At 62.7% G+C, this 56,453-nt stretch carries 50 protein-coding genes (1 of these 50 cut by a window edge); 33 read left to right on the top strand and 17 right to left on the bottom strand.

Annotated elements, in window-relative coordinates:
- Positions 1-92: 92 nt before the first annotated feature.
- Entirely contained in the window at positions 93-716 is a 624-nt protein-coding gene (locus ACQ4WR_RS16675) for a PRC-barrel domain-containing protein (RefSeq protein WP_436488545.1), read from the bottom strand.
- A gap of 239 nt (positions 717-955) precedes the next feature.
- On the opposite strand from ACQ4WR_RS16675, the gene ACQ4WR_RS16680 reads away from it, so the two are divergent.
- Positions 956-2,212, top strand: coding sequence for an extracellular catalytic domain type 1 short-chain-length polyhydroxyalkanoate depolymerase (locus ACQ4WR_RS16680; protein ID WP_436488547.1), 1,257 nt, complete (start codon positions 956-958; stop codon positions 2,210-2,212).
- A 7-nt stretch (positions 2,213-2,219) separates the two neighbouring features.
- Here the strand turns inward: ACQ4WR_RS16680 and ACQ4WR_RS16685 are convergent, their stop codons facing one another.
- On the bottom strand, positions 2,220-2,450 hold the full coding sequence (locus ACQ4WR_RS16685) for a hypothetical protein (RefSeq protein WP_436488549.1): 231 nt from the start codon (positions 2,448-2,450) through the stop codon (positions 2,220-2,222).
- A 106-nt stretch (positions 2,451-2,556) separates the two neighbouring features.
- On the opposite strand from ACQ4WR_RS16685, the gene ACQ4WR_RS16690 reads away from it, so the two are divergent.
- Entirely contained in the window at positions 2,557-3,771 is a 1,215-nt protein-coding gene (locus ACQ4WR_RS16690) for an MFS transporter (RefSeq protein WP_436488551.1), read from the top strand.
- A gap of 83 nt (positions 3,772-3,854) precedes the next feature.
- The gene (locus ACQ4WR_RS16695; protein WP_436488553.1) at positions 3,855-5,900 is read left to right on the top strand and encodes a GNAT family N-acetyltransferase; all 2,046 of its coding nucleotides are present in this window, start codon (positions 3,855-3,857) and stop codon (positions 5,898-5,900) included.
- 63 nt (positions 5,901-5,963) lie between these two features.
- On the opposite strand, the gene ACQ4WR_RS16700 is transcribed toward ACQ4WR_RS16695, so the two are convergent.
- Positions 5,964-7,229: a putative Na+/H+ antiporter gene (locus ACQ4WR_RS16700; RefSeq protein ID WP_436488555.1), complete on the bottom strand. Its 1,266-nt coding sequence runs from the start codon at positions 7,227-7,229 to the stop codon at positions 5,964-5,966.
- 206 nt (positions 7,230-7,435) lie between these two features.
- Between ACQ4WR_RS16700 and imuA the strand changes: the two genes are divergently transcribed.
- From imuA to ACQ4WR_RS16720, 4 genes are all read left to right on the top strand, one after another.
- Positions 7,436-8,146 (top strand): translesion DNA synthesis-associated protein ImuA, encoded by a 711-nt coding sequence (gene imuA / locus ACQ4WR_RS16705; protein ID WP_102296524.1) that lies wholly within the window; start codon positions 7,436-7,438, stop codon positions 8,144-8,146.
- On the top strand, positions 8,076-9,563 hold the full coding sequence (locus tag ACQ4WR_RS16710) for a Y-family DNA polymerase (protein WP_436488557.1): 1,488 nt from the start codon (positions 8,076-8,078) through the stop codon (positions 9,561-9,563). Before imuA ends, ACQ4WR_RS16710 begins: the two co-directional genes overlap by 71 nt.
- A gap of 203 nt (positions 9,564-9,766) precedes the next feature.
- Positions 9,767-10,471: a glutathione binding-like protein gene (locus ACQ4WR_RS16715; protein WP_436488559.1), complete on the top strand. Its 705-nt coding sequence runs from the start codon at positions 9,767-9,769 to the stop codon at positions 10,469-10,471.
- Between the two features lie 84 nt (positions 10,472-10,555).
- Positions 10,556-11,314, top strand: coding sequence for an alpha/beta hydrolase family protein (locus tag ACQ4WR_RS16720; RefSeq protein WP_436488561.1), 759 nt, complete (start codon positions 10,556-10,558; stop codon positions 11,312-11,314).
- A gap of 172 nt (positions 11,315-11,486) precedes the next feature.
- On the opposite strand, the gene ACQ4WR_RS16725 is transcribed toward ACQ4WR_RS16720, so the two are convergent.
- Both ACQ4WR_RS16725 and ACQ4WR_RS16730 read right to left on the bottom strand, forming a co-directional pair.
- Positions 11,487-11,837, bottom strand: a complete 351-nt coding sequence (locus tag ACQ4WR_RS16725; protein ID WP_436488562.1) for a hypothetical protein — start codon at positions 11,835-11,837, stop codon at positions 11,487-11,489.
- Between the two features lie 71 nt (positions 11,838-11,908).
- Positions 11,909-13,792: a M61 family metallopeptidase gene (locus ACQ4WR_RS16730; RefSeq protein WP_436488564.1), complete on the bottom strand. Its 1,884-nt coding sequence runs from the start codon at positions 13,790-13,792 to the stop codon at positions 11,909-11,911.
- A gap of 194 nt (positions 13,793-13,986) precedes the next feature.
- Between ACQ4WR_RS16730 and ACQ4WR_RS16735 the strand changes: the two genes are divergently transcribed.
- From ACQ4WR_RS16735 to ACQ4WR_RS16765, 7 genes are all read left to right on the top strand, one after another.
- A complete protein-coding gene (locus ACQ4WR_RS16735; RefSeq protein WP_436488566.1) occupies positions 13,987-14,448 on the top strand; it encodes an Hsp20 family protein in 462 nt (153 codons plus the stop codon).
- Between the two features lie 305 nt (positions 14,449-14,753).
- Positions 14,754-16,265 carry a Do family serine endopeptidase gene (locus ACQ4WR_RS16740; protein ID WP_436488568.1) on the top strand — a complete coding sequence of 504 codons (1,512 nt, stop codon included), beginning with the start codon at positions 14,754-14,756 and terminating at the stop codon, positions 16,263-16,265.
- A 97-nt stretch (positions 16,266-16,362) separates the two neighbouring features.
- Positions 16,363-17,022, top strand: a complete 660-nt coding sequence (locus ACQ4WR_RS16745) for a response regulator (protein ID WP_071322464.1) — start codon at positions 16,363-16,365, stop codon at positions 17,020-17,022.
- 2 nt (positions 17,023-17,024) lie between these two features.
- Positions 17,025-18,359, top strand: a complete 1,335-nt coding sequence (locus ACQ4WR_RS16750) for an ATP-binding protein (RefSeq protein ID WP_102296183.1) — start codon at positions 17,025-17,027, stop codon at positions 18,357-18,359.
- 94 nt (positions 18,360-18,453) lie between these two features.
- The gene (gene coaD / locus ACQ4WR_RS16755; RefSeq protein ID WP_436488570.1) at positions 18,454-19,602 is read left to right on the top strand and encodes a pantetheine-phosphate adenylyltransferase; all 1,149 of its coding nucleotides are present in this window, start codon (positions 18,454-18,456) and stop codon (positions 19,600-19,602) included.
- A 187-nt stretch (positions 19,603-19,789) separates the two neighbouring features.
- Complete coding sequence (locus tag ACQ4WR_RS16760; protein WP_436488572.1) at positions 19,790-20,173, top strand: DUF5071 domain-containing protein; 384 nt, start codon at positions 19,790-19,792, stop codon at positions 20,171-20,173.
- A 63-nt stretch (positions 20,174-20,236) separates the two neighbouring features.
- The gene (locus ACQ4WR_RS16765) at positions 20,237-20,737 is read left to right on the top strand and encodes a hypothetical protein (RefSeq protein ID WP_436488573.1); all 501 of its coding nucleotides are present in this window, start codon (positions 20,237-20,239) and stop codon (positions 20,735-20,737) included.
- 63 nt (positions 20,738-20,800) lie between these two features.
- On the opposite strand, the gene ACQ4WR_RS16770 is transcribed toward ACQ4WR_RS16765, so the two are convergent.
- Positions 20,801-23,203, bottom strand: a complete 2,403-nt coding sequence (locus ACQ4WR_RS16770; RefSeq protein WP_436488575.1) for a TonB-dependent receptor plug domain-containing protein — start codon at positions 23,201-23,203, stop codon at positions 20,801-20,803.
- Between the two features lie 177 nt (positions 23,204-23,380).
- Entirely contained in the window at positions 23,381-24,166 is a 786-nt protein-coding gene (locus ACQ4WR_RS16775; RefSeq protein WP_436488577.1) for a PhzF family phenazine biosynthesis protein, read from the bottom strand.
- Positions 24,167-24,263: 97 nt separating this feature from the next.
- Here ACQ4WR_RS16775 and ACQ4WR_RS16780 point away from each other — a divergent pair, with 97 nt between their 5' ends.
- Together ACQ4WR_RS16780 and ACQ4WR_RS16785 are read left to right on the top strand one after the other, a co-directional pair.
- Positions 24,264-27,410, top strand: coding sequence for an error-prone DNA polymerase (locus ACQ4WR_RS16780; RefSeq protein WP_436488579.1), 3,147 nt, complete (start codon positions 24,264-24,266; stop codon positions 27,408-27,410).
- Positions 27,411-27,449: 39 nt separating this feature from the next.
- Positions 27,450-27,923 (top strand): GNAT family N-acetyltransferase, encoded by a 474-nt coding sequence (locus ACQ4WR_RS16785; protein ID WP_436488581.1) that lies wholly within the window; start codon positions 27,450-27,452, stop codon positions 27,921-27,923.
- Positions 27,924-28,008: 85 nt separating this feature from the next.
- Here the strand turns inward: ACQ4WR_RS16785 and ACQ4WR_RS16790 are convergent, their stop codons facing one another.
- Entirely contained in the window at positions 28,009-29,418 is a 1,410-nt protein-coding gene (locus ACQ4WR_RS16790; RefSeq protein WP_436488583.1) for an FAD-binding oxidoreductase, read from the bottom strand.
- A 207-nt stretch (positions 29,419-29,625) separates the two neighbouring features.
- On the opposite strand from ACQ4WR_RS16790, the gene ACQ4WR_RS16795 reads away from it, so the two are divergent.
- The 5 genes from ACQ4WR_RS16795 (at position 29,626) to ACQ4WR_RS16815 (ending at position 34,978) form a co-directional block, all read left to right on the top strand.
- Complete coding sequence (locus ACQ4WR_RS16795; protein ID WP_436488585.1) at positions 29,626-30,576, top strand: ChaN family lipoprotein; 951 nt, start codon at positions 29,626-29,628, stop codon at positions 30,574-30,576.
- A 140-nt stretch (positions 30,577-30,716) separates the two neighbouring features.
- Positions 30,717-31,472, top strand: a complete 756-nt coding sequence (gene exbB / locus ACQ4WR_RS16800) for a tonB-system energizer ExbB (RefSeq protein WP_436488587.1) — start codon at positions 30,717-30,719, stop codon at positions 31,470-31,472.
- Between the two features lie 3 nt (positions 31,473-31,475).
- Positions 31,476-31,901, top strand: a complete 426-nt coding sequence (exbD, locus tag ACQ4WR_RS16805; RefSeq protein WP_436488589.1) for a TonB system transport protein ExbD — start codon at positions 31,476-31,478, stop codon at positions 31,899-31,901.
- Positions 31,898-32,668, top strand: coding sequence for an energy transducer TonB (locus tag ACQ4WR_RS16810; RefSeq protein WP_436488591.1), 771 nt, complete (start codon positions 31,898-31,900; stop codon positions 32,666-32,668). The genes exbD and ACQ4WR_RS16810 overlap by 4 nt, the downstream gene beginning before the upstream one ends.
- Before the next feature lie 51 nt (positions 32,669-32,719).
- Positions 32,720-34,978 (top strand): TonB-dependent receptor domain-containing protein, encoded by a 2,259-nt coding sequence (locus ACQ4WR_RS16815; protein WP_436488593.1) that lies wholly within the window; start codon positions 32,720-32,722, stop codon positions 34,976-34,978.
- A gap of 109 nt (positions 34,979-35,087) precedes the next feature.
- Here ACQ4WR_RS16815 and ACQ4WR_RS16820 read toward each other — a convergent pair whose 3' ends face one another.
- The gene (locus tag ACQ4WR_RS16820; RefSeq protein WP_436488595.1) at positions 35,088-35,495 is read right to left on the bottom strand and encodes a PRC-barrel domain-containing protein; all 408 of its coding nucleotides are present in this window, start codon (positions 35,493-35,495) and stop codon (positions 35,088-35,090) included.
- Between the two features lie 247 nt (positions 35,496-35,742).
- On the opposite strand from ACQ4WR_RS16820, the gene pyrG reads away from it, so the two are divergent.
- The 3 genes from pyrG to ftsB all read left to right on the top strand — a co-directional run bounded on the left by pyrG (position 35,743) and on the right by ftsB (position 39,205).
- A complete protein-coding gene (gene pyrG, locus ACQ4WR_RS16825; protein WP_102296209.1) occupies positions 35,743-37,395 on the top strand; it encodes a CTP synthase in 1,653 nt (550 codons plus the stop codon).
- A gap of 140 nt (positions 37,396-37,535) precedes the next feature.
- The gene (gene eno / locus ACQ4WR_RS16830) at positions 37,536-38,819 is read left to right on the top strand and encodes a phosphopyruvate hydratase (RefSeq protein WP_034750709.1); all 1,284 of its coding nucleotides are present in this window, start codon (positions 37,536-37,538) and stop codon (positions 38,817-38,819) included.
- Between the two features lie 62 nt (positions 38,820-38,881).
- On the top strand, positions 38,882-39,205 hold the full coding sequence (gene ftsB / locus ACQ4WR_RS16835) for a cell division protein FtsB (RefSeq protein WP_035821182.1): 324 nt from the start codon (positions 38,882-38,884) through the stop codon (positions 39,203-39,205).
- A 497-nt stretch (positions 39,206-39,702) separates the two neighbouring features.
- Here ftsB and ACQ4WR_RS16840 read toward each other — a convergent pair whose 3' ends face one another.
- The 5 genes from ACQ4WR_RS16840 to ACQ4WR_RS16860 all read right to left on the bottom strand — a co-directional run bounded on the left by ACQ4WR_RS16840 (position 39,703) and on the right by ACQ4WR_RS16860 (position 45,369).
- The gene (locus ACQ4WR_RS16840; protein ID WP_102296212.1) at positions 39,703-39,987 is read right to left on the bottom strand and encodes a hypothetical protein; all 285 of its coding nucleotides are present in this window, start codon (positions 39,985-39,987) and stop codon (positions 39,703-39,705) included.
- 164 nt (positions 39,988-40,151) lie between these two features.
- Entirely contained in the window at positions 40,152-41,270 is a 1,119-nt protein-coding gene (locus ACQ4WR_RS16845) for a glycerophosphodiester phosphodiesterase (RefSeq protein WP_436488768.1), read from the bottom strand.
- A gap of 11 nt (positions 41,271-41,281) precedes the next feature.
- Positions 41,282-43,696 carry a TonB-dependent receptor gene (locus ACQ4WR_RS16850; protein WP_436488598.1) on the bottom strand — a complete coding sequence of 805 codons (2,415 nt, stop codon included), beginning with the start codon at positions 43,694-43,696 and terminating at the stop codon, positions 41,282-41,284.
- Between the two features lie 163 nt (positions 43,697-43,859).
- Positions 43,860-44,840 carry an Hsp33 family molecular chaperone HslO gene (hslO, locus tag ACQ4WR_RS16855; RefSeq protein ID WP_436488600.1) on the bottom strand — a complete coding sequence of 327 codons (981 nt, stop codon included), beginning with the start codon at positions 44,838-44,840 and terminating at the stop codon, positions 43,860-43,862.
- A 4-nt stretch (positions 44,841-44,844) separates the two neighbouring features.
- Positions 44,845-45,369: a gamma carbonic anhydrase family protein gene (locus tag ACQ4WR_RS16860; RefSeq protein ID WP_102295291.1), complete on the bottom strand. Its 525-nt coding sequence runs from the start codon at positions 45,367-45,369 to the stop codon at positions 44,845-44,847.
- Between the two features lie 206 nt (positions 45,370-45,575).
- Between ACQ4WR_RS16860 and ACQ4WR_RS16865 the strand changes: the two genes are divergently transcribed.
- The 8 genes from ACQ4WR_RS16865 (at position 45,576) to bamC (ending at position 52,835) form a co-directional block, all read left to right on the top strand.
- Positions 45,576-46,454, top strand: a complete 879-nt coding sequence (locus ACQ4WR_RS16865; RefSeq protein WP_102295356.1) for an alpha/beta fold hydrolase — start codon at positions 45,576-45,578, stop codon at positions 46,452-46,454.
- A 103-nt stretch (positions 46,455-46,557) separates the two neighbouring features.
- The gene (locus ACQ4WR_RS16870) at positions 46,558-47,391 is read left to right on the top strand and encodes a 3',5'-nucleoside bisphosphate phosphatase (RefSeq protein WP_102295292.1); all 834 of its coding nucleotides are present in this window, start codon (positions 46,558-46,560) and stop codon (positions 47,389-47,391) included.
- A 212-nt stretch (positions 47,392-47,603) separates the two neighbouring features.
- Positions 47,604-48,488, top strand: a complete 885-nt coding sequence (htpX, locus tag ACQ4WR_RS16875) for a protease HtpX (RefSeq protein ID WP_436488603.1) — start codon at positions 47,604-47,606, stop codon at positions 48,486-48,488.
- A 34-nt stretch (positions 48,489-48,522) separates the two neighbouring features.
- Positions 48,523-49,146, top strand: a complete 624-nt coding sequence (locus ACQ4WR_RS16880) for an L-threonylcarbamoyladenylate synthase (protein ID WP_102295296.1) — start codon at positions 48,523-48,525, stop codon at positions 49,144-49,146.
- A gap of 161 nt (positions 49,147-49,307) precedes the next feature.
- Positions 49,308-49,988 carry a site-2 protease family protein gene (locus ACQ4WR_RS16885; RefSeq protein WP_102295297.1) on the top strand — a complete coding sequence of 227 codons (681 nt, stop codon included), beginning with the start codon at positions 49,308-49,310 and terminating at the stop codon, positions 49,986-49,988.
- A gap of 36 nt (positions 49,989-50,024) precedes the next feature.
- On the top strand, positions 50,025-50,597 hold the full coding sequence (locus tag ACQ4WR_RS16890) for a class I SAM-dependent methyltransferase (protein WP_436488606.1): 573 nt from the start codon (positions 50,025-50,027) through the stop codon (positions 50,595-50,597).
- A gap of 83 nt (positions 50,598-50,680) precedes the next feature.
- On the top strand, positions 50,681-51,559 hold the full coding sequence (gene dapA / locus ACQ4WR_RS16895; protein ID WP_102295300.1) for a 4-hydroxy-tetrahydrodipicolinate synthase: 879 nt from the start codon (positions 50,681-50,683) through the stop codon (positions 51,557-51,559).
- Between the two features lie 82 nt (positions 51,560-51,641).
- Positions 51,642-52,835: an NlpB/DapX family lipoprotein gene (gene bamC / locus ACQ4WR_RS16900; protein WP_436488608.1), complete on the top strand. Its 1,194-nt coding sequence runs from the start codon at positions 51,642-51,644 to the stop codon at positions 52,833-52,835.
- 170 nt (positions 52,836-53,005) lie between these two features.
- Here bamC and ACQ4WR_RS16905 read toward each other — a convergent pair whose 3' ends face one another.
- Together ACQ4WR_RS16905 and ACQ4WR_RS16910 are read right to left on the bottom strand one after the other, a co-directional pair.
- Positions 53,006-53,260 carry a hypothetical protein gene (locus ACQ4WR_RS16905; protein WP_034783358.1) on the bottom strand — a complete coding sequence of 85 codons (255 nt, stop codon included), beginning with the start codon at positions 53,258-53,260 and terminating at the stop codon, positions 53,006-53,008.
- Between the two features lie 353 nt (positions 53,261-53,613).
- On the bottom strand, positions 53,614-54,735 hold the full coding sequence (locus tag ACQ4WR_RS16910) for a cupin domain-containing protein (protein WP_102295304.1): 1,122 nt from the start codon (positions 54,733-54,735) through the stop codon (positions 53,614-53,616).
- Between the two features lie 93 nt (positions 54,736-54,828).
- Here ACQ4WR_RS16910 and ACQ4WR_RS16915 point away from each other — a divergent pair, with 93 nt between their 5' ends.
- Positions 54,829-55,377, top strand: coding sequence for an FKBP-type peptidyl-prolyl cis-trans isomerase (locus tag ACQ4WR_RS16915; protein WP_102295305.1), 549 nt, complete (start codon positions 54,829-54,831; stop codon positions 55,375-55,377).
- Positions 55,378-55,567: 190 nt separating this feature from the next.
- On the opposite strand, the gene ACQ4WR_RS16920 is transcribed toward ACQ4WR_RS16915, so the two are convergent.
- A protein-coding gene (locus ACQ4WR_RS16920; RefSeq protein WP_436488610.1) for a hypothetical protein crosses the window boundary here: on the bottom strand, positions 55,568-56,453 show its 3' portion. It continues 152 nt past the right edge of the window; only the last 886 of its 1,038 coding nucleotides appear in the window; its start codon lies beyond the right edge, outside the window — the gene reads right to left on this strand; its stop codon occupies positions 55,568-55,570.

Genomic DNA, 56,453 nt, shown 5'->3' on the forward strand with positions numbered 1-56,453 from the left:
CGGCTGCGCCGCTAATCCGACCTACGCCGACCTACGCCGACTTACGCCGACTTACGCTGTCTTGCCTCGTGCGGCCTTCGTCTGCCGCTCCCTCATGTGCGCTTGTTCAGGTCGTCGTCATCGCTGAGCGAGGAGCGTGAGCCGAGGTCGCCGAGGTCGCCGCCCTGGCTGCTGCCCATGCCGGCGCGGCTGCCGCTCATGGATGTGCCCGACATGCTGCCTTCGCTGCCCGATTGCAGGCTGGCGCCGCCGCGCAGGTCGCTGCCGGACTGGGAGCGGCTGCCTCCCATGCCCGCGCCACCGCCCATGCCGTAGCGCGAGGTGGTGCCGTAGAACTGGTTCATTTGCTCATTCCAGGCCTCGCTGGCCATGTCGGGCCAGTTATCCTTGTCAAAGCCGGGGGCGTTCTTCAGCTGTTCCTTGTCGACGTCGAGCAGGAAGCGCTTGTTGATGGTATCGAGGGTCAGGCGTTCCCAGGGTACGGCAAACAGTTTTTCTCCCATGCCCAACACGCCGCCAAACGACAGCACGGCATAGGCGATCTGGCCCGAGCGCATGTCGAGCATGATTTCCTTGATGTCGCCCAGTTCCTCGTCGCTGTGATTGTAGACATCGTCGCCGATCAGGGTGTCGGCTCCCATCAATTCCGGCCCCGGGCCATCGTTGTCCCTGTTGTTGCGGTACATGCCCAAGATGTCGCGGTCCAGATAGCTCATGGTGGTTTCTCCTGTAAAAGTGGTGCGGATCGAGTTCACAGATTAAGCATGTGCCCGAGGCCGTGTTTGATCTGCCTCAATGGTGCCAGCGGCACTTTTATAAGCGTGCAAACGTACGGTGCCGCAAGCCAATTGCGGTACTCTATGCGTTCACCGGAGGAGCCGCACATGCTGATCACGCGACGATGCACAGGAATGAACTGGCGGTATGCTCCACAACCCAGCGTGGACGCTGGCCCATGGTAAAGCCCGCGACCACGTGGCTGCGCGGGCTGTTACGTGCTGGAAAGGCGCAGCAGCGCACGGCCACCAAGCTGGCCAAGGTGCTGTTCGGTCCCATGCCCGCCAAGGCCAAGCCGGCAGCCAAGGCCAAGCCGGCAGCCAAGGCCAAGCCTGCATCCAAGTCCAAGCCCCGCAGCAAGGCCGTCAGCGCTGTCAAGGCCAGCGCCAAGCCGCGTGCCAGGCCAGCCAGCGAGGTGGTGACGCGCTCCGCGGTGCCGGCCCTGGCACCCTTTGCCACGCCTCTGTCGCCGTCCCGCGTGCGCAAGAAAGCGGCGCCGGCGCCCGGGAAATGGCTGGCGGCCCACTATGCGCCCCTGCCGGAGCTGGGGCAGTTGCCGGGTCGGCGCCTGCCGTATTTCCTGTATCTGCCCGACAAGCCGCCCAACGTGGCCATGCGCAGCCGTGGCCGCCCGCTGCTGGTGATGCTGCATGGCTGCGAGCAGAGTGCCACGCAGTTTGCCGAGGGCACGCGCATGAACCGTCTGGCCGAGCGCAAGGGTTATGCGGTGCTGTATCCGCAGCAGTCGCTGCGCTCGCACGCGCGCCGCTGCTGGAAGTGGTACGACAAGCCGACCCAGGAGGGCGGCGGCGATGCGCGCCTGATCGTCGGCGCCATCGAGCAGGTGGTGTCCCGCCACGCGATCGACCGCGCGCGCATCTATATCTGCGGCATTTCCGCCGGCGCCGGCATGGCGCATATCGTGGCGCTGAACCATCCCCACCTGTTCGCCGCGCTGGGTCTGCATTCCGGCCCCGTGTTCGGCGCCGGGCATAATTTGATCGGCGCGCTGCACGTGATGCAGCACGGCGCCAGCGGCCGCATGGACGCGGCCATCGATGAAGTCCTGGCGCGCCAGCCCGCGTTTCCCCGCCTGCCGACGATGCTGCTGCAAGGGCAGGATGACAAGGTGGTACGGCCCGTCAATCAAACGCAGCTGGTACGCCAGAGCGTGCGCGTGAACCGTCTGCCGTTTGATACCGTGGTGACGGTGCGGCGGCTGCCGGCCAGTGCGGCAGGCGGGCGTAATCCCGCGCATGCGTATGCCCTGCATGACTACCAGGTCGGCAAACAGCTGCTGCTGCGCGTGGCGCAGATCGAGCGCCTGGAACACGCCTGGAGCGGCGGCGACGCCAGCCTGCCCTTCAACGACAAGGCCAAGCCCGACGCCAGCAAGCTGCTGCTTGATTTCTTCGCCGGCCAGCGCCGCCGCTAAGCCACCGCTAAACCTCCGGTAAGCCGGCGCTGCGTGCCGGCGTGGCCGGCATTGGTACGCACGTTTCCTTTCCTGCTGGCAGCACCAGCCCTGCCGCCGCGCTTTCGCGCACGCGCGGTATTTGGCCGCCTTCCCCTTTTTTCGCTTGTTTTTGGTATGCGTCCACATCGTGCATTTTTGCGGAATTGGTATTGCTGCGGTATTTGAAAACAATTAAAAAAGGCGTAAAAAATGGCAAGTGGTATACAATTGGTATATGTTTTCAGTGCCAGAGAGTGCTTGTCCTGCCATGCGCCGGCAGGCGGCCGGCACTGGCGGCAGCCACCCACGTCACGGAACGCGCCATGTCCATCAAGTCGAAGCAACTGCTGTGGTTTTTTGCCTTTTTTCTCGTCTTCGAGCTGAATATCTATTTATCGAATGACATGATCATGCCGGCGATGCTGAGTATCGTCGACGAGTTCCAGGCGGACAAAAAATTCATTCCCCTGTCCCTCAGCCTGTACTTGCTGGGCGGCAGCTCCCTGCAGATTTTCCTCGGGCCGCTGGCCGAGCATGTCGGCAAGCGCAAGCTCGTCCTGGCGGGCAATACCTTGTTCCTGCTGGCCACCCTGGCCGTGCCATTGACCGCGTCGATCGAACAATTCCTGCTGGCGCGCTTCGTGCAGGGCATGGGCTGCTGCTTCGTGTTTGTCGGCTATGCCATGATCCATGAGCTGTTCGACGACATGACGGCCGTCAAGCTGAGCAGCATCCTCTCCAGCACCACCATCCTGGCGCCCCTGGCCGGCCCCATCCTTGGCAGCGCCATCATCAGCCAGCTGGACTGGCGCTATGTATTTGTCCTCTCGGGCTTGCTGGCGCTGCTGTCATTGCTGGGCCTGTTCAACAGCATGCCGCGCACCCCGCCGGCCGTGGCGCGGCTGGACCTGGCCGCCATCGTGCGCAGCTATGCGGCCATTTTCAGCAATGGGCGCTTCATGTTCGGCATGTTTACGGCCGGGCTGGCCACCGTGCCCCTGACGGCCTGGATCGGCTTTTCCCCCATCTTCGTGCTGCAGGAAATGCGCGCGTCGTATGCCACCTATATCGCCCTGCAATGCGTGATCCTGTCGGGCTTTGTGCTCAGCAGTATCGCCATCCAGCGCCTGCGCCAGGATTTCCCTTTGGTCTGTTTGCTGCGCCTGGGCGGGCTGATCGCGGCGGCCGGCATGCTGGGTGCGGGCGTGTTCCGCCATCACGTCGACGTGTTTGCCGCCTGCATGTTCATTTATTCCCTCGGTTTCGGCCTGTTCAATGGCGCCCTGATCCGCAGCGCCATTACCGCCAGCAAGGAGGCGATGACCTTGACGACGGCCGCCATGAGCTTGCTGTACTGCATTTATCTGTCGGCCTGGCTGCAGCTGTACAACCTGCTGTGCCAGCGTTTCGGCTATGCGCTGGAAACGTATGCGCTGCTGAACATGCCGGTGATTCTGATCATCGTTGCCTGCCTGCTGCTGTTTACGCGCGGCATGGCGGGACGTGGGGAAAGCGAGGTGCGGCTGGCCCGGCATTGATGGCGCAACGATGCGCGTGTTGTTGACGTGGAATTCCCTCATACGAAGTTTACCTACACTCTCCTGTGGAAGATGGTGCGTTCATGAAAATAGATGACCTGGCCTCAAAACATGATCAAGTAACGATTTTTAACCTGGAATATGAGTTTCGCATCAACAAGCTCAAACTCGATTTCATCAAGCTGGCAGATGCCCGCCACGGCGATCCCGGCTCCGGCCGTACGGCGCTGGCCGAAGAGCACGAGGCTGGCATCGCCTCCCTGCGCGCCTTCATCGCCGCCAACTTTACGCATTTCAATGCGGCCAGCTGTTCTTCGCTGAGCGCCATCCCCACGCGCGCGCTGGGCGACGACGAGCGCTATTTGCACCGCATCTGGATGGGCGGCCCGCTGCCGGCCATCGCTGCCGAAGCGATTCAGCAGTGGGGCGCGGCGCTTGACGAGGTGCGCGATCACGGCGGCGCGCCGTATGTTTCCATCCTGTGGGTGTGGGATGCGGCCCAGCTGCGCAGCGATCCGCGCTTCAGCCCGACGGGCGGCGCGGGGCGCTACACGATAGGCCGCTATGCGATCGGCGGCACGACCCTGCACATCAACTCGCTGCGCGCGCTGGCGCTGGATTTCGCGCCGCAGCGCTTCGGCATCCTCGACACCCTGCATGCACAGCGCTATTTCGCCACCCTGTCCGATTATTTCCGCATCCTCATCGTGTGCGAGTACGGCGGCATCTATATGGATGTCGATACGATTCCGCATAACCCGGCGACGATTTTCCTCATGAAGCCGGAAGTGCCCGATTATTTCCAGCAGAAGCAGAAGCAGGAGGGCGATGGCGCAGGCCGGCAGCATGTCAGCTGGATGAATCTGTTTCTCGATGAAACGGGCGTGCTGATCGCCCGCAAAAATGATGGCGCGCTGCGCTTGATCCAGCGTAATGTGAACCGCGCCTATGCGGGCATCGCCGGCGAGGTGCCCCGTTCCTGCCCGCAATTCGAGGCGCGCCTGTTCGGCCAGTTCTATGCCGAGTGGAAACAGCACCTGGGACGCACCATGCTCAGCCATGCCGAGTTCTACCAGCGCTATTGCGTGCTGTACGACGGTACCCGGGAAGCGGTGGTGGGCGGCATCCGCGGCATGCGCCTGCTCGACGATATCATCACCGAGGTGCACCTGCCCCTCAGCGTGGAAGAGCGGCGCGCGTATGTACGCTGCATTGCCACCTTGGACGATATCGACTGGCAACTGGACGACCCTTTGAACCTGGTCAATATCGTCGACGTGTTCGATATCGAGGAAGTGCCGCGCATGGCTTACGCGGCCCAGCTGCGCTCGGACATCGAACATTTCCATTATTACTCGGTGCTGTCGGACGACCCGCAGCTGGACAGGGTCAACAGCATCTTTTGCCGCTACCTGCTGGCGCACCGCTCGCGGCATATTGCTGATGGCGCCTTCTGGCGCCCCACCGTGGGCCGCCATGCCCGCCGCCTGCCGGCCGCCAGCGCTGCCGTGCCCGAGGAAGAGGGCCAGGCGGACCTGCTGTCGCATGCGCCGCTCAGGCTGGTGCCCGGCAGCCTGCTGGACGAGGAGGCAAAGAACCGCATGGCCAAGCTGCTGTTCGCCACCAGCTATCTTGAATACTGCTCCTTCGGCAATAAACTCAATCTGCAATTCGTGGAATTGCAGCGGCGGCAGAATATCGACCCGTATCTGGCGCATATCCATGGCTTGCACGACGAGGACGGGCGCTTCATCGGCTTCTTCACGGCCGCCACCATGGACGAGTTCCAGGCTTGCGGCGCCGTCTCCTATTACCGCGATGACATGAAGGCGCTCGACGAGGCGTATGACCAGTTCGTGCTGCAGCACGCGCGTGCCGGCGACTGCTTCGTCAGCAGCCTGGCCATCGATGACAAGTACCGGGGGCAGGGCTTGTTCAAGCAGATGTTCAATGAAATCCGCGACCTGGCCAGCCGCAAGGGCTGTGGGCGCATCAGTCTGACGGTGTGGGAAAAGAGCGAAGCCTTGCAGGTGTATCTGCACAAGGGCTTTCGCAGCGTCGGCACCTTCGACTATGCCTACAGCCTGTTCTATGACCGCCTGCATTTCCTCGTCCATGACGGGAACTGAGGAGGGTAACTGAGGAAGGAAAATGAGGGGGCAGGGGCGGCCGCAGCCGCCCCGCGATGCGGTTTACAGGGCCAGGAAGGCCAGGCCCGCCACGGCGGTGGGCAGCAGGGCGCCCGCCAGCAGGCCGATGGCGCCGATCGATTCATCCTTGAAGCCGCGGCGCAGCAGGGACACGCCGGCAGGGTTCGGCGCATTGGCGATGACGGTCAGGCCGCCACCGGCCACGGCGCCAGCCATCAGCATGTATTTTGCTTCGTCCGTCATGCCGACGATCAGCGAGCCCAGGTAAGTCAGCGCCGCATTGTCGGTGATGGCCGTCAGGCCCAGGGCGCCGAAGAACAGGGCCAGCGGCTTCAGGCTGGAGACGATGGGCTGCAACCACCATTGCTGCATGCCGCCCAGCACCACCAGGCCGCCCAGGAAGAAGCCGACGAGCAAGCCTTCCTTCAGGATCAGCGGGCTTTGATAGCGCTCGTACGCCTGCACGAAACCGAGGAAGAACAGGAACAGGCCGATGAACAGCACGGGGTGGTGCGCCAGTGTCACCACGCCGGCCAGCACGATCATGTGCACGAGGCTGACGGCCAGCGGCACTTTCGGCGCTTCGACTTCACCGGCCTTTGGCTTGATGTCGGAGGTATTGCTGTGCAGATATTTGCGCAGCAATATGCTCACGCCCGTGGCGTTGACCAGCACGGCGATGGCGGCCTTCCAGCCGAAGTGGCTGGCCATGTAGGCGCTGTCCCAGTTCCAGGTGGTGGCCACCATCAGCACGGGCGGCGCCGCATACGAGGTCAGGGTGCCGCCGATGGAAACGTTGACGAACAGCACGCCCAGGGCGCCGTATTTCAGCCATTCAGGAATGCCCGGGCGGAAGATTTGCGGCGCCAGCATCAGCGCGGCCAGGGTCATGGCGGCCGGTTCCGTGATCAATGAGCCCGTCAGGGGCACGAGTGCCAGGCCCAGCCAGACGAGCGCCAGTTCCGTGCGCAGCGGCATCACGCGCGCCACGCCTTTGAGCAGGCGCTGCACGGCGTCGAGCACGGGGCGCGAGGCGGCCACCACCATGACGACAAAGACGAACAGCGGTTCCGTGTACTGGCGCGACTCGGCATACTCGATGGCCGCATCGCCGCCCGAGACGAAGGCCATGATGATGATCAAAATGAAAGCCCAGAAGCCGAACACGACTTCCACTTCGCCCAGCAAATGCAGCAGGCCCGCATGGCGGGGGTGGCGCCGCGACAATGTTTCAAAAGACTTGGCGGCGAAGGTGTGGATGAGCGCAAGGCCGAAGACGATGGCGCTGATGATTTGGATGGTGGTCAAATGCGTTTCCTTATGGACGGAGAAAGCCGCCCGGTACATTGCCGAGCGGTAAGGAGAGTGCTTATGGTACAGCAATCGATGCCGGAAACGGGGTTTTTCGGACATGCCGGAACGGCCCCCGGGCAGATGATATACAGATAAGCCTTGCCAAAAGCGGGTCTGGATAGTACTGTATATGCATACAGTATTCATCTCTCTATTCAATCATGCAACATTCCCAATTGATGGCGTCGCCGGAAGCCTTGCACCCGTCTTTATGGCGCGCATCGCAGCTGGGGCAGGGCGCCACGCGCTGCCTGGACACGGGCTTTGCCACGCTGTCGGCACAGTTGCCTGGCGGCGGCTGGCCCAGTGGCAGCCTGATCGATTTACTGGTGCAGCAGCCGGGCAGCGGCGAATTGCGCCTGCTGGCGCCCGCGCTGGCGCAATTGACGGGACAGTCCATCGTGCTGTTGCAGCCGCCCCATCCGCCGCAGGCGCTGGCCCTGGCCGCGCAAGGGCTGGCGCCGTCGCAACTGCTGTGGCTTAAAAGCGCCAGCAGCAAGGATGCCTTGTGGGCGGCGGAAAATATCTTGCGCAGCGGCAGTTGCGGCGCCTTGCTGTTCTGGCAATCGCAAGTGCGCGCCGACAGCCTGCGCCGCCTGCACCTGGCGGCACAAGGCGGCAATACCCTGTTCTGCATGCTGCGTCCCTTGCACGGCGCGCAGGATGCCTCGCCGGCGCCTTTGCGCCTGTCCGTGCGCCCGGCCGCCGGCGGCATCGAGATCGGCTTCATCAAGCGCCGGGGACCGCAGCGCGATGCGCCGTTGTTCCTGCCCCTGCAACCTCCTTCTTTACTGCGACGCCATGCGACTCTGGATCGGCCTGTGCCTGCCCCGGCTCCCGCTCGAAGTGTTTTGCCCGCGCTGGTCGGCTGACCAGCTGGGCGTGGTACTGGAGCAGGAGCAAGTGATGGCCCTGTCGCCGCTGGCGCGGGAGGCCGGCATCAAGCCGGGCATGCGGCGTGCCGGCGCCCTGATGCTGGCGCCGCAGGCGCGCCTGCACGAACGCTCGCCCGAGCTGGAAGCGCAAGCGCTGCAGGCGGTGGCGCTGGCGCTGCTGCAATATTCGCCACTGGTGGCGCAGGGCGAGGAAGCGACCCTGCTGGTGGACGCAGGTGCCAGCCTGCGCCTGTTCGGTGGCGTGCGCGCCCTGTGCCGCAGCATCGCGGCCAGCTTGCGTGCGCTCGGCTACACGGGCGCGTTGTCGTGCGCCCCCACGGCGCGCGGCGCCTGGCTGCTGGCGCGCGCTCCTACGCGCCGGGGCCGGGTACTCGGCATGGACAGCCTGGCGCGCCGCCTCGACGCTTTGCCGTGCGCCCTGCTGCCGCCCGCGCGCCCCTACCTGGACTGGTTCGAGGGTATCGGCTGCCGCACCCTGGGGCAGCTGCGCCACTTGCCCCGGCCCGGCTTGCAGCGCCGCTGCGGCGCGGCCCTGCTGGACATGCTCGACGATGCGCATGGCCACAGCACGGAACTGTTCGTCTGGCTCGAAGCGCCGCCCACGTTCCGCGCCAGCCTGGAATTGTTCGACCGCGTGGAACACGCCGACGCGCTGCTGTTTGGCGCGCGCCGCCTGCTGCAGCAAATGACGGGCTGGCTGTGCGCGCGGCAATTCGCCGTCGAGCGCATCCAGCTGCTGCTGGCCCACGGGCGGGGCCGGGTGGCGCGTCCGCCCACCGTCATCGACCTGGCGCTGGGCGAGGCCGTCTGGCGCGACGAGCACCTGGTGCGCCTGCTCAAGGAGCGCCTGGCGCAGCTGGTGCTGGACGCGCCCGTGATCGGCCTGAGCCTGGAAGCGCTGCAAGTGCAGCCGATGGCGCCGCCCAGCGACAGCCTGTTTCCCGAACCGGGCGGCACGCCGCAGGAGCGCCAGCGTTTGATGGAATTGCTGGTGGCGCGCCTGGGCAGCGAGAATGTCTTGCAGGCGGCGCCGCGCGCCGATTACCGTCCCGAGGCGGCCAACCAGTGGCTGCCGCTGCCCACCAGGCCGGCAGGAAAAAGCGCGGCGCCGGACTTGCCGCCCGGCTTGCCCGGCATGCCCCGTCCCGGCTGGCTGCTGGCGCAGCCGGTGGCCCTGCTGATGCGCGAGCACCGGCCCTTCTATGGCTCCCCCTTGAAAATGGTGTCTGTTGCCGAGCGCATCGAGGCGGGCTGGTGGGGCCAGTCGCAGGCGCGTGATTATTTTATTGCCGAAGGGCTCGACCACGCCCATTACTGGGTCTACCGCGAACGCATCGCCGGCAGCGGCGAAGACGCGGCGCCGCGCTGGTTCCTGCATGGCTTGTTTGGCTGAGGGCCGGCCGTGGCAAGCCGGCACAAGCGGGCCGGCACAAGCTGCCTGGCGCAGGCAAGTTGGGACAGGCACGTTGGGACAGGCACGCCGGGGCCGGCCAGTTTCAGAGCTGCCCAGCAGAAGCGCCGAGGCTTGGCTATACTTGCCGGCATCGTTCCGCGCGCGGTATCCCGGCGCAGCGCCGTTCACCTGAAAGGATTTCCATGTCACAGCTTTCCGATTTCCCCATCACCCAGAAATGGCCTGCCCGGCATCCTGAACGCCTGCAGCTGTATTCGCTGCCCACGCCGAATGGCATCAAGGTTTCCATCCTGCTGGAAGAAACGGGCCTGGCGTACGAGCCGCACCTGGTCAGCTTCGAGCGCAACGACCAGACATCGCCCGAGTTCCTGTCCCTGAATCCGAACAACAAGATCCCCGCCATCCTCGACCCGGACGGTCCCGGCGGCCAGCCGCTGGCCCTGTTCGAGTCGGGCGCCATCCTGCTGTACCTGGCCGAGAAGACGGGCAAATTTATCCCGCAGGATGCGGCCCTGCGCTATGAAACCATCCAGTGGCTGATGTTCCAGATGGGCGGTATCGGCCCCATGTTTGGCCAGGTGGGCTTCTTCCATAAATTCGCCGGCAAGGACTACGAGGACAAGCGGCCGCTGGAACGCTATCTGGGCGAAGCGAAGCGCTTGCTGGGCGTGCTGGAGCAGCGCCTGCAGGGCCGTGACTGGATCATGGGCGAGCAGTACACGATTGCCGACATCGCCATCTTCCCGTGGGTGCGCTGCCTGGTGGGCTTCTATGGCGCGGGCGAACTGGTCGGCTTTGCCAACTTCCCCAACGTGCAGCGCGTGCTCGATGCCTTCCTGGCCCGGCCAGCCGTCATCAAGGGTGTCGACATCCCCCGGCGTGACTGATATCGGCCTGCCTGCGGCGGTGGCCGGACGGCGCTAGAATACGCCTTTGGCCGCCCTGTGCGGCAGCTTGAGACCTGATCCTGTATGAAATCCACCCGGCAAGACTTTCCCGGCGCGCATGGCCATGTGCTGGCGGCGCGCCTCGATGCACCCGACGGCGCCATCCGCGCCTACGCGCTGTTCGCCCACTGCTTTACCTGCGGCAAGGACGTGCTGGCCGCGCGGCGCATCGCTCAAGGCTTGACGCAACACGGCATCGCCGTGCTGCGCTTTGACTTCACGGGACTGGGCGCCAGCGAAGGCGAATTTGCCGCCACCAATTTCACGTCGAACGTGGCCGACCTGGTCGCCGCCGCCGACTACTTGCGCGCCAGACATTCTGCGCCACAATTGCTGATCGGCCATAGCCTGGGCGGCGCCGCCGTGCTGGCGGCCGCGTCGCACGTGCCGGAGGCCACCGCCATCGCCACCCTGGCCGCGCCCAGCACGCCGGCCTATGTGACGCGCATGTTCAGCGGGCACCTGGAGCAAATCGCCGCCGAAGGCGAAGCGCTGGTGCAGCTGGAAGGGCGGCCCTTCCGCATCCGCCAGCAATTCGTCGACGACGCGGCCAGCCACAGCTTAAAAGAGCACATCGCCGGCCTGCGCCGCGCCCTGCTGGTGATGCACGCGCCCAACGACACGACGGTGAGCCTGTCGAACGCGATGGATATCTTTACGGCCGCCAAGCACCCGAAAAGTTTCGTTTCGCTCGACGACGCCGACCATCTGCTGACGGGCCGCGATGACGCGGCCTATGTGGCCAACGTCATCGCCGCCTGGAGCGCGCGTTATATCAGCTAAGCGCTTACCCATCAAAAACGCCGCGGCAGCAGAAGCTGGCGCGGCGCGGATGGTGTCGATCTGGTCGAATAAACTGAGTGCTTGAAAAATGCCCATGGCTAGGCGCCTTGCCGAAGGCAGTACGAATGTACGACGAGGCACGGCAACAACGCCATGGGATTTTTTCTGGCGCTCAGTCTTCGTCGAACTCGGCCGAAAGATCCTTCCAGCCCTTGCTCGCCGCAAAGGCCGAAAACTCTTCCGGCGCTTCCAGGACGATCAGTTTCTTGTCTTGCAGGCCCAGGTCGCCATGGCCGAAGTCGGGACCGACGTAGCCGAGGCCGCGCAGGCGGGCCAGGATGTGGCCGACCAAGGTCTTGTCCTTGTAGGCGCCCGCTTCGAGCGGGGCGGCGAAATCAACGTACACGTCGATGATGCCGTAGCCTTCGTCGAAGATGCGGATGGCCTTGATGTCGTGGGCACGGCCGGAGCCGTCGGTGGCCTTGAAGGGGCCGCTGAGCTGGATGTCGGTATCATTGTTCATGCTGGCAGCATACACCAAAAGCCGGCCCCGCATAGGGCGCGCGGCGCAAAATTGCCCTTGATATGCCTGTCTCAGCGCGGCTGCAGGATGGCCGACAATCGGTCGCGCGTGCCGGCGATGCGCTCCAGCTGCGGATACTTCAGGCCGCCGTGGTAGTCGAGCGCCACCGTCTGGAATTGCTTGCCCTTGCGCACCAGCAAGTTGATCGGCTGCGGGCTGGCCCTGGCCGCCTGGATCGCCGTTTTCAGCAGCTTGGGCGTGTAGGCCGTGCCATTCACTGCCAGCAAGGTGGTGTTGCCGGACAAGCCAGCCTTGAAGGCGGGGCCGTCCCACAGCACCTTGCCCAGCTTGCCATCCTTGTCGATGCTCAAGCCCAGCGAGTACGTCAGGTCCGTGCTCTTGCTGCGTTCCTCATTGGCTTTCAGGAAGGGCGTGGGGGTGTCGCGGTAGACCAGTTTCCAGCCGGCGCGCGCCAGGCCGTCGAGCGGCGCACCGGGGCCGTGGCCGTCGAGGCGCGTGCGCAGGAATGTTGCCCAGTCGTGCGGCTGCACGGCGTTCAGGGCGGCCACCACATCCTCGAAGGTGTAGGGCAGCGGCGTGGTGCTGCCGTCCTGCACGCCGAAGAAGGCGCGCGCGAAGTCATCGAGCGAGCGGCGCTCGCCGGACAGTGCGCGGATGGTGGTATCGACGTCGAGCCAGATCAGCGCGCCTTCCATGTAGTAATCCTCGTCGCGCTGCCAGCTGCTCCAGCCGATGGGGCGCCGGCCGTTGATGATGGGATCGTTGGTCGTATCCTGCATGGCGCGCCAGCTGCGTCCCGGCATCACGTCGTAATGGGCCGCCGTCGAGGCGAACAGGTCGCGCATATTGGCCGTGGCCACCAGGCCGGAGCGGGCCGCCAGCACATTGCCCCAGTACTGCGTCTGGCCTTCGTAGACCCACAGCAGGCTGTTTTGCAGCGGCGTGTTGAAGTCCGGCGTGTCCTGGCCGGCGGGGCGGCGGAACTTGCCATTCCACGAATGCGTCAGCTCGTGCGGCAGCAGCACGCGGCCTGCCTCGTTCCTGTCCCACTCGCTGAAATAGCCGGGCTTGACGCCGTTTTCGCTCGACTGCATGTGCTCGCGCCCGATGCCGCCGAACTCGTCGCTCAAGGCCAGCAGGAAATCATAGTGTCGGAAGTGGCGCGCGCCGAACAATTTGTAGGCTTGCTGCATCATCGCGCGGTGTTTCTCGATCTGCTGCGGCGAAGCATCCAGGCTGTCGGCGCTGTCGGCCATCACGTTCAGGTGCACGCGGACCCTGGCGCCCGGGTCGAGGTCGATGCGCTCGAAATGGCGCCCGGCAAAGACGGGCGAGTCGACCAGGGTGTCGAGGTCCAGCGCTTCGAAATCGACTTGCTGGCTGGCCGGCGTGGCCGTCCGCGCACGCACTTCCAGGGCGCTGGCAAATTCCCAGCCGGCAGGCAGGGTCAGCGATGGCTGCACCATGATGTCGCGCGCGGGTCGTCCGGCCGGATACATGGTCATCGCATGCCATTGCACGCCCAGCATGGCGTTCGTCATGGTGATGCGGCCCTGGCTGGTGTCCACGGGCGAAAGGAACTGGTATTGCGCCTCCACGGCAGTGGCGCCGGCCGGCACGTCCACGTGGAAGGCGAACATGTTGACGCTGTCGCGCTGCCACTCCAGCGGCTGGCCATTGGCGGACAGGCGCAAGCCGGCCAGCTGGTTCAGCGGGCCGCTGGGGCCGTGGTTGCCGGGTACCCATTGCGGGTACAGCAGGGTCAGCTTTCCGGGCGCGGCGGGAATGCTTTCACGGATGCTGAACAGTTGCTGCGCCACATTGCTGGCATCGACATGCAGCACGATGGGCGCTGTGCCGGGCGAGGCAGCCTGGGCGCCAATGGAAACGAACAGCGAGAAAGAAAAGCTCAGCAGGGAACGGACGTAGGGCATGGGGCGAGGCGGCGGGAAGAGTAAAGGCCGAGTCTAGCATTCTGTAAAAATTTCTTACAAATTTGGCGCCGACTGGGGCGTTTTTCGCCGATTTCAAGGCCTTGAAGGCGGGTGCATCGTCCTTAGATTGGTAGCAAGCGGATGCTCATGGTGAGGTCCGCGATACTTATCGCTTAACTGAAAGGATAATCATCATGCGTAATTTTGACCTTGCTCCTCTGTATCGTTCCGCCATTGGCTTTGACCGCCTGGCACAGCTGCTCAACGAACAGCGCGCCGATGCACAGCCCAGCTATCCACCATACAACATCGAACTGGTGTCGGACGATAAATACCGCATTGTGATGGCATTGGCCGGCTTCTCGCGTGAAGAGATCGATATCATCACCGAACGCGACTCGCTGCACATCACCGGCCGCAAGCAGAAAGATGGCGTTGAACGCACCTTCCTGCACCGTGGCATCGCAGCCCGCGATTTCGAACAGCGCTTCCAGCTGGCCAACCATGTGAAGGTCACGGGCGCCACGTTTGAAAACGGCATGCTGACCATCGACCTGGTGCGTGAAGTGCCCGAAGCGCTGAAACCGCGCAAGATCGAGATCGAAAGCGGTGCCGGCAATACGGTCAGCGCACTGGAACAGCGCCAGGCAGCCTGATCTGATCTGATCTGATCTGAGCTTATCCTCAGCCAGCGCCACGCGCTGGCACCAGCGGGAGGGTTCCCGCCCTCCCCATGCAGTAAAATACTGGCCGGTTTATCCGGCCAGTGTTGCGTCTGCACCTACGCCAGCACGCCGCCTTGCGTCACTTTCCTGGCGACGCCACAGAGGCGGCGCGCGCAAGATTAAGCCATGCTTAAAGGCGCAAATGCCTGTTTCCAAATGGAAAAATGTTAAGCACAGCCTAAGACTCGTGGCCCACTATTGCATACATCAAAATCTCATTCAATGAGGAGCAATTCATGGAACAGCAAGCCAATACCACATCGTTGAAAATCAAACGCACCGTAGCCGCGCTGGCCGCGATCGGTGTGCTGGGCGCCGGTGGCGCCATGGTGGTGCATCAAAACAATGCCGGTGCGAATGCGGCAGCGGCCGCCGCCGCGCCCGTGCCTGCCGCCGTGGCGCCTGTCGCCGCCGCGCCACTGGTGGCCTTGCCCGACTTCAGTCAGATCGCCGCGCGCAACAGCCCGGCCGTCGTCAACATCAGCGTCACGGGCAGCACCAAGGTGGCCTACGACCCATCGGCCCAGGCTGGCAACGATGACTTCGGCAACGATCCCTTCTTCGAATTCTTCCGCCGCTTCCAGGGTCCGCAAGGCGGGCAGCGCGGCGGCCGCGACGTGCCTACGCACGGCCTCGGCTCCGGCTTCATCGTCAGCCCCGACGGCATCATCATGACCAACGCCCACGTGGTGCGCGATGCGCGTGAAGTGACCGTCAAGCTGAACGACCGCCGCGAATTCCGCGCCAAAGTGCTGGGCACCGATCCGAAGACCGATATCGCCGTCTTGAAGATCGACGCCAACAACCTGCCCATCGTGCCGCTCGGCCATTCGAGCGACCTGAAAGTGGGCGAGTGGGTGCTGGCCATCGGTTCGCCGTATGGCTTCGACAGCACCGTGACGGCCGGCGTCGTCAGCGCCAAGGGCCGTTCCCTGCCGGACGACAGCAATGTGCCGTTCATCCAGACGGATGTGGCGGTGAACCCAGGCAACTCGGGCGGCCCGCTGTTCAACACGCGCGGCGAAGTGGTGGGCATCAATTCGCAGATCTACAGCCAGACGGGCGGCTTCCAGGGCCTGTCGTTTGCCATCCCGATCGATCTGGCCGGCCGTATCAAGGACCAGATCGTGGCCACGGGCAAGGCCAGCCACGCCAAGCTGGGCGTGACGGTGCAGGAAGTCAACCAGGGCTTTGCCGACTCGTTCAAGCTGGCCACGCCGGAAGGTGCGCTGGTGGCCAACGTCGAACGGGGCAGCCCGGCCGACAAGGCGGGCCTGAAGTCCGGCGACGTGGTGCGCAAGGTGAATGGCCAGCGCATCATCGCCTCGGCCGACTTGCCGGCGCTGGTGGGCACTTCCTTGCCTGGCGATAAAATCAGCATGGATGTCTGGCGTGATGGCAAGATCGTCAGCCTGTCGGCAACCTTGGGCAATGCCGCCGACAAGGTGGCCGAAGTGGCGAAAAGCGATGGCGCCGCCGGCAAGGTAAAACTGGGACTGGCCCTGCGTCCGTTACAATCGGATGAAAAACGCGAGGCGGGCATCAGTGCCGGCCTGCTGGTGGAAGACGCGGGCGGCGCGGCGGCGAATGCCGGAGTGCAGCCGGGCGACGTGTTATTGTCGGTGAACGGCCGTCCCGTCAACACCGTCGAGCAAGTGCGCGACGTGGTGGAAAAATCCGCCAAGTCGGTGGCCTTGCTGATCCAGCGGGGACCGGACAAGATTTTCATTCCCGTGCGTTTGGGTTAATGAAGAAGCAAACCCAAGGCCAGATGCTGGGGTCGAACCCTCAGGGGGCGACCCCGGTTTTTCGCCTTTGGGGTGAAAAATAGAACAAGGAGCAGCCATGCGGCTATTGCTGGTAGAAGACGATACGATGATCGGCGAGGTGGTGCTCGATCTGCTGCGCGCCGAGCATTACGCGGTGGACTGGGTCAAGGACGGCGACATGGCCGATACGGCCCTGCAGACGCAGACCTACGACCTGGTGCTGCTGGATCTGGGTTTGCCGCGCAAGGATGGCCTTGACGTGCTGCGCTCGATGCGCTTGCGCAAACTCGACACGCCGGTGCTGGTGGCCACGGCGCGCGACGCCGTCGAGCAGCGCATCGCCGGCCTGGACGCGGGCGCCGACGATTATGTGCTGAAACCGTATGACCTCGACGAACTGCTGGCGCGCATCCGTGCCCTGCTGCGGCGCGCCTCGGGGCGGCCGGAACCGATTTTCGAACACCAGGGCGTGTCCATCAATCCGCTGACGCGCGAAGTGATCGCCGACGGCCATCCGGTCAACCTGTCGGCGCGCGAATGGGCCGTGCTGGAAGCCTTGATCGCGCGTCCCGGCATCGTGCTGTCGCGCGCGCAGCTGGAAGAAAAGCTGTACAGCTGGAAGGATGAAGTCAACAGCAATGCGGTGGAAGTGTATATCCATGGCTTGCGCAAGAAGCTGGGCAGCGACCTGATCCAGAACGTGCGCGGCCTCGGCTACATGGTGCCCAAGGCATGAGGATGAAGGTCACGGTGACGCACTCGCTGCGCGGCCGCCTGCTGTGGTTTTTGCTGGCGGCCATCATCATGGCGGCCCTGGCGCAAGCCTCGATCGCCTACCGCAGCGCCCTGTACGACGCCGACCAGATTTTTGACTATCACATGCAGCAGATGGCCCTGTCGCTGCGCTCCGGCGCGCCGCTGGCCAACCATGCGCAAGCCTTGCCTGCCGATCCCGTCAACAACGACATGGTGGTGCAGGTGTGGACGCCGGACGGCGTGCAGGTCTTCCGTTCGATCACGCGCGCGGAACTGCCGCAGCGCGCCGTGCTGGGCTTTTCAAATGTAAAAGCCAACGGCACCACCTACCGCATCTTTTCCGTGCAAACCAGTTCCCAGACCGTGCAGATCGCCCAGGACATGGCCGTGCGCAAGCGCATGGCCGGCAGCCTGGCGCTGCGCACGGTGGGACCGATCGCGCTGATGGCGCCTATCCTGATGCTGGTGGTCTGGTGGGTGGTCAGCGGGTCGCTGGCGCCCGTCTCGCGCGTGCGCAAGCAGGTGGCGGCACGCCAGGCGGACGATTTGTCGCCCGTCTCGGAAGCGGGCCTGCCCGACGAAGTGCGGCCGCTGGTGCATGAATTGAACCTGCTGTTCGGGCGCGTCAAGACGGCGTTCGACGCGCAGCAGCATTTCGTCGCCGACGCCGCGCATGAACTGCGCACGCCGCTGGCGGCGCTGAAACTGCAGGTGCTGAGCCTGGAGCGGGCCGAATCGGAAGAAAAGCGCAGCCTGGCAATCAGTCGCGTCAGCGCCGGCATCGAGCGGGCCACGCGCCTGGTCGAGCAGCTGCTGGTGCTGGCGCGCCAGGAAGCCAGCGCCGCCAGCGGCGACCAGCTGCAGGCGGTGGACTTGAACGATGTCGTCAAGCGCGCGCTGGGCGACATGGCCGGCATCGCGCAGGCACGCAAGATCGACCTGGGCCTGCATCACATGGACCCGGCCAAGGTGGCCGGCCAGGCCGACGCGCTCAACATCATGCTGCGCAACCTGGTCGACAACGCCATCAAGTACACGCCGCAGGGCGGCACGGTGGATATCGACCTGCGTGCCACGCCTGTCGGCGTGACCTTGTCGGTGGAAGACAGCGGCCCCGGCATCCCGCCCGAGGAGCGCGAGCGCGTCTTCAGCCGCTTCTACCGCGTGCCCGGCACGGACGCCAACGGCAGCGGCCTGGGCCTGGCCATCATCAAGGCCATCGCCGAGCGCCATGGCGCGCGCCTGGTGCTGGACAAATCCGAGCGCCTGGGCGGCCTGTGCGTGCGCGTGGAATTCCCGCAAGCCGTGAAAAAATAATGTTTTGATCACAATCTTTGGCATGTTGCATTGACGCGCGCGCCGCTGGCCTATATTGTCTGCGCAATAAGCATTCAAGCAAACGGAGCGCAGCATGCAGAAGATCGGCTTTTCAGGCACCCTCGACCCCATCACCAACGGCCATATGTGGGTGATCGGCGAAGCGCGTTCGCTCGCCGACGAGGTGATTGTTTTCCTGTCGCAAAACCCCGCCAAGAAGCCGCAGTTTCCCGCCGAGGACCGCAAGCGCATCATCGAGCAGAGCGCGCGCGAGTGCGGCTGGGACAATGTGCAGGTGGTCATCGTCAAGGGCGACTACACGGCGCGCGCGGCGAAAAAGCATGGCTGCGACTACCTGATCCGCGGCATCCGCACGACGGCTGATTTCGACTATGAAAACCTGATCCAGCAAACCAATGTGGACGTGCTGCAGGGCGCCAAGACCATCTTCGTCATGCCGCCGCGCGACCTCGGCTCCGTCAGCTCCAGCTTCGTCAAGGCGCTGGAAGGACCGGTCGGCTGGAACTGGACCATGAAGAAATTCGTTCCCGGCCCCGCCTACCAGGCGTGGATACTCGACTGCCTGCGCAAGGAGTGGGAAGCGCTGTGGAATTACGCCACCGCGTCCGAAGCCGACATCACGCTGTTTGACCACTGGTTCGCGCACCTGACGGGGCCGCAGGCGTATGGCGGCGCGGACCGCCACTATCACAACCTCGACCACCTGGTGCATGGCCTGTCCGAGATCCGCGTGTGGGCCGACAATACCTATGCGCCCAAGCGCGACAGCGCGCTGGTGAAAAAGGCGTTCTGGTTCCACGACGCCGTCTACAGCCACGACGAGGACGCGCTGTATTCCAGCGAAGAGGCGAGTGCGCAGCTGTGGCTGGCCAGCGGCCTCGACGCGGGCGACAACCTTGATGTGGCGCAGCTGATACGCGCCACCGACCATTTCCAGGGACCCGGCATCAGCCACGCGCTGAAGGATGCCATGCTCAGTGCCGACCTGGCCATCCTGGGCCAGGATGACGAAGTCTACCAGGCCTACACGCAAGCGATCGGCCGTGAATACGCGCATGTGGACGCCGTGCGCTTCAATCAGCAGCGCGGCCTGGCCCTGCGTCACCTGTGCGGCAAGGCGCAGGCAGGGCAGCTGTTTGGCGATGCGTACTTTGCCAACCAGTACAACGAGCGGGCGATCGAGAACATGCAGAAGGAAATCGCGGCGCTGGCGGCGGGCTAATGCTAAATAAAGGCAAACGCTGTGGAGGATGCCTGCTGGCAGAAGGGTTCAAGCCAGCGGAAAGGAGCCGGGGTCAGACCCGCCGGGTCTGACCCCGGATCTTGACCAGTTCTTGCTGTTGGGCTGACATCAAATTGCGTTGTTGGCAGGTGCGTGGCGCTTGCCAGCCAGGAACCGACACATCACTATGAAGACTGCCCTGCAGCCCCTGCTGCCGCGTGACAAACACGATACCGATACGGCCGCGGCGCTCGTCGCGCTGGGCTGGGAACAGGTGGAATGTGTCGCGCCACAAATGCTGGAATGGATGCAAGACAGCAACTGGCCCGTTGCCGCTGTCTTGCGTCCCTTTCTGGCGGCGCAGGGCGCCCGTCTTGCGCCCCACGTCAAGCCGATTTTCGCCACCGCTGACGATGTGTGGAAGTATTTCATCCTGGCCGGCATCGTGCGCCAGTCGCCGGAACTGGCCTCCGCGCTCGGCGCTGAACTTGCACGCATGGCCGGTAGCCCGACAGCCGGCGAACGGCTGGAAGGCGTGGCGGCGCAAGCGCAGGAAATTTTGGCGGGCTGACAGCGATTACCTGCCACGGCCAGGCGCCGGTATTGCAATGAATAAATGACAGGTATTTTTAGTATGGACAAAGAACTGCGCCAGCTCCTGGACGATCACATGCATGACGTGCCCAGGCTTTACCAACTGGCAGGCGTCACACCGGCCACCATCCAGCGCCATATTCTTGACGGGATGGCGGCCACGATTGCCGAATCTGATTGGGAGGCCCAGTACACCTTGCTCGCGATGGCCAGGACGGTCGCGCATCCGGAGGCCAAGGCTGACCTGCTCGGCAATCTGCTGCTCATGCCTGGCCACGCAGTGCACCAGGAAGTCACGCGCGAGATGCAAGACCTGGCCAGCCCGTCGAGCGTGGCCTGCATTCGAGCCGTGCTGGAAGGCGGTTTTGATTTCCTCGAATACACGTGTTCTGAAGATGAGGTCATTGCGAAATGGTTCAGCCATGCGCTGGCCAGCATCGGCACGCCGGAAGCCATCGACCTTATCAGGGAGTTCGCGGCCTCGGACAATGCCGGTATCGCCGGTGAAATGCGCTACCGTCTTGCGCGGCTCGGTCGCTGAGCCTTGACAATAACAGCGGCTGCCCGCACTGGCGCAGCCGCTGTTGTCATGCCGTAGGCAGGATCAGAATTTCACCCACAGCCGGCCAAAGTACGAGGCGCCATTCAGGCCGAACTGCACGCTGTCGTATTTGAAACCGTTATCCGTTTCATCCGCGTTTTGCGTGGTGGGCTTGACGTTGAAGATGTTGTTGCCGCCAAAGGTCAGCTTGGTGTTCTTGCTGATGCTGTAGGTGAAGCTCAGGTCGGCGGACGTCTTGGCCTTGTAGCGGGCGTTCGGTACGCCTTCGGCCGTGCCGCTGAAGGTGCCCAGGGTTTGCGGGCCGAAATAGATGATGCGCAAGTCCGATTCCAGCTTGCCCGTGATGTAGTCGAAGCCGACGGTGGCTTTGGCGCGCGGTCCGCCCTGTTCGATGAACAGGCGTTCGCGCTCGGACAGCAGCACGTCTTCATAGCCTTGTAGCGAGTCCGGCGTCTTGACTTTCGTCACTTCCGTTTTGCTCAGGTTCAAGGCCAGGAAGGTGTTCAGGCGGTTGCCGGCCAGCTCGCCCTTGTGCGACGCCGTCAGGTCCAAGCCACGCGTGCGCGTGTCGATGGAGTTGACGAAAAATTGCGCTTCGCCCACGCCGAGCGTGGCCAGGCGCGCCGCCAGGTCAGGATAGTTGTCGGCATTGAAGCGGCCCGACAGCACGATGCGGTCCTTGATCTTGATGTTGTACAGGTCGGCCGTGACGGAGATGGCTTGCGTCGGCGTCCAGGTAGTGCCAAAAGTAAAACTGGTGGATTTTTCTTCTTTCAGCTTGGGAATGCCGGCCGCGTTGGCGACGGCGCCGCCATTCGGCGCCAGCACCACGTCGGTGGGTACGCCGCCGATGAAGTCGGTGAAGGTGGATGAGAAATACACTTGCTGCAGCGATGGCGCGCGGAAACCCGTGCTGGCCGAACCGCGCAGCAGCACGTTCGGCGCCACTTTATAGCTGGCGGCCAGCTTGCCCGTGACGGTGGAGCCGAAATCGCTGAATTTTTCATAGCGCAGGGCGGCCTGGGTTTTCAGGCGCTCCGTCCAGTCCAGTTCCACGTCGCCATACGCGGCGATGCTGTGGCGTTTGGCCTTGGTGGCGTCGCCTGGCTGGAAGCCGGGGAAGCCCTGGCTGCCCGCGTTGCCGCCCACGCCGACGCCGTCGGCGTCGATGTAGGAGCCTGCTTCGCCGGCCATGATCTTGTATTCCTCGCTGCGGTATTCGGCGCCGAAGGCCACGTTCATACCGCGCATCACCGTATCGTAATAGCGGCTGAAATCGGCATTGCTGGTCAGCTGCTGGAACGAGAAACCGCCCGCGTCATAGCTGCTGGCGCTGACGCCCTTGCCGCCGTTCATCAAGTCGAGGTTGGCGATGGAGGCGTTCAGGGTATGGCTGATGTCATAGCGCATCTTGTTGTAGCCATAGGTTTGCGAGAAGTCCGCATGCCATTCGCCGATCTGGCTGCGGTGGCCGATGGTGGCGTACTGGTCATCGATCTTGCCATTGATGAAGGGTACGAAGCCGTCCGGATACATGGCGGCCGAATTGCGCGATGGAATGTCATCGCTGCCGATGCCGCCCCGGCCGAATGCGGCGCTGGACGCGTCGCGCGTTTGCGCGCCCGCCGTGAAGTACAGCTTGCCCGTGCCGCTGGTGGCGTAGTCGCCATTCACGTACAGGGTTTTGTTCTTGGACTTGGTGTCGCCGATGATGCGCATGCTGTCGGAATCGGCCCGGTTCGAGCGGCCCCGGTCCAGGTATTCGCCGGTAATCGCAAGGGTGCCCTTGTCGCCCAGCGCGATGCCGCAGTAGGCGGAGGTCAGGTAATTCTTGCCGTCGCCTGCCGAATACTGGCTGTAGCCGGCCACCGCTTCGCAGCCCAGGCTTTTCTTCAGTTCGATGTCGATCACGCCGGCAATGGCGTCCGAGCCGTACTGGGCGGCGGCGCCGTCGCGCAGCACTTGCACGTTCTTGATCGCCAGCAAGGGAATCGCATTCATGTCCGTACCCGTATTGCCGCGGTTGCGTGCGCCGAACAGGTTGACGAGGGCCGTCGTGTGGCGCCGCTTGCCGTTCACCAGCACCAGGGTCTGGTCGGAGCCGAGTCCGCGCAGGGCGGCCGAATCGATCAGGTCGGCACCATCGGCGCCCGTCTGGCGCGTGGAGTTGAACGAGGGCGAAATGTATTGCAGCGATTGCGCCAGGTCGAACTGGCCGCCTTGCTCTGCCACCTTGGAAATGGGGATGATGTCGACGGGCACCATGGTGTCCGTGGCGGAACTGGCGACACGACGCGAACCGACCACGCTGACCGTTTGCACGGGGCCTTCCGTAGCCACGGGGTCGTTGCTCTGCGCCATGGCGGCGGGGCTGAAGGCGGCCAGGGCGGCGCTGCCGTACAGGCTGGCAAGGACTGCTTTACGCAAGGTGGTGAGTGTCGGCACGCAGTATCTCCAAGTGGCTGATGAGCAAGATTCGTGACTTGATTCTAGTGCCATCATTTCATCATCCACCAGCGATACTTTGTTTTGTTATTACAAATTTGCCGTAACTGTTGTTTCCTGGTTGATTATCTTTTGCTCAATGGATGGCTTGCTTCGCGCTGGTGCGCGCTGCCCCGTTCAGGTGCTGCCCTGCACCATGCCGCCCACGCGGATTTCCCCGCGGCTGTATTGCACTTCGATCAGACACGGTTGTTGCGTCACATGGCCCTGGTGCAGGCTCAATGAGCGTTGCAGATGCCATGCCAGCGCCCCTGCCGCCACGCCCGTGGCGCTGTCTTCCTGCGCCGGGTCGAGGTGGTTGAAATTGCGCCCTTCGTAGGTGTTGTTGCCCGTGCGGCAATACGCATAGCAGCCGCTGACCTGGTGCAGGGCGCTCCAGTCGGCGATCAATTCCAGGTTCGGCCGCAGCGCGCGCAAGGTGGTGCGGTCGGCCACTTCCAGCAGCAGCTTCGGGCTGCCGACGGAAGCGACCACGGGGGGCGACAGCAACTGCACGTGCTGGCCCATCAGTTCCGACGGCACATATTTTTCCACCGTGACGGCAGGCGCCGGCTGCGGCGCCAGGCTGATGAACAGTCCCTCCGCGCTGCGCAGCAGTTGCAGGGCTTGCCCGCGCATGGCGGTGGTGACCGTCAAGGTGGCCGGCGCACCGGGCGGCGTCAGCAGCACATGCGCGGCCGCCAGGGTGGCGTGCAGGCACAGCGGGCTGCGTGTGTGCGGATAAAAATAGTCGAGCACCACCATGCCATCCGCCTGGCGGTCGATGAAGACACAGGCGCTGACCTGGCGTTCACGCGCAAAGCGCTGGCGCTCCGCTTCGCTGCCGCCGTCGTTTTCCACGACCAGCGCGGCATTGCCGCCGCCGGGTTCGGCGCCGAAACATTTCAGGAGATGGACGATCATGGTGGCTAGCGTGCAAGGTAAAACATGAGCATAACTGAGAAGTCCCATTCCAGATGAGTATAATATACTGTGTTTATATACAGTATTGAGGTAGATCATGTGGGGCGCCGTCTTACCCGAGTATGCTGAGTTGTACTGTCTGAGCAACTTCAGCTTTTTGCATGGGGCCTCGCATGCGCAGGAACTGGTGGCGCGTGCCGTCCAGCTGGGCTATCGGGCGCTGGCCATCACGGATGAGTGTTCGCTGGCGGGCGTGGTGCGTGCCCATGCGGTGGCCAAGCGGGCTGATTTTCCGCTGATTATCGGCGCGCATTTTCATTTGACGCAGGCCGATGGCCGCCCGGCGCTGTCCCTGCTGGCGCTGGTGCAGAACCGTGAAGGCTATGGCAACTTGTCGGAGCTGATCACCATGGCGCGCACGCGGGCGGCCAAGGGACGTTATTTGCTGACGCCGGACGATTTCACCGCGCCATCGTCCGAGTTTGCCCATTTGCGGGGCTTGCCCGGCTGCCTGATGATCTTGCTGCCCAGCTATCCGGCCCAGCCGGAGACGCTGGGCGCACAGGCGCGGTGGATGGCGGCCACCTTTGGCAGTGCGCGCAGCTGGGTGGGATTGAATCTGTTGCAGCGGGCACAGGATGACGCGCACCGCGGCGCCGTGCAGGAAGCGGCGCAGGCGCAGGGCTTGCCTGTGGTGGCCGTGGGTCACGTGTGCATGCACGTGCGCTCGCGCAAACCACTGCTCGACACCCTGTGCGCCATTCGCGTGGGGAAACCGGTGGGTGAGTGCGGTTATGCGCTGGCGCAAAACGCGGAGCAGCACCTGCGTGCGCGGCTGCGCCTGGCCAATGTGTACCCGCCGCAGGCGCTGGCGCAAACCCTGCGCATCGCGGATATGTGCAATTTTTCGCTCGATAGCTTGCGCTATGACTACCCCGACGAACTGGTGCCGGATAGCCACACGCCAGCGACTTATTTGCGGCAGGAAACGTATGCGGGCGCGCGCGTGCGTTTTCCGCTGGGCATACCCGCCAATGTGCAGGAGCAGATCGAACAGGAACTGGCGCTGATCGCCGAGCTGTCGTATGAAGCGTACTTTTTGACTGTGTATGACATCGTGCGTTTTGCGCGTTCGCAAAACATCCTGTGCCAGGGCAGGGGTTCGGCCGCCAATTCGGCCGTCTGCTATTGCCTGGGCATCACGGAAGTGGACCCGGCGCGCGGCAATTCGCTGGTCGGGCGCTTCATGTCGCGCGAGCGCAACGAGCCGCCCGATATCGACGTCGACTTCGAGCACCAGCGGCGCGAGGAAGTGATTCAATATATCTACGCCAAATATGGCCGGCGCCGCGCCGCGCTGGCGGCCGTGGTGATCAGCTACCGGCCGAAAAGCGCCTTGCGCGACAGTGGCCGGGCGCTGGGGATCGACCTGGCCATCGTGGAAAAGGTTTGCAAGGCGCACCACTGGTTCGACGGCAAGCGCGATCTGCTGAACCGCCTGGCCGAATGCGGACTCGACCCGGAAGCGGAGCTGTCGCAGCAGTGGGCCAGCCTGGCGCAGCAGTTGCTGGGCTTTCCCCGCCACCTGTCGCAGCATCCGGGCGGTTTCGTCATTGCGCAGGGCAAGCTTTCTCGCCTTGTGCCCATCGAAAACGCCACCATGGCCGAGCGCAGCGTCATCGAGTGGGACAAGGACGACCTGGAAGAACTGGGCCTGATGAAGGTCGACGTGCTGGCGCTGGGCATGCTGTCGGCCCTGCGCCGCGCCCTGGAACTGGTCAGTGTGCGGCGCGGCGAGGAATTCCGCCTGCAAGATATTCCCGCGGAAGACCGCGCCACCTACGACATGATGTGCCAGGCCGACACCATCGGCGTGTTCCAGATCGAATCGCGTGCGCAGATGAGCATGCTGCCCCGGCTGCGTCCGCGTGAATTCTACGACCTCGTCATCGAGGTGGCGCTGGTGCGCCCCGGCCCCATCCAGGGCGGCATGGTGCATCCGTATTTGCAGCGGCGGCAGAAAAAGGAGCCTGTCGACTATCCAAAGGGGCTGGAAAAGGCGCTGGGGCGCACCCTGGGCATCCCGATTTTCCAGGAACAAGTGATGCAGGTCGCCATCATCGCCGCCGATTTCACGCCCGGCGAAGCGGACCAGTTGCGGCGCGCCATGGCGGCCTGGAAACGCAAGGGCGGCATGAATAATTACAAGGAACGCATTGTCGAAACGATGGTCAAAAATCAGTATGACCGAAAGTTTGCCGACGCCATCTTCAGCCAGATCGAAGGCTTTGGCGAATACGGTTTTCCCGAATCGCATGCGGCCAGTTTCGCGCTGCTGACGTATGCCAGTTCCTGGCTGAAATGCCACGAGCCGGCCGCCTTTTTGTGCGCCTTGCTGAATAGTCAGCCCATGGGTTTTTACAGTCCATCGCAACTGGTGCAGGATGCGCGCCGGCATGGCGTGCAGGTGCTGCCTGTCGATGTGGCCGCCAGCGGCTGGGAGGCGGCGCTGGAAGAAGCGGCAGAGCAGGGCGCTGCGCCCGTCGTGCGCCTGGGCTTGAACAGCCTGTATGGCATGCGCGTCGAGGCTGCCCGGCGCATCGAGGATGCGCGCGCCATCGCCGCCTTTGTCGATGTGGCCGACCTGGCGCGGCGTGGCGGCCTGGACCGCCATGACTTGCAGGTGCTGGCGGCAGGCAATGCCCTGCATAAGCTGGCCGGCAACCGCCGCGAAGCGCTGTGGCAGGCTGCCGGCGCCGTGCCCGAGAAGGATTTGCTGCGCGCCACCACGCACGAGGAAGACATGCCCGTGCTGGCCGCGCCCACGGAAGGCGAGAGCATCGTCAGCGACTACCGCGCGCAAGGACTGACCCTGGGACGCCATCCGCTGGCGCTGCTGCGCAAGCAGTTGCTGGCGCAGCGCTTCCTGCCCGCCTCCACGCTGAGCTGCTATACCAACGGGCAAGTGGCGCGCGCCTGCGGCATCGTCACCGTGCGCCAGCGTCCGGGCACGGCCAAGGGCGTGGTCTTCATGACCCTGGAAGACGAGACGGGCACCGTGAATGTCATCGTCTGGCCCGACCTCGTGGAAAGCCAGCGGCGCGAGGTGCTGAGCGCGCCGCTGCTGGGCGTCTACGGCGTGTGGCAGCAGGAAGGCATCGTGCGCAACCTGGTGGCCAAGCGCCTGGTCGACATGTCGCATTTGCTGGGACGCTTGCGCACCAGCAGCCGTAATTTCTGTTGAGGGTTGTATGGATGGCGAATGGCATGGCATGATTTACGCATGACAACCTTGCCCGAACCAACATTGCGTCCCGCCCTGGTCGCCGACGCGCCCGCCATCGTCACCCTGATTGACGACCTGATGCCCTTTCTGACCTTGCACCCCGATGGCGCGGGGGCGGAAACGTTCATCGAGCACTGCCGCCAGCCAGCCATCGAAAACTATCTGTCGTTGCCCAATTACGCCTACCAGCTGGCGCATATCGATGGCGAACTGGCCGGCGTGGTGGCCATGCGCGACAACACGCACCTGTTCCACATGTTCGTGCCGCGCAGCCTGCACCGGCGCGGCATGGCGCGCCGGCTGTGGCAGGCGGCGCGCGATGCGTCCCTGGCCAAGGGCGAAGTGACGGCCTTTACCGTCAATTCCTCGGCGTATGCCTTGCCCCTGTATCAAAGCCTGGGCTTTGTCGCCACGGGGCCGCGGGTGGAAACGGGCGGCATCGCTTACGTGCCGATGCGCATGGCGCTGTAAAAATTACCCCAACGACAAGGACTGGGGTCGTACCCGGCGGGGCATTTTACCCAGAGGGAAAAATGCCGATCCCGAAGGGAGCGACCTACCATCTGACGATCTTCCCCGGATTCATGATGTTCTTCGGGTCCAGCGCATGCTTGACGGCGCGCATGGTGTCGATGGCGTCTGCACCATGTTCTTCCACCAGGAAAGCCATCTTGTGCATGCCCACGCCATGCTCGCCCGTGCAGGTGCCGTCCATGCCGATGGCGCGCGTGACCATGTCGCTGTTGACCTTTTCCGCGCGGGCGATGTCGGCCGGGTCGTCGGGATCGACCAGCATCTGCACGTGGAAATTGCCATCGCCCACATGGCCGATGATGGCGTAGACCAGGCCCTGCGCTTCGCAGTCGGCCTGGGTGGCAAGGATGCATTCGGCCAGGCGCGAAATCGGCACGCAGCAATCGGTGGAAATGGCGCGGCTGCCAGGTCGCATCTGCAGCAGGGCGAAATACGCGTTGTGGCGCGCGGCCCACAGGCGCGAGCGCTCTTCCGGGCGGCTGGCCCATTCGAAATCGCTGGCACCGTGTTCCGCCGTAATGGCTTGCACCAGCTGCGCCTGCTCGGCCACGCCGGCCGGCGTGCCGTGGAATTCAAACAGCAACAAGGGCTTCTCCGGCAGCGCCATCTTGTCGTAGGCGTTGATGGCTTTCACGCCGTTCTCATCGAGGAACTCGACCCGCGCCACGGGAATACCCATCTGGATGGTCTGGATCACGGCATTGACGGCCTCGCCCGTGCCGGGGAATGAGCACACGGCGGCCGAGATCGCTTCTGGCAGCGGATACAGTTTCACCGTCACTTCCGTGATGATGCCAAGCGTCCCTTCGCTGCCGACGAACAAGCGCGTCAGGTCGTAGCCGGCCGAGGATTTTTTCGCCCGCGTGCCCGTCCTGATGATGCGGCCATCGGCTGTCACCACCGTCAGGGCCAGCACGTTTTCGCGCATGGTGCCGTAGCGCACGGCGTTGGTGCCCGAGGCGCGCGTGGCCGCCATGCCGCCCAGGGAGGCATTGGCACCCGGGTCGATGGGGAAGAACAGGCCCGTGTCGCGGATTTCCTCGTTGAGCTGCTTGCGCGTCACGCCGGCCTGCACGGTGGCTGTCAAGTCTTCACTATGCACGGCTACCATGGCGTTCATTTGCGACAGGTCAATCGTCACGCCGCCATGCAGGGCCAGCACGTGGCCTTCGAGCGAGGTACCGCTGCCGTAGGCGATGATGGGCACGTCGTGCGCGCTGCACAGCTTGACGGCGGCGGCCACTTCCTCTGTGGAATGGGCAAAGATGACGGCGTCCGGCAGCATGGGGGGATAGCTCGACTCGTCGCGGCCATGGTGTTCGCGCATGGCTTGCGTCATGGAAAAGCGGTCGGCAAAGATCAGGGAAAGTACGGCAGCAAGTGATTCTGGCAGCGGTTTTTTCAGTGCCGCCAACTGGTCAGTATGGTTCACGCATGTCCTCCGTTTTTTTTATTCTACTCTGCGCCCGGCGATTGCACCGGCGTTGCCTGCGTTGATTTTTTACCAGTTGTAAAAAAATCTTCTCACTTCGTCGTGCATTGGTTGTAAATGAGAATCATTTCTATTAAAATGCCCGGCTGAGTGTTTTTGCAACAACAAGCGCTTTGACCTGAAGCGTTGACCCGAAAGGCCATGCCCATGAAATTTCCCCTGTCCCTTGCCGCCGTGCTGCCCGCCTGCGTGCTGGCGCTGAGCGCCTGCAGCAGCGTCTCACCTGCCACAGGCGCCGCCACTGGTGCCGCCGCCACCACGACGGCCGTGCCGGCCACCGCGCAAGATGTGCGCCAGCTGGGCGAGATCGTCGACCTGCGCAGCGGCCAGCGCGTGACTGCCGAGCAATTGCTGGTCCAGCTGGCCGGCGCGCCGCGCGTGATCATCGGCGAGCAGCATGACCAGCTCAGCCATCACCAGATCGAGCAATGGCTGCTGCAGCAGCTGCAGGCCCAGCGTCCGCAAGGCAGCGTGCTGCTGGAAATGCTGAACCCGGACCAGCAAGCCAAGGTCGACAAGGTCAAGCCATGGCTGCAGACGGACCCCGTGGTGCGTCCCGAACACGTGGCCGAGCTGCTGGCCTGGCAGCGCAACTGGAAGTGGGAGCAATATGGCGACCTGGTCATGACCGTGATGCGCGCGCCGTACCCTGTCTGGTCGGCCAACCTGGACCGCAGCGAAATCAAGCAACTATTTGTCGACAAGCCGGCCGTGCAGGGCAAGCATTCGAACCTGGCCAACGATGGCAAGGTGCATGCCAAGCTGAAAGACATCATCCGTGTCATGCACGACAACCAGATCGACGAGCCGCGCCTGGACGCCATGCTGTCGGTGCAGCAGCAGCGCGACCGACGTATGGCCGAGCGCCTGCTGGCCGCGCCCGCGCCTGCCGTGCTGATCGCTGGCGCCTACCATGCGCACAAGGATCTGGGCGTGCCGCTGCACGTGCAGGACCTGACGGGCGGCCCGGCGCCGCTGGTGCTGGTGCTGGCGCAGCAGGGCGCCGCCGTCGCCGCGCCGCAGGCGGACTTCGTGTGGTTCACCCCGCCAGTAGCATCTGCCGCAGCCGCAGCCGCATCCGCCGTCAGCGCCCAGTAATTCGCCAGACCTCCGCCGGGCGTTCAGCCCGGCACTCTCCCCCAGCAAGCTCCTCCACAGCAGCCAGGTAGTTCGTCCGATTTTTTGCATGCGCGTGCGCGCCGTTGGCGCAGCCATGCCTGTTGATTGTTGAAGCTTCCATGCCTACCCACCATCTCAAAGCCGCCGCTGGCGGCGTGTTTTTTTTCCTTTTCCATGCCGGCGCGCAAGCATCCGCATTGCCGCATGACATGTCGCCACTGGGCATGTTTTTCGCCGCCGACCAGGTCGTCAAAAGCGTGCTCGTCGGTTTATTGATCGCCGCGCTGGCCACCTGGGTGGTCTTGCTGGTGAAGGGCGCCAGCCTGTTGAAGGCGCGGCGCGCGGCGACGCACGCCGTCACCATGCTGAAGACGGCCACGTCCTTGCCGGACGCGGCAACGAAAGTGCAGGGCGCAGGCGGCACGGCGCTGGCGCGGCAGCTGCTTGACGACGTGCAGCAGGAACTGCGCCTGTCGCACGCCAGTGCGCCGGCGGCGGCCCTCAAGGAGCGGGCCGGTTTTCGCCAGGAACAATTGATCGGGCAGCAGGTGCGCGGCATGACGCAAGGCATAGGCCTGCTGGCCAGCATCGGCGCCGTGGCGCCGTTCGTCGGCCTGTTCGGCACCGTGTGGGGCATCATGAACAGCTTTATCGGCATCGCCGTCAGTCAGAGCACGAATTTGGCGACAGTCGCGCCAGGCATCGCGGAAGCCTTGCTGGCCACGGCGCTGGGCCTGGTGGCGGCGATTCCCGCCGTCGTCATCTATAACGTCCTCAGCCGTGGTATCAACCAGTACAAGGCGCAGCTGCGCGCCGCCTCGGCGCAGGTGCTGCTGATGCTCAGCCGCGACCTCGACACGCGCGGGCAGGCTTGAGCCATGGCCAGCCTTTTTCCTGCATCGGACGATGACACGGCCGACATGCCTGAGCTGAGCGAGATCAATGTCACGCCCTTCATCGACGTAATGCTGGTGTTGTTGATCATCTTCATGGTGGTCTCGCCGCTGGCCACCGTCGACCTGAAGATCGACTTGCCGGCCGCCACCGCCAAGCCCGAACCGCGCCCCGACAAACCGCTGTTTGTTTCCCTGAAGGCCGACCATAGCCTGTACCTGGGCGAGGCGCCCGTGGCGCGCGAGCAGCTGGGCAGCCTGCTCGACGCACAGACGGGCGGCGACCGCCAGCGCACCCTGTTTTTCCAGGCCGACAAGCAGGCCGCGTATGAAGACGTGCTGGGCGTGATGGATACCCTGCGCCAGGCCGGTTACCTGAAAGTGGGCCTGGTGGGCCGGGAGGAGGGATGAATCCGCGTCCCCTCTTGAACTGGGGCATTGCCACTTCGCTGGTGGCAGCCACGGCGCTGGCGCTGCTGCTGTGGGCCAGCTGGCAGCCCGCCGCCGTGCCGCCCGCCCACCCTGCCGCCAGCGTGATGCTGGTGTTTGCCGCGCAAGCCATGTCGCCGGAAACGCGGCAAACGGCAGCGGTGGGGGCGCGCCAGTCGGCCGCCTCCAGCGCGGCCCGCCCGCCAAAGAGCGCAGTCCGCCAGGAAGCCCTGCCGGTGCTGGCGCGTGCCGCCGCGCCGGAGATCGTCGCGGCGGAAAAAGAGGCACAGGCGGCCAGTCCATCGGCGGAGCCGGGCAAGGATGCCGCCAAAGAGTCTTCCGTACCGGCGCAGGCCAGCAGCAGCGCCACGCCGGCACCGGCCGCCATGCGCGGTCCGCAGGCAGCGCCATTCAATAGCGACACGTCGTCCACCAGCGCGGCGCCCGCCAGTTGGCAAAGCCGCGTGCTCAGCCATCTGGCCCACTTCAAGCGCTATCCGGGCGACGCGCGCCAGCGCAAGCGGGCCGGCGCCGCCTGGGTGCGTTTCCACGTGGACCGCGATGGCAAGCTGCTGGCCAGCGAATTGATCACCTCGTCGGGCACGGTGCTGCTCGACCGCGAAGCGCTGCAAGTGCTGCAGCGCGCGCAACCGTTGCCGGCGCCGCCCGACAACCTCCTGCACCAGGGCACGGTGAGCGTCACCTTGCCCGTCTCGTTCAAGCTGGAGCCGGAACAGGACAAGGCATGAGGATGCCATCGCTTTTCATTCAAAAATCTATCCATAACAAAACGAGGGTGTATGCATATCAAGAAAATGGCGCAAGCCGTGGGCGTTTGCATGGCGTTGCTGGCGCAGCAGGCCGGGGCGCAACAGGCGCAGGACAGTGGCAAGGTGGAACTTTCGCCGCTGAATGTCTCGGGTGAAGCGCTTCCCATGGAACAGCAGGCACTGGAAAAACCGGGCGCCGTCAGTGCGCGCGGCGCGGACACGCGCTTGCAGAGCGTGGACCAGATCCTGCGCGGCATGCCCGGCACGTTTACCCAGATCGATCCGGCGCAAGGGGCCGTCAGCGTGAATATCCGCGGCCTGTCCGGCTTTGGACGGGTCAACACCATGATCGATGGCGTGACGCAGAATTACTATGGCAGCGCGCCATCGGAAGTGTCGCATGGGGGCGTGCCCAGCAGCCAGTTCGGCGCCCTGATCGACCCGAATTTCATCATCGGCGTGGACGTGTCGCGCGGCAATGCGGTCGGCGGCGATGGCGTCAACGCGCTGGGCGGCAGCGCCAATTTCCGCACCATCGGCGTCGACGACGTGGTCTTCGCCGGTGAAAAAACCGGCGCGCGCACGAAGATGTCCGCCGGTAATAATGGCGTGGGACGCAGCGCCATGCTGGCCGTCGGCATGAAAAACCCCGCCTTCGACGGCGGCAGCGTGGGTTTCATGGCGGCCACCAGCGCGAGCGTGATCGGCAACAACTACAAGAATGGCAAGGGCACGGACAGCGAGGAATTCGGTTTCGGCTACAACCGTTACTACAAGCAGAAACCCAAGTCGCAATTGCTCAAGCTGGATCTGAAACTGAGCGACTTCCACGCGCTGGAATTGTCGGCGCGCGATTACCGCAATACGTTTACGCGCCGCGATATCCGGAGCGATGACTACTATGTGAAATACCACTACACGCCGTTTTCGGAGTTGATCGACCTGAATGTGACGGCCAGCAGCAGCCGTGGCAAGCAGAAATACATGCCGGAAGCGCTGACCAACTTCGTCAACACCAACGCGGCCAACCGCGCCGATGCGTTCGATATCAACAACACCAGCAGCTTCAAGCTGGCGGGCGGCGATGCGCTGGTGACCTTCGGTGGCAAGCTGATGCGCAATCAATACAGCAAGCACGTGGAAAGCCTGGTCGACGATCCCGACAATCCGGACGCCAACCAGCAATCGATCGAAAACAATACCTTCGGCCCCACGGGCAAGCAAAAGATCGACAGCCTGTACACTGGCCTGCAATACAACCGCGGCATCTACCAGGTCAACGCGGGCCTGAACACCACGCGTTTCGAGCTGACGGGCTACAAGCCGGCCTGCGACGAGCGCGTGAAATGTTTCCCGCAAGGGGCGGCGCATATCGGGCTGAAGGAACACGGCATCAACCCGTCGCTGCTGCTTTCCGCCCAGGTGACGCCGTGGTTCCAGCCGTTTGCCAGTGCCGAGCGCAGCATGCGTGGGCCGAATCCGCAGGAAGTGTTTTTCTCGAACGATGGCGGGGCCTCGATGAACCCGTTTTTGAAGGGCGAGAAGGCGACGACCTATCAGCTGGGCTTGAATTCCAGCCTGCACGGCTTGCTGAGCGCCAATGACGCGCTGAACTTCAAGGCCCTGTATTTCAAGAGCAAGATCGACGGCTATATCACCAGCCAGTCCTTCCTCGTCTGCGATAACGGGCGCAAGTGCAATATCTCGGAAGTGATCGCCACGGACTGGGAAACGGTCGATGAATACGTGACGAATATGTATATCTACATTAACTCGGCCACGCCGGTGCGCACGCGCGGCTGGGAACTGGAAGCGCAGTACCAGCTGGGTCCGGCCTTTGCGCGCCTGTCGTATACGCGGGAAAAGACCAGCCAGCCGACGTCGATCGCCAGCGCGTGGTTTGGCGCCGCCGACATCAGCGAGCTGCCCAGCACGTATTACAACCTCGACGTGGGCACGCGCTTGCTGGACAATAAAATGGAGATCGGCGCCATCATCAAGCACACGGGCGCCAACCGCCGCTTGTCGCCGGACAATGAAGCCGATGCGGTGACGGGTGAAGTGACGAAGGTGGACAATCCGAAGATCCCGGCCGTGATCGACCTGTACGCCAGCTGGCAAGTGACGAAAAACCTGCTCCTGCGCCTGTCGGTGCAGAACGCCATGGACAAGAATTACTCGGAAGCGCTGAACCGCCTGAATTCGATGCCGTCGCAGTCGAACGACAATACGCCGATGAGTACGGCGCGCGGCAGGACGTATGTGGCGGGGCTGGAGTACCGGTTTTAGTTAAGCCCAAGTGCAAATACTGGGGGCGTTTCCTTCGGAATCGGAATCCGGCCCATTGGGCCGGATTCCCCCTGCAGGGTACGACCCCGGCCCTCCGCTTTGGGCTTAATTAATACTCGCGCGGCGTCGTGCCATAGTAGCTGTGGATCGACGTCGCCCATGTGGTATCGGCCATGTTCGGCCAGTTATCCGTGTCGAAGCCGGGCGCGTTTTCGATGCGCTCCTTGTCGACGTTGAGGGTGAAGCGCTTGTTGACGGTGTCGAGCAGCAGCGCTTCCCACGGCACGGCGAACAGCTTTTCACCGATGGTGAAGACACCGCCGTGCGACATGACGGCATAGGCGATTTTGCCGCTGCGCATGTCGATCATGATTTCCTTGATTTCACCCAGATGCTCATCCTTGGCGTTGTGTACATGGTCGCCGATCAGGGTGTCGGCACCCATCAGTTCAGGGCCGGGACCTTTGTGGCCGCGGTTGACATACATGCCGTAGGCGTCGCGTTCTTCGTAGCTCATGATGGACCTCCTGTTGAAAAATCACATTCTGCGGCCAGCGTGCGGCAGGGTCTGTTCGCTCGCCCACACAAAGTATGGAAATGGAAATATTTCAATTATTGCCAGCTTGCAATTTTGTTGTGCGTAGACAGCAGGAGGGGGAGGGATAGTCGTCATTTGGCGCAAATTTCCACGCGCGGGAGGCGACGCAGACGGGCTTTAGTGTATAATTTCAATTTCCCGCACGTGCCGTTCGGCACCATCTGCAATGACCAAATTTGTCTTCGTCACTGGTGGCGTTGTGTCTTCCCTTGGAAAAGGGATTGCCGCCGCCTCCCTCGCCGCGATCCTCGAATCGCGCGGCCTTAAAGTCACCATGCTCAAGCTCGACCCGTATATCAACGTCGATCCTGGCACGATGAGCCCTATGCAGCACGGTGAAGTGTTCGTCACCGACGACGGGGCCGAAACCGACCTCGACCTCGGTCACTACGAGCGCTTCATCTCCACCCGCATGAAAAAGGTGAATAACTTCACCACTGGCCAGATCTATGAATCGGTGATCCGCAAGGAACGCCGGGGCGAATATCTGGGCAAGACCGTGCAGGTGATTCCGCATATCACCAATGAAATCCAGGATTACGTCCGCCGTGGCGCCGAAGGCTACGATGTGGCCCTGTGCGAAATCGGCGGTACTGTCGGCGATATCGAATCGCTGCCATTCCTGGAAGCGGCACGTCAGCTGAGCCTACGCGCCGGCCGCAAGAACACGGCTTTCGTCCATCTGACCCTGGTGCCTTACATCGCCTCGGCCGGTGAACTGAAAACCAAGCCTACCCAGCATTCGGTGCAAAAGCTGCGCGAAATCGGTATTTTCCCGAACGCGCTGCTGTGCCGTGCCGACCGTGCCATTCCGGAAGACGAGCGCGCGAAAATCTCGCTGTTCTCGAACATCGAAGAGCAGGCCGTCATTTCCGTGTGGGACGTCGACACCATCTACAAAGTGCCGCAAATGCTGCACGACCAGGGCCTCGACGCCATCATCTGCGAAGCGCTGGACCTGAACCCAGCACCGGCCGACCTGTCGATCTGGAGCAAGCTGATCTACACGATGGAACATCCGAAGGCGGAAGTGACCGTCGGCATGGTCGGCAAGTATGTGGAACTGACCGAGTCGTACAAGTCGCTGATCGAAGCGCTGCGCCACGCCGGCATCCACACGGAAAGCCGCGTCAACATCGAGTACATCGATTCGGAAGAAATCGAAACGACGGGCTGCGACGGCCTGGCCAAGTACGATGCCATCCTGGTACCGGGCGGCTTCGGCAAGCGCGGCGTGGAAGGCAAGATCAAGGCGGCCCAGTTCGCCCGTGAAAACAAGATCCCTTACCTGGGCATCTGCCTGGGCATGCAAGTGGCCCTGATCGAATACGCGCGCAACAAGGCTGGCATGCCGAACGCGAATTCGACCGAGTTCGACCTTGATACGGATCAACCTGTCGTTGCACTGATCAATGAGTGGCAAAACCACGATGGTAAAGTCGAGTTGCGCGATGAAAACTCGGACCTGGGCGGTACCATGCGCCTGGGCGCGCAGACCTGCGCCGTCAATCCGGGCACCCTCGCCGCCGAGATCTACGGCAGCGTGGTGACCGAGCGCCACCGCCATCGCTACGAAGCCAATAATCACTACCTGGCCCGTGTCGAAGCGGCTGGCCTGATCGTCTCGGCACGTACGCCTAGCGAAGATTTGTGCGAAATCATGGAATTGCCACGCACGGGTGAAAACGCCCACCCATGGTATATGGGCGTGCAATACCATCCTGAGTTCAAGTCGACGCCACGCACCGGCCACCCGTTGTTTACCTCGTTCATCAAGGCAGCGCTGGCGCACAAGGAAGCCAACGCCGTCGCTGAGTAACGCCGGTCGATAGCACAGTATTACCCGTAAGACAGCTCCCGGCCTGATCGTCTCCGCCGGGAGTTTCTTTGCCCCCTTTGTGCAATTGCGCATCAGAACGCAGTGTGCAGCCCCTGTTACGCTTAACTTTGGAGAATGACATGAGTGCTATTGTTGATATTATCGGTCGCGAGATCCTGGACTCGCGCGGCAACCCGACCGTCGAATGCGACGTGTTGCTGGAATCGGGCGTGATGGGCCGTGCGGCCGTACCGTCGGGTGCCTCGACCGGTTCGCGCGAAGCCGTGGAATTGCGCGATGGCGACGCCAAGCGCTACTTCGGCAAGGGCGTGCTGCAAGCATGCGAGAACATCAATACCGAAATCTCCGAAGCCATCATGGGCCTGGACGCCAATGAACAGGCTTTCCTGGACCGTACCCTGATCGACCTGGACGGCACGGAAAACAAATCGCGCCTGGGCGCCAACGCCATCCTGGCCGTCTCCATGGCTGTCGCCAAGGCTGCCGCCGAAGAAGCCGGCTTGCCGCTGTACCGCTATTTCGGCGGTTCGGGCGCCATGCAGATGCCAGTGCCGATGATGAACGTCATCAACGGCGGCGCGCACGCCGACAACAACCTGGACATCCAGGAATTCATGATCATTCCCGTGGGCGCCCCGTCGTTCAAGGAAGCCGTACGCTACGGCGCGGAAGTGTTCCACACGCTGAAAAAGATCCTGCACAAGAAGGGCCTGAACACCAACGTGGGCGACGAAGGCGGTTTCGCGCCATCCTTGGCCAACCATGAAGAAGCCATCAAGCTGATCATCCAGGCCATCGAAGAAGCCGGCTACGAGCCAGGCACGCAGATCGCCATCGGCCTCGACTGCGCCGCGTCCGAGTTCTACAAGAACGGCAAGTACGAAATGGAAGGCGAAGGCCTGAGCCTGACCGCCACCGAGTTCACCAACCTGCTGGCGACCTGGTGCGACAAGTACCCGATCATCTCGATCGAAGACGCGATGCACGAAGGCGACTGGGATGGCTGGGCGATCCTGACGGCGGAACTGGGCAAGAAAGTGCAACTGGTCGGCGACGACCTGTATGTCACCAACACCAAGATCCTGAAAGAAGGCATCTCGAAAGGCATCGCCAACTCGATCCTGATCAAGATCAACCAGATCGGCACCCTGACGGAAACTTTCGCCGCCATCGAAATGGCCAAGCGCGCCGGCTACACGGCCGTCATTTCGCACCGCTCGGGCGAAACGGAAGACTCGACCATCGCCGATATCGCCGTCGCTACCAACGCCCTGCAGATCAAGACCGGCTCGATGTCGCGTTCGGACCGCATGGCCAAGTACAATCAGCTGCTGCGTATCGAAGAAGACCTGGGCGACATCGCCAGCTATCCAGGACGCGATGCGTTCTATAATCTGAAGTAAGCTGCTGTAAAACCCACTGGCCGGCCGGAGATGTTCCGGCCGGTTTTTTAACTGAATGCCCCATGCGCCTGATTACGCTCGCCCTGGCAGCCTTGCTGCTGTTGATCCAATTTCCCCTCTGGCTGGGTAAAGGGGGCTGGCTGCGCGTTGCCGACATGGAAGCCCAAGTCGCGGTGGCCAACAAGAAGAATATGGAATTGAAGGCGCGCAACGCCAAGCTCGAATCCGAAGTGCGCGACCTGAAAGATGGTACCGGCGCCGTCGAGGAGCGTGCCCGCTATGAGCTGGGCATGGTCAAGCAGAATGAGATTTTCGTGCAGATCGTGCGCAAGGGCCAGACCCCGCCACTGCTGGAAACGCCGGTGGACGCTGCTGCGCCACACTAGGAAATACCACTTCCCACTTGCCAGCCTGGACCGATTGCCAGGCTGGGCTGTCAAACTTTGTTCACTGCATGGTACTGCTACACACGACTGGCGGCTTGGCTCGGCGTGATGCTGCTGCTTTGCTGCTTGCTGATCAGAAACGGGCTTTGCCGGTCGAAATCAGGTAAAAATGGATGCCGGTAACGACGACGGCTACGGCGATCAGTGCGGTTTCGATGAACATCATATAAATTCCTTGTGAATAAATTAGTTAGCGTAAAAAACGTCCAGGGCAAGGCGCAGGCAACGCCACCTTGAGCCTGGCACGCAGTTAGCGTAAAAAAACATCCAGGGCCAGGCGCCAAGCCGAAGGCAGTACGCAAGTACGGCAAGGCGCAGGCAACGCCACCTTGAGCCTGGTACGCAGTTAGCGTAAAAAAACGTCCAGGGCCAGGCGCCAAGCCGAAGACAGTACGCAAGTACGGCAAGGCGCAGGCAACGCCGCCCTGGGCGTTTTTTTAACCGCGCGAGGCCAGGAAGCGCAGCTCGGAGGCCAGATTCGGCATCAGGTGCTCGTAACGGGCTGCTTCCGAGTTCAGCAGGGCGATATCGCGCTTGCTCGGGCGTACATGGCGCTGCTCTTCGGTGCTGCTGCTGGTGCCCGTGGTGATGACTTCCTTCTGCGCCAGTTCGCTGTACGGCTTGGAAGCGAGCAGGGCGCCCAGGAAGGCGCGCGTGGCGCGGCCCAGGTTGCTGAAATAGTTGTCGTTGTCGTTACTGTAAGTGTTGGTAAAAGTGGACATATGCCCTCCATGAATGGTCTGTTGTTGCATTGCACAATAATGGAGTTGGCGATATATGTCTAATTTCAAATTCCAATTTCAGAAATTCAAGAAACGAATAATAAGGGCGTAGCCACCGGCCACGCCCCGAAAATGAATTTGTTACGAAATGTTCATCCTGCGGTTTATCCTGCGGCGATGCGTCCCAAACCCGGATCGTCGCTGAAAAAACCGTCGAGTCCCGTCTCGATGTAACGGCGCATTTCAGCCACGGAACCGGCTTCATTGCGCGCGTTTTCACCATTGCCGTCACGGAAATCGGCCGCCAGGAAACGGTTTTCCGGGCGGAAGGTCCACGTGTGCAGCCGCAAGCCTGCCTGGTGCGCATCGTCGACGATGGAGGACGGCGGCGCCAGGCGCTGGTCGGCGCCCAGCGGGATGATTGCTCGCGTGGGCGGCGCCACCACGTCCGCATATGCGGCAATGTCGCGCAGGCCGGCTGGCGTCGCCATCTGCCCGAAGGTGAGTTTTCCGCCAGCCTTGACCACGTCCATGGGACGCACGTCGCCACCCACCACCAGCTGCATCAGACGCACATTGGCGCGCCGTCCCAGCTTCTCGCGCAGATACTTCAGATTCGCCACTTCGAAGGACTGGATTTCGACCGGTGCGCGGCGCGTGTATTCATGCGCCAGCATGGTCGAGAGGAAGCGGTCTTCCAGCGCCAGGCCCGCGTCGCGGAAATACGTCGAGCTTTTCAGCTCCGGCACCAGGCCGATGATGCGTCCGCTGGCGGCAGATTGCGCTGCAACAAAATCGATGATTTCTTCCCAGGTGGGGATCTGGAATTGTCCATCGTACAAGGTGTTGCCAGTGCGTACTTTCGGCAGCCGTTCGATGGCGCGCAGGGTCTTCAGTTCGGCCAGGGTGAAGTCATCGACGAACCAGCCTTCGTGCCATTCGCCATCGACCGTCTTCTTGCCGCGCCGGCTGGCAAACTCGGGCCGGCGCGCCACGTCGGTGGTGTCGATCAGGTTGCTTTCATGGCGCGCCACCAGGATGCCGTCGCGCGTGGCGACCAGGTCCGGCTCCACGTAGTCGGCGCCATCGACGATGGCCTTGGCGTACGAGGCCAGCGTATGCTCGGGGCGCAGGGCGCTGGCGCCGCGGTGGGCGAAGACCAGCGGCCGCGCCGGTGGTGCAGCCAGCAGGCCGGCCGCGAAGCCGGGTGCGGCCGCCAGGGCCAGGCCGCCGGCAGCCGCCTGGACGAAGTTGCGGCGTGAAAAATGCCGTTGCGGGAGGATGGGCGCGCGCATCAGAAATCCGCCGTCAAGGTCAGGAAGCCCTGGCGCGGCGCGATCGGGAAGGTGTTATACGTCTTGTCGGCCGCGCCCACGACGACGTTCAGCGATCCCTCGCGGTTGGCCAGGTTGCTGACGTTGAGTCTCCAGCGCGGATTTTTCAGCCAGCTGGCCATGGCCGGCAGCTTGCCCGACACGCCCAGGCCCATCAGGAAGTAGCTGGGCACGGACAAATCGTTGGTGTACGTCGCGTAGCGCTTGCCCACATAGTCTCCCGTCAGCTGCACTTCGATATCGCCGAACGTGGCCGAGGCCACGAACTTGTTGAGCCACTCGGGCGAGCCCGGCACGTTCTTGCCCGCCGTCATGACCAGTGCGGCGCCATTGTTGTAATTGTCCGCGTACTGCGAGCGGTTGTACGACAGGGCATTGTAGAACGAAAAATTGCTGCCGAAGTGCACGGTGCCGGCAATATCGATGCCGTCCGTGCGCACGCTGCCGACGTTGGCCAGCACGGGGTTGCCGCCTATGATGGAGGAAATCACCGGTGTCGGGCTGATCTGCAGCAAGCGGTTGCTGAAATCGACGTGGTACACATTCACCTGGCCATCGATGGCCGTGATGGCGCCCAGGTTCAGCGCGTGGCTGCCGCGCACGCCCACTTCATAGGTGAGCGCCGTTTCCGGCTTGGCGTCGCGCTTGAAGAGGTCAAAAGCGGCCTGGCTCGACAAGCTCCATGGCGAGGCGCCGCCACCGCCATAGGTGACGAACTGGCGCATGTTTTTCTGGATATTGAAGTACAGCTGGTCCTGCGGCGTGAAATCCCAGCGCGCGCCCACCTGCGGCAAGAACCATTTTTTCGTCGTGATGGAACCGACGGGCAAGGCCGTGGAACCGCCGGCAATGGCGCCCTTGGCCGGCTGCACGGGGAACTGGCCATCGGCGAACTGCAGGCTGGACTTGAAACCGGCCTGCAGGGCAATGTCAGGGCGCAAACGCCACTCATCCTGCAGATGCAGCTGCACCACCTTATTGTCGATCTCGCTGCCGTACTGCGTGATCAAAGGATTGCTGGGACGGTCGTAGGGCGAAGTCGGGTTGTTCACGTCCAGCGCATACCAGCGGCGGTAGGCCGATGAACGGTTCTGTTCCAGCCACAGTCCCATCTCGACCTGGTGTTCGCCGATTTCCTTGCGCAGGGTGGAAATGACGCCGCCGCGCTTGATGTCGTATTCCGTGGTGCGCACGGCGTAGCCCGAGTTGCCGAAAACTTCCTTCAAGTTCTGCTTGGGGTAATACACGCTGAACAGGCCCGGCAAGCCGGCCACGCCGATGGGGCCGGCCACCACGCCGGCGCCGTCATCCTTGTGGTAATACACCTGGTTCGACCAGATCGTGCCTTCGGACAGGTTGGCGTCGAACTTGGCGTAGGCCAGGTAATCGGTGCGCTGCGCATCGCTGTAGTAATTGCGGTAATTGTTGCCATCGGCGGCCGGCGTGGCGCCCGTTGGCGACAAATAATTGAGGGCAGCCTTGAAGTCCGGATACAGGAAGGGGCGCGTGTAGGGCGCGCTCGTCTCGCCGGCCACGTGCACGGTGCTGTCCTCGTTCGGCTCGATCTTGTCCGAGTAATTGAAGAACAGGGTCAGCTTGCCCGCGTCGCTGCGGTTGACGTATTTGGCGTTGACCTGGTCGCCGCCCTGGCGCGCGTCGAAGTCCCAGGCGCGCGCTTCATGGTGCAGCACGGAAACGTACGCGCTGCTGCCATCGCCAAAGGCGCCCGTGTCGTAGCGGGCAAAGGTGCGCGAGGTGCGGTGGCTGCCCACGGTTTGCTGCACGCTGGCGCCCTGCGTGGCCAGCGGGTCGCTGGAATAGGTTTCGATGGTGCCGCCCAGGTTGCTGGTCGAGGCCGTGGCCAGATCGCCCGCGCCGGACGACAGCACCACGCTGCGCACGTTTTCGCTGATGACGGCGCGCTGCGGCGACAGGCCGTTGTAGTTGCCATACTGCTGGTCGCCCAGCGGCACGCCATCCATGGTGTAGCCCAGCTGCTGGCCGGAAAAGCCATGCACGAACAGCGACAGGTTCTGCTCGTTGTTGCCCCATGGATCGGCCGTCTGGAAGCTGACGCCTGGCAAGGTTTGCAGGGCTTTCAAAGGATTCGTGCCGGGCAGGATTTTCTGGATCTCATTCTTGCTCAGGGAGACAGACGAGCGCGTCTTGCGCGAGGAAATTTCCACGGTGGCCATCGTCGCGCCGTCGTCAGCGGCGGCGTTTGCGGGCGCGGCCATGTCGGTGGCGGCGGACGCCACGGCGGCGGCCACGGCCGTTTGCGCCAGTGCCGGCAAGGAGAGGCCTGCGGCGCAGGCGCCCAGCAAAACGTGGAAGGAACGGCGGCGCAGGGCCAGCTTCAAGTGGGAGTTCATCATCAGCCTGTGGAAAGTAGTGTGGGTAAGACAAGCTGCGCAGCGTAACGGCGCCGCATGACGGGCTGATGACGAACTGATGACGGGAGAATGACAGCAGAAACAATTGCGCCGCCTCAAGGGCGGCGCGGTCGATGCATGACGAAACTGTAATGCTGGGTCGAGCTTAATTGATGCTGGCTGCGGGCGGTATTAACACTTCAGCTGGCGCATCCGTGATGAAAAGCTGCGCGCAATCGACCTTGTCGAACTCGTAGTGCTGGCCGCAGAAATCGCAGTTCACGCCCACTTGTCCCACTTCTTCCAGAGTGCTGTTGACTTCCTCCTCGCCCAGCATCTTGAGCATATTGCCCACTTTTTCACGCGTGCAGGTGCAGTGGAAGCTCGGGTGCAGCGGGTCGAAGACGCGAATCGTTTCTTCCCAGAACAGGCGCTGCATCAGGGTGTCGATATCGGTGGCGAGGATTTCTTCCTCTTTCAAGGTCGATGCCAGCATCACGGCGCGGTTCCACGTATCGAGTGCGTCTTCTTCCGAAACGGGCGTCGCTTCGGCCTTGCCGCCATGGTGCGGCAGCTTTTGCAGCAGCAGGCCGCGCGAGACGCTGTCGTCCGTGGCCAGCCACAGGCGCGTGTCGAGCTGTTCCGAGCGCAACATGTAGTTTTCGATGACGGTGGCCATGTCGTCGCCGTCCAGCGGCACGATGCCCTGGTATGGCTGCTGGCCTGGCACCTTGTCGGCCGGGTCCAGGGTGATGATGAAGCGGCCCTTGCCCGTGGCGTTGAGCAATTGCGGCACGGTGGCCACGTCGGGGATGGTGGCGTCCGGATCCAGTTTGGCGGTGGCGCGCAGGCGCAGGTCGGAATCGCACTCGACCACCATCAGGCGCACGGGACCGTCACCGTGGATCTGCATGATGATGGAGCCGTTGAATTTCAGGTTGGCCGACAGCAGGGCGGCGGCAGCCACCATTTCGCCCAGCACTTTTTTCACGGCCAGCGGGTAGGCGTGGCGCGACACCACTTCCTGCCAGGTGTGGGACACGTCGATGAACTGGCCGCGCACGGCGGCGTTGTCGAAAATAAATTTTTGCAGGGTATCCTGGCCGGTGGCGGCAGCGCTGACGGCGCCCGTGGTTTCAGTCGTCATACTTTTATCCAATCTTCTTGAGTTGCGTATTAAATAGCTGGCCGCGTTGTACATAATTGACGGCGTTGCCTTGTAGCCTGGTGATATCGTCTGCCGTCAGGGCCCGCACGGCTTTTGCCGGTGAGCCGAGGATCAGCATATTGTCGGGAAATTCCTTGCCTTCCGTGACCAGCGCACCCGCGCCGACCAGGCAGTTCCTGCCGATCTTCGCGCCATTCAGGATCACCGCCTGGATGCCGATGAGGGCGCCGTCGCCTATCGTGCAGCCATGCAGCATCGCCTGGTGGCCGATGGTCACGTTCGCGCCGATGTCGAGCGGGTAGCCGGGGTCCGTGTGCAGCACGGCGCCTTCCTGCACGTTGCTGTTGGCGCCCACGGTGATGCGTTCGTTGTCGCCGCGAATGGTGGCGCCGAACCACACCGAGCTGTTCGCTTCCAGGGTCACCTTGCCGATCACGTTGGCCGTGTCGGCAACAAAAGCGGAAGCATCAATCTGCGGCGCATCGGCGCCCAATTGGTAGAGTGTCATCGTTAGCCTGTGGCGGTGGTGGAAGCGCCGGGCATGGCCGGACGCGGAAGTTTTGCGCTATTTTACGCTGTTGCAGGACAAGTCCGAACGCCGGCCATCTATCCGGTATAATTATAGAACGGTCGTACTTTTATATCCGCACTATCTACAGACACAGCATGTGGCGCCATCCGCGCCACTTTCAAGGCAGGCATCCGATGAAAAACATGAAACTTTCCCGTTCCGAATTCATCAACATCCGCGGCGCGCGCACCCACGTGCGCCACTGGGGCCGCGAAGGCGCGCCCATCCTGTTCATGCTGCACGGCTGGATGGACGTGGCCGCCTCGTTCCAGTTCGTTGTCGACGAGTTGCAAGGCGACTGGCACGTAATCGCGCCCGACTGGCGCGGCTTTGGCCTGAGCGACTACACGCAATCGGACACCTACTGGTTCCCCGACTACCTGGCCGACCTGGACGCCATGCTGCTGCATTACTCGCCGGACGCTCCCGTCAATCTGCTGGGGCACAGCATGGGCGCCAACGTGGCCGGCCTGTACGCGGGCGTGCGCCCGCAGCGCATCAGCCGCTTCATCAACCTGGAAGGCTTCGGCATGATGGCAAGCAAGCCTGAGCAGGCGCCGGGCCGCTATGCCAAGTGGCTCGATGAATTGCGCGAACCGCCGCAGATGCGCAGCTATCCCACGCAGCGCGCCGTGGCCGAGCGCCTGCAAAAGACCAATCCGCGCCTGCCGGACGAGCGTGCGGCGTTTCTCGCCGAACACTGGTCGGCGCAGAACGAGGCGGGCGAGTGGGACATCATGGGCGACCCGCAGCACAAGAGGGTCAATCCCATCCTGTACCAGGTGGAAGAAGTGATGGCGTGCTGGCGCCGCATCACGGCACCCGTGCTGTGGGTGGAGGCCGATGACACGAATATGTGGCAATGGATGGGGCCGAAGGAAGAGGCGCGTATCGAGATCGACCGCCGTTTGGCCTGCATCAAGGATGTGCGTTGCGAAATGCTGCTGGACGCAGGCCATATGCTGCACCACGACCAGCCGGTCGCACTGGCGCGCCTGGTGGAAGCGTTCCTGGCGGCGTAGCTGCGCAGGCGCTACTGTGTCGCTAACGCGACTTCCTCATTTGACAAGCAGCGTACAATGAAAACTTCTTCCATGCTGAGCCCGTGCAGGGTATTGTTTTTGTATGCTTAAAGTTGACCTGCATTGTCATTCGAATATCTCCGACGGCGTATTGTCGCCTGCCGCCGTGGCCGCGCACGCGCGCAAGGCTGGCGTCGACGTGTGGGCGCTGACCGACCACGATGAAGTATCGGGCATCGCCGCCGCGCGCGCGGCCGCGCTGGACCTGGGCATGCGTTTCGTGGCCGGCGTGGAAATTTCCATCACCTGGGCCGGTGAAACCGTGCACATCGTCGGCTTGCAAGTCGATGAAAACAATCCGGGCCTGGTGCAGGGCTTGCAGCAGACGCGTTCCGGGCGCGATGCGCGCGGCCGCGAAATCGCCCGCCAGCTGGACCTGGCCGGCATTCCCGGCGCCTATGAAGGCGCGCTGAAATTCGTCGGCAACCCGGACCTGATGTCGCGCACGCACTTCGCCCGCTACATCGTGGAAACGGGCAAATGCGCGAACATCCCCGACGTGTTCAAGAAATACCTGTCTGATGGCAAGCCTGGCTACGTCGAACACCGCTGGGCCACCCTGGCAGACGCGGTCGGCTGGATACGCGGCGCGGGCGGCGTGGCTGTCATCGCCCATCCGGGCCGCTACCGCTTCAGCTACACGGCGCAAGGCGTGCTGTTCGATGAATTCAAGCAACTCGGCGGCGTGGCCATCGAAGTCGTCACGGGCAGCCACAGCCCCGACCAGTATCCGGAATACGCGCGCCTGGCGAACGATTACGGTTTCCTCGCCTCGCGCGGCACGGACTTCCACGCACCGGGCGAATCGCGCGTGGATTTTGCCATGCTGCCGCCTTTGCCGTCGAATGTCACCCCGATCTGGCACGACTGGTTTTAGCTGGTAGTCAGGCAAATCTGTTGCGCGGCGCCACTTGCGGCTGGCGATGCCCGCTGTGCTTTGGCCCGGCTCCGTTTCCCGGCCACCATTGACTGCCGCTCGCGACGATTTTCTCAGGCATTCAGCGCAGTACGCGCGCGGGCATTGAAAATGCGTCACCTCGCACTTATCTTTTAGTTATTGTTATTCCTCTTCATCCGGAGCCAACGCCCATGAAACGTATCGTCCTTTTTATTGCAACCAACCTGGCCGTGATGCTGGTGCTGTCGCTCGTGCTCAGTTTGCTGGGCGTGGGCAATCCGGCGCGCGGCAGTACCCTGAACCTGGGCAGCCTGCTGGTGTTTTCGCTGGTGGTGGGCTTCACGGGTTCGATCTTTTCCCTGTTGATCAGCAAACCGATGGCCAAGTGGAGCACCGGCGCGCGCGTGATCGACAACCCGACCTCGTCCACCGAACTGTGGCTGGTCAATACCGTGCGTGCGCTGTCCGAGCGGGCCGGCATCGGCATGCCGGAAGTGGCCGTCTACGAGGGTGACGCGAACGCCTTTGCCACGGGCGCGTTCAAGAATTCGGCGCTGGTGGCCGTCTCGACGGGCCTGCTGCAAAGCATGAACCGCGATGAAGTCGAAGCCGTGCTGGGCCATGAAATCGCCCACGTCGCCAATGGCGACATGGTAACGCTCACCCTGATCCAGGGCGTGGTGAATACCTTTGTCGTCTTCATGGCGCGCGTCGTGGGCTTCTTTGTCGATAATATGCTGATGAAAAATAATAACCGCGAAGGCGGCGGGCGCGGCATCGGCTATTTTGTCACCGTCATGGTGTGCGAAGTGATCTTCGGCTTGCTCGCTTCCATCATCGTCGCCTGGTTCTCGCGCCAGCGCGAATTCCGCGCCGACGCCGGTTCGGCCAAGCTGCTGGGCAGCCCGACGCCGATGATGCATGCGCTGGCCCGCCTGGGCGGCGTGCAGCCGGGCGAGCTGCCGCAATCGATGCAGGCGCTGGGCATCAGCGGCGGCAATGGCGGCTGGGGCGCGCTGTTCGCCACCCATCCGCCGATCGAGCAGCGCATCGCTGCCCTGCGCGGCGTGCAATAATGATAACTGTCTCAATATGAAGAACGTGTAAACCATGAGTCAATTTTTCCAGATTCACCCTGACAATCCGCAATTGCGCCTGATCAAGCAGGCGGCGCAGATCATCCAGTCCGGCGGCGTGGTGGCCTTGCCCACCGATTCCTGCTACGCATTGGTGTGCCAGCTGGACGACAAGGGCGCCGTCGAGCGCTTGCGCCGCATCCGTGGCGTGGATGAGAAGCATCATTTGACCCTGCTGTGCCGCGACTTGAGCGAGCTGGGCGTGTACGCGCGCGTCGACAACCGCCAGTTCCGCCTGCTCAAGGCGGCCACGCCGGGTGCCTATACGTTCATCCTGGAAGCGACCAAGGAAGTGCCGCGCCGCCTCAGCCACCCGTCGCGCAAGACCATCGGCCTGCGCGTGCCGCAGCACCGCATCGTGCAATGTTTGCTGGAAGAACTGGGCCAGCCCCTGCTGGGCGCCACCTTGACCCTGCCCGGCGACGAAGACAGCCTGACGGATGCGGACACCATCCGCGAGCGGCTGGAAAAGCTGGTCGACCTGATCATCGATGGCGGCGTCTGCGCGCACGGTCCCAGTACCGTGATCGACCTGACGGGGCCGGAGCCGGAAGTGGTGCGCGTGGGCCGCGGCGACCCGGCCGTGCTGGGCCTGTAGGCGGCATGGCGGGGCGGGTGCCGCCGCCGTTTTTAGCTGTCGTGATAGCGTGTGCCGGTAGCGCAATGCGGCTGCGGCAGGCAAAAGATGCTGGCTGCCGCAATGGGGTCTTAATGGCAACATAAGCAAGGACAGCGGGTGCCTCTGTTAAAATCGGCGCCATGAATGATATCAATGTGACGGTCCAGACGGTCGCGGTGTATCTGGTGCCCGTGCTGTTTGCCATTTCCCTGCATGAAGCGGCGCATGGCTACGCAGCCCGGTATTTTGGCGACCCGACGGCCTCGAACGAGGGGCGGCTGAGCCTCAATCCCATCCGGCATATCGATCTTTTCGGCACCATCCTGCTGCCCTTGACCCTGTATTGGGCCATCGGCGTGCCGTTCGGCTATGCCAAGCCGGTGCCGGTCGATTTCAGCCGCCTGCGCAAGCCGAAGGAGCAAATGGCCTGGGTGGCGCTGGCCGGGCCTATGGCCAACCTGGCCATGGCGTTTGGCTGGATGATGCTGCATGTCTTGCTGGGCGCGATGTCGCCAGGTTTTGCCATGCGCAATTATCTTGACGAGATGAGCCTGGCTGGCGTGGCCGTCAACGTCGTCATGTTCTGTTTTAATTTGATACCCGTGCCGCCCCTCGATGGCGGGCGTATCGTCGCCGGCCTGTTGCCCGGCAGCTTGTCCAGGAAGTACGCCAGCATCGACCGCTACACGCCGTTTGTCTTCGCGCTGCTGATCTTCCTTAGCTATAAGGGCTACCTGGGCCTGGCGTTGAGCGGGGTGCTGCAGCGGGCCGTGGAAATCCTGTACGCGATGACTTTGCCGCTGCGCATGCTGCTGGGCTGATACCGCCAAATACGACATTAACTGATGGAAGTACCGATGCAAGTAACTGAACACGTAGTAGACACTGACACGATTTCCGGCTGGGTGCGCCGTTGGGCGCCTTTGATCCCCGGTGGCGAGGTGCTGGACCTGGCTTGTGGCGCAGGCCGCCACGCGCGCCACCTGGTGACCCTGGGCCATCCCGTGATCGCGCTCGACCACGATCCGGAAATACTGGAAAAGGCGGCCGGCCCCGGCATCGTCACGTCGCTGGTGGACCTGGAGGCGCCGGGCGCCGTGTGGCCGTTCGCGGCGGGACGCTTTGCCGGCATCGTCGTCACCAACTATCTGCACCGCCCGCTGTTTGAAGCGATGATCGCCAGCCTGGCGCCCGATGGCGTGCTGCTGTACGAGACCTTTGCCGAAGGCAATGAGCAGTTCGGCAAGCCGTCGAACCCGGCATTCCTGCTCAAGGAGGGCGAGCTGCTGGCCATGGCGCTGGAACAGGGCTTGCGCGTCGTCGCGTATGAGGATGGCCGCGTGGAGCAGCCAAAAGCTGCTCTGGTGCAACGAATTTGTGCTGTCCGGCCAGATTTTCCACGGTTGGCAGCCTTGCTGCCGACGTTTTGAACGGGCTTTCCAAGTAGAATGCACCACAGGCGCGGGCTATCCGCTACAATCGTTGTTTTATTTATCGGCGCTATAAACTTACTATGATCAAGGGCAGCATTGTAGCAATCGTCACCCCGATGCACGCGGACGGCAGTCTGGACTTTCCAGGTCTGCGCAAGCTGATCGACTGGCATATCGCCGAGGGTACGGACGGCATCGTCATCGTTGGCACCACGGGCGAATCGGCAACTGTGAGCGTGGAAGAGCACTGCGAACTGATCCAGTTGACCGTCGAGCACGCCAAGGGACGCATTCCTATCATCGCCGGCGCCGGTGGCAATTCCACGGCCGAGGCCATCAAGCTGACGCGCTACGCGAAAGAAGCGGGTGCCGATGCTGTCTTGCAAGTGGTGCCGTACTACAACCGTCCTACCCAGGAAGGCATGTATCAGCACTTCAAGGCCATCGCCGAAGCCGTCGACATCCCCGTGATCCTGTACAACGTACCGGGCCGCACGGTTGCCGACATGAGCAACGAGACCATCGTGCGCCTGTCGGCCATCCCGAATATTGTTGGCGTGAAAGATGCAACGGGCAATATCGGCCGCGGCATCGACCTGCTGCGTTTGGTTCCAGCGGACTTCGCCGTGTACTCGGGCGACGATCCGACAGCCATGGCGCTGATGTTCTGCGGCGGCCACGGCAATATCTCCGTGACGGCCAACGTCGCGCCGCGCGCCATGCACGAACTGTGCGTGGCCGCCATGGCGGGCGAGCGTGCCACGGCTATCGCCATCAACAACAAAGTGTTCCCCCTGCACCAGAAATTGTTTGTCGAGCCCAACCCGGTGCCCGTCAAATGGGCGCTGGCAGAAATGGGCCTGATGCCTGCAGGCATACGCCTGCCACTGGTGCCGCTGGCTGAAAATTGCCACGCTACCGTGCGCGACGCCTTGCGCGACGCTGGTGTCCTGTCTTAAGGCCGGACTTTAAGCCCGGACTCGACCAGTCCGGACCCTCCCTGATTTCAGCTGCTACTTAGCTTCCTATCCCAGTTACGACATGACTAATTGCAAGAAAACCCAATCGGCGCCTGCCACCATCGCCGTCCGCGGCATCGTCATCGGCGCCGTCGCTGCCAGCCTCGCGGGCTGCGGCATGATCAGTTCGGTGGTCGGTGGCGACAAGGTCGACTACAAGTCGGTCAAGAAAGCCAGCACCCTGGACGTGCCGCCTGACCTGACGCAATTGCAGCAGGACAACCGCTACTCCTTGCCAGATTCGAAAAACGGCGTGGCCACGGCTTCCGGCTACAACGCCCAGCGCAGCGCTGCAGCGGGTGCGCCCGTTGTCGTGGGCGCCGATGGCGTGGTGGGCGTGGTGCCTGTCACGGCGGGCGGCGTCAAGGTCGAGCGCGCCGGCAACCAGCGCTGGCTGGTGGTCAAGCAGTCGCCTGAGGTGCTGTGGCCGCAATTGAAGCAGTTCTGGGAAGATGCGGGCTTCACCATCGCCATCGACCAGCCGACGGCTGGCATCATGGAAACCGAGTGGAACGAAAACCGCGCCAAGATCCCGCAAGATATCATTCGCAGCACCATCGGCAAGGTTTTCGACGGCCTGTATTCGAGCGGCGAAAAAGACAAATACCGCACCCGCGTGGAACGTCTGGCCGATGGTTCGACCGAGATCTACATCAGCCACCGCGGCGTGGAAGAGGTTGTCACGGGCCGCGACAAGGAAACCACCACCTGGACAGCGCGCCCCAACGATCCGGGCCTGGAAGCGCAATTCCTGGCCAAGCTGATGACGCGCCTGGGCGCTGCTGGCGACGAAGCGCAAGCCAAGACAGCTGTCGACGCCGCCATCGTGCAGCCGCAGCATGCCAAGCTGGTGGGCGATGCCGCCACGCCGGCGCGCGCCATCGAAGTCGATGAAGGTTTCGACCGCGCCTGGCGCCGTGTCGGCCTGGCGCTGGACCGCGTCGGCTTCACTGTGGAAGACCGCGACCGCACGCAGGGTACGTATTTCGTGCGCTACGTCGATCCGGACGCGGTCAAGAAAGACGGTTTCTTCTCGAAACTGTTCAGCTGGGGCTCGTCGTCGGACAAGGACAAGGAAGCGCAGCGCTACCGCGTCCTGGTCAAGGCCGGCAATGGTTCGACCAGCCTGGTCAGCATCCTCGGCAACGAAGGCCAGCCGGATACCTCGCCAGTGGCCGAGAAGATTCTGGGCTTGCTGAACGATCAGCTGAAATAACTACGGTGATCGCGGCAGGCATGAAAACCTGCTGCAGATTAAAAAAGGCTGCCCCGGTTTCCCGGGCCAGCCTTTTTTGTTGCCGACGTCCGGTGTTTATCCTGCGAATAAAACACCAGACGTAAAAAAGCCGGCCCGAAGGCCGGCTTTCTCTAGTGCAGGGTGCTAAATTACTTAGCAGCCGATGCAGCAGCCGAAGCAGCCGAAGCAGCGTCGGTAGCGGCCGAAGCGGCAGCCGAAGCAGCAGCAGCAGCGTCGGTAGCGGCCGAAGCAGCAGCGTCAGCAGCAGCAGCTGGAGCAGCTTCAACTGCTGGTGCTGGTGCTGGGGTTTCAACTACTGGTGCTGGTGCAGGAGCTTCTTCTTTTTTGCTGCAAGCAGCCAGAGCAACAACCATCAGGGAGGCGATCAGCAGGGATTTTTTCATTTGTTTTCCTTAATTATTTCAAAAATAAATCAACATTGTTGCGATGAATAATTACCGGTAATTATCGCTCGTTAGGTCGTCTTCGAAGGCTTTTCGTACCAGGTGGTGCCTGCCAGACAACGGAAACTTCCTAACCGAATATTATAGCGATTTTTGGTGCGTCGCAATAGGAGCAAGAGGCAAATTCGCAACTTTTTTGTGATATCGCAATAATTGCCGCAGCAAATTGCAAGCAAGTGTAAGTGTTTTGCGAAAGCGCGACAAAACGATATAAAAATAATATGTTTTATTGCGCTAGCGCAGATTCACAAACTCCCACTACGGTAAGACCACTTTTGTTGCGGCGCGCCTGCTTACGCCAATTCGATCCAGCCATCCTGATACCAGGTGTACAGCGCATCCATCACGTCATCCGAAGCCTTGGCGACGGCGGCACCATCGAGGGCGCGGTCGTTGGCCAGGGTTTCCAGGGTCGCTTTATCGGCCCTGCCAATGGCAAACGACTCGCCATTGATGAAGACATTCTTGCCACGATACAGCATCAAGGTCTTGCGTGACAACACGACACCTTTCTTTTGTGCGGCGTCCGTGAAGCGGCCCACCGTCAGCGGCTTGGACAGTGGCGTAAAGAATACGTTGTGCTTCGGTTCCGACAGGTGTTCGCCCAGGAAAATGGTGACGTCTTCTTCCGTGAAGCGCACCTTGTTCAGTTCTTCCGTGATGGTGCTGAGCATGTCGCGGGGGATTTCGGCCGGCTTGGCAGAGGCTTTCAAGTCAGGATCGCTGTAGATGCCTGGCAAGTCGATCGAATCGGCCATGAATTGCAAAAAGGCTTCGCCCAGTTCCTGGAACGATGGCGAACGGAAGCCGATCGAATAGGTCTGGCAGTCGCCGATGGCCACGCCGTCGTGCGCGTAGTGGGGCGGCAGGTACAGCATGTCGCCCGGTTCCAGCGTGAATTCCTCGTCCGGCGTGAAGTTGCTGAGGATTTTCAATGGCAAGCCGTCGATCAGGCTCAGGTCCTTCTGCGCGCCGATGCGCCAGTGGCGCTTGCCCTGGCCTTGCAGCAGGAACACGTCGTAGGAATCGAAATGCGGGCCCACACCGCCGCCATCGGTGGCGAAGCTGACCATCAGGTCATCCAGGCGGGCGTCTGGCAGGAAGCGGAACTGGCGCAGCAGCTCGTCGGCCTTGGCGCTGTGCAGGTTGGCGCCCTGCACCAGCAGGGTCCATTCCTTCTGTTTCGGGGAGGGCAGGCTGGTCAACGGACCTTGCTGCATATTCCAGTGGCCGTCGGCATGGCTGACCAGGCGCGATTCAACGTGGTCCAGCTTGGCCAGCTCGGCCAGCGCCTTGAAATCGAACAAGGCCTTGAAGCCGGGCACGGCCTGGCGGATCAGCAGGGGTTTTTTATGCCAGTAGTCGCGCAGGAATTGCGCTGGCGTGATATCGCCGAGGAGAGTTAATGTTTTCATGCGCCCATTATAACAACCGGAAATGCAGGAATGCGCCTGCCGTTGGCGGCGTGAAGGTATAATTTGCCAGCTTATACAATGAAAGGAAGCATAATGAAGATTGCCAAGAATACGGTCGTGACTGTCAACTACAAACTGTCAGACGCGCAAGACAATCTGATCGAAGACGGCCGCCAGCCGATGGTCTACCTGCATGGTGATTATGAAAACACCCTGCCAAAGATCGAAGAAGAGCTGGACGGCAAGGAAGTTGGCTATTCCAACACGATCCAGATCGAACCGGACGATGCTTTCGGTGAATACGATCCCGCCCTGGTCAAGGTAGAGCCGCGCAATCGCCTGCCTGAGCCGCTGGAAGTGGGCATGCAGTTCGAAGGCATGCCGGAAAGCGATTCGCCGGACGAAGAAGCGATGATCTTCACGGTCACCGATATCGCCGACGACAAAGTTGTTCTGGATGGCAACCATCCACTGGCCGGCATCGCGCTGCGCTTCTCGCTGACCGTCGCTGACGTGCGCGAAGCCACCGAAGAAGAAATCGCCCATGGCCACGTGCATGGCGCACACGGCCATGACCATGGCGACGATGAAGGTGACGAGGGCGAAGACGGCGATCACTTCCGTACTCACCCTATTCATTAACACCTGACCAAACCTGCTGCGCGCAGCGGGGCGCGGCCGGCGATGCTCACCGTACTCTAGTACGGTTGCGCTTCTCGGCCACGCCGCGCAGCTGCTCGCTACGGTTTTGTCAGGCGTCGTGACGTCTGTTGGGCGTGACGCTGCTTGAATGAAAACAGGCCGTCTACATGCCGGCCTGTTTGCTTATGCGCTAACGGCGCAAGGTCGACGCCCTGGCCCTGGCTTGCGCCGATGGCCGGGCTGCCCGTTGACGTACCTCAAACAAAGGCGTCTTGCCTGGCCGTACGGCGATGGCGGACCAGTCGTTGTCGATGCTGACGTGCCCCAGGTTGCCTTTCCAGCTGATTTTTGGCGCGCCTACCTTGGCGGCGGCCTTGCGGTTCCTGCTTTCCTTCCCCTCCGCCTCGTTGTCGCTGTGCGTATCGACCAGCAAGACCTTGCCGCTGAATTTCTTTGCCAGTGTGCGGATCTGCTTGCGCGGCCCCGCGAAGCCATCCTGTTTCGAGCTGAAGCTGGGCAGCAGCGAATTGTCGTCTTCGTCCAGCACGCCCACCTCGCCGTCGGAAAACAGCACGATGCCGTCGAGCTTCTTGCGCTGGGCCATGGCGAACAGGCGCTGCAGCCAGGAGCGGTTGGCCACCAGGCGGTCTTCGAATTCGCTGTTGCGGCCCGCTTCGGGCAGGAAATGGTTGTTGTTGGCCGGCAGATTCACGGTGGCAAACAGCACGCCGCCGTATTCCCAGTGCGCATTTTCCGCATAGCTGCGGAACTTCGCCGTCGATGACAGCCGCGACAAGGTCAGCTTGCGCTGGCCCAGGCTCTGGTCGTCGGCGAAATACACGTCACGCAGGCGGTTCAGGCGCTCGATGGCGTTGACCCTGCCGCGCGAATTGCGGCAATACGCCCAGTCGCTGGCCGACAGCGAGACGATCAGCGGCGGGCCGCTGGCGTCCAGCAAGTCCTTGCGCTGGCTGTACAGCTTGTCACTGCACGACTCGCTGGCGGCCTTGATGCCCGTTGCCACGACGAAGGCGGCATTGAAGGCGCTGGTCTCGGCGATCGCCTTTTTCAGTGGC

The sequence above is a fragment of the Janthinobacterium amylolyticum genome, from assembly GCF_051380655.1.
Taxonomy (GTDB): domain Bacteria; phylum Pseudomonadota; class Gammaproteobacteria; order Burkholderiales; family Burkholderiaceae_D; genus Janthinobacterium.

Bases quoted from the DNA above. Each gene is read 5' to 3' on its own strand.
- ACQ4WR_RS16775 (WP_436488577.1), bottom strand. From the start codon at position 24,166: ATGATCGTCCATCTCCTGAAATGTTTCGGCGCCGAACCCGGCGGCGGC.
- ACQ4WR_RS16890 (WP_436488606.1), top strand. From the start codon at position 50,025: ATGCAAGTAACTGAACACGTAGTAGACACTGACACGATTTCCGGCTGG.
- eno (WP_034750709.1), top strand. From the start codon at position 37,536: ATGAGTGCTATTGTTGATATTATCGGTCGCGAGATCCTGGACTCGCGC.
- ACQ4WR_RS16735 (WP_436488566.1), top strand. From the start codon at position 13,987: ATGCGTAATTTTGACCTTGCTCCTCTGTATCGTTCCGCCATTGGCTTT.
- ACQ4WR_RS16915 (WP_102295305.1), top strand. From the start codon at position 54,829: ATGAAGATTGCCAAGAATACGGTCGTGACTGTCAACTACAAACTGTCA.
- imuA (WP_102296524.1), top strand. From the start codon at position 7,436: ATGCAACATTCCCAATTGATGGCGTCGCCGGAAGCCTTGCACCCGTCT.
- ACQ4WR_RS16910 (WP_102295304.1), bottom strand. From the start codon at position 54,735: ATGAAAACATTAACTCTCCTCGGCGATATCACGCCAGCGCAATTCCTG.
- ACQ4WR_RS16905 (WP_034783358.1), bottom strand. From the start codon at position 53,260: ATGAAAAAATCCCTGCTGATCGCCTCCCTGATGGTTGTTGCTCTGGCT.
- ACQ4WR_RS16710 (WP_436488557.1), top strand. From the start codon at position 8,076: ATGCGACTCTGGATCGGCCTGTGCCTGCCCCGGCTCCCGCTCGAAGTG.
- ACQ4WR_RS16720 (WP_436488561.1), top strand. From the start codon at position 10,556: ATGAAATCCACCCGGCAAGACTTTCCCGGCGCGCATGGCCATGTGCTG.
- ACQ4WR_RS16815 (WP_436488593.1), top strand. From the start codon at position 32,720: ATGCATATCAAGAAAATGGCGCAAGCCGTGGGCGTTTGCATGGCGTTG.
- ACQ4WR_RS16680 (WP_436488547.1), top strand. From the start codon at position 956: ATGGTAAAGCCCGCGACCACGTGGCTGCGCGGGCTGTTACGTGCTGGA.
- ACQ4WR_RS16820 (WP_436488595.1), bottom strand. From the start codon at position 35,495: ATGAGCTACGAAGAACGCGACGCCTACGGCATGTATGTCAACCGCGGC.
- dapA (WP_102295300.1), top strand. From the start codon at position 50,681: ATGATCAAGGGCAGCATTGTAGCAATCGTCACCCCGATGCACGCGGAC.
- exbD (WP_436488589.1), top strand. From the start codon at position 31,476: ATGGCCAGCCTTTTTCCTGCATCGGACGATGACACGGCCGACATGCCT.
- ACQ4WR_RS16715 (WP_436488559.1), top strand. From the start codon at position 9,767: ATGTCACAGCTTTCCGATTTCCCCATCACCCAGAAATGGCCTGCCCGG.
- ACQ4WR_RS16880 (WP_102295296.1), top strand. From the start codon at position 48,523: ATGAGTCAATTTTTCCAGATTCACCCTGACAATCCGCAATTGCGCCTG.
- ACQ4WR_RS16730 (WP_436488564.1), bottom strand. From the start codon at position 13,792: ATGCCCTACGTCCGTTCCCTGCTGAGCTTTTCTTTCTCGCTGTTCGTT.
- ACQ4WR_RS16675 (WP_436488545.1), bottom strand. From the start codon at position 716: ATGAGCTATCTGGACCGCGACATCTTGGGCATGTACCGCAACAACAGG.
- ACQ4WR_RS16850 (WP_436488598.1), bottom strand. From the start codon at position 43,696: ATGATGAACTCCCACTTGAAGCTGGCCCTGCGCCGCCGTTCCTTCCAC.
- ACQ4WR_RS16695 (WP_436488553.1), top strand. From the start codon at position 3,855: ATGAAAATAGATGACCTGGCCTCAAAACATGATCAAGTAACGATTTTT.
- ACQ4WR_RS16860 (WP_102295291.1), bottom strand. From the start codon at position 45,369: ATGACACTCTACCAATTGGGCGCCGATGCGCCGCAGATTGATGCTTCC.
- hslO (WP_436488600.1), bottom strand. From the start codon at position 44,840: ATGACGACTGAAACCACGGGCGCCGTCAGCGCTGCCGCCACCGGCCAG.
- ACQ4WR_RS16740 (WP_436488568.1), top strand. From the start codon at position 14,754: ATGGAACAGCAAGCCAATACCACATCGTTGAAAATCAAACGCACCGTA.
- ACQ4WR_RS16690 (WP_436488551.1), top strand. From the start codon at position 2,557: ATGTCCATCAAGTCGAAGCAACTGCTGTGGTTTTTTGCCTTTTTTCTC.
- ACQ4WR_RS16725 (WP_436488562.1), bottom strand. From the start codon at position 11,837: ATGAACAATGATACCGACATCCAGCTCAGCGGCCCCTTCAAGGCCACC.
- ACQ4WR_RS16765 (WP_436488573.1), top strand. From the start codon at position 20,237: ATGGACAAAGAACTGCGCCAGCTCCTGGACGATCACATGCATGACGTG.
- coaD (WP_436488570.1), top strand. From the start codon at position 18,454: ATGCAGAAGATCGGCTTTTCAGGCACCCTCGACCCCATCACCAACGGC.
- ACQ4WR_RS16865 (WP_102295356.1), top strand. From the start codon at position 45,576: ATGAAACTTTCCCGTTCCGAATTCATCAACATCCGCGGCGCGCGCACC.
- ACQ4WR_RS16795 (WP_436488585.1), top strand. From the start codon at position 29,626: ATGAAATTTCCCCTGTCCCTTGCCGCCGTGCTGCCCGCCTGCGTGCTG.
- ACQ4WR_RS16885 (WP_102295297.1), top strand. From the start codon at position 49,308: ATGAATGATATCAATGTGACGGTCCAGACGGTCGCGGTGTATCTGGTG.
- ACQ4WR_RS16745 (WP_071322464.1), top strand. From the start codon at position 16,363: ATGCGGCTATTGCTGGTAGAAGACGATACGATGATCGGCGAGGTGGTG.
- ACQ4WR_RS16760 (WP_436488572.1), top strand. From the start codon at position 19,790: ATGAAGACTGCCCTGCAGCCCCTGCTGCCGCGTGACAAACACGATACC.
- ACQ4WR_RS16785 (WP_436488581.1), top strand. From the start codon at position 27,450: ATGACAACCTTGCCCGAACCAACATTGCGTCCCGCCCTGGTCGCCGAC.
- ACQ4WR_RS16780 (WP_436488579.1), top strand. From the start codon at position 24,264: ATGTGGGGCGCCGTCTTACCCGAGTATGCTGAGTTGTACTGTCTGAGC.
- htpX (WP_436488603.1), top strand. From the start codon at position 47,604: ATGAAACGTATCGTCCTTTTTATTGCAACCAACCTGGCCGTGATGCTG.
- ACQ4WR_RS16750 (WP_102296183.1), top strand. From the start codon at position 17,025: ATGAAGGTCACGGTGACGCACTCGCTGCGCGGCCGCCTGCTGTGGTTT.
- ftsB (WP_035821182.1), top strand. From the start codon at position 38,882: ATGCGCCTGATTACGCTCGCCCTGGCAGCCTTGCTGCTGTTGATCCAA.
- ACQ4WR_RS16810 (WP_436488591.1), top strand. From the start codon at position 31,898: ATGAATCCGCGTCCCCTCTTGAACTGGGGCATTGCCACTTCGCTGGTG.
- pyrG (WP_102296209.1), top strand. From the start codon at position 35,743: ATGACCAAATTTGTCTTCGTCACTGGTGGCGTTGTGTCTTCCCTTGGA.
- bamC (WP_436488608.1), top strand. From the start codon at position 51,642: ATGACTAATTGCAAGAAAACCCAATCGGCGCCTGCCACCATCGCCGTC.
- exbB (WP_436488587.1), top strand. From the start codon at position 30,717: ATGCCTACCCACCATCTCAAAGCCGCCGCTGGCGGCGTGTTTTTTTTC.
- ACQ4WR_RS16840 (WP_102296212.1), bottom strand. From the start codon at position 39,987: ATGTCCACTTTTACCAACACTTACAGTAACGACAACGACAACTATTTC.
- ACQ4WR_RS16870 (WP_102295292.1), top strand. From the start codon at position 46,558: ATGCTTAAAGTTGACCTGCATTGTCATTCGAATATCTCCGACGGCGTA.